We start from the raw sequence: 54,408 nt of genomic DNA on the forward strand, positions 1-54,408 counted from the left end.
GCGGTAGTTCAGTCGGTTAGAATACCGGCCTGTCACGCCGGGGGTCGCGGGTTCGAGTCCCGTCCGCTGCGCCATATTTTCCGAGTCAGGTTTACCTGCCTCGAGATTGAAAAGCCTCGAAGCTTTCCAGTCAGACGAGTTACTTGGACGAAAGTCCAAAGCGATACGCAGCGGTAGTTCAGTCGGTTAGAATACCGGCCTGTCACGCCGGGGGTCGCGGGTTCGAGTCCCGTCCGCTGCGCCATATCTGCCTCAAGGCCCACTGAACGCCTTGGAGCTACGAAGCAAGTCGCTGTTAAAGCCGGCGGATGTTTCGAGTCGATAGCAAAAACCCTGGTCGAAAGACCGGGGTTTTTTGTGTCTGCGATTTGGCTTTTCCTCTCTCATGTCCTTCCTGCCCAACCTTTCTGCGCCCCAATTGCATAAAGGACTTGGTTCACAGCTCCGACATTAATTAGAATCACTCTCATTTACGATGACTCCTTGGCACAGGGCTTCTTGAGATGAGTGATGCAGCGATGCCGAAGGAGCAAACCTTCCACGATCTGTACCGCGATCACCGTGGCTGGCTGGAAGGCTGGTTGAGAAGACGCATGGGCAATGGCTGTGATGCGGCGGACCTGAGCCAGGATACGTTCCTGCGTTTGCTCGCCAGCTCTCAACGAATTGCCGATCTGCAAGAGCCCCGTGCCTATCTGCTTACCGTGGGCAAACGCCTGCTGAGTAATTTCTATAAACGTCGAAGCCTCGAGCAGGCTTATCTGACGGCACTGGCGGCGTTGCCGGAAGACTGTGTGCCGTCGCCCGAGCAGCGCTGGTTGTTGCTCGAAACCCTGCAAGCCCTGGATGAATTGCTCGACGGATTGCCGGCGGCAGTACGTAGGACGTTTCTCTGGAGTCAGCTGGAAGGTTTGAACTATCAGCAAATCGCCGAGCGCCTGCAGGTATCGGAGCGCACGATCAAACGCTACATGGCGCAAGCCTATGAGCATTGCCTGTTGGTGGAACTGTGAACAGTCCGGTGCCAGATGCCCGTCAGGCGGTGCGAGCTGCCGCGCAGTGGCTCGCCTTGCTGGAATCTGGAAGTGCCAACGAGCAGGATCGTGCGAATCTGCAGCGTTGGCGCGACAGTTGCGTCAGTCACGAGCAGGCTTGGCAGAAGGCTCAAGCCTTGCGTCAGCGGTTTGCCAGTCTGCCTTCAGCGTTGGCGCTCAAAAGTCTGGATCGCCCCGAGCCGGGTCGGCGCGTAGTGCTCAAGCGTGCATTGGGTGCGGTGGCGTTGGTGCCGGCCGCTTGGCTGATCAGCCGGCAATTGCCCCTGGATGTCTGGCGAGCCGATCTGCATACGGCCACCGGAGAGCGCAAACAGGTGCAACTCGCTGATGGCAGTTCCTTGCAACTCAACACGGCCAGTGCCGTCGATGTGGATTTGCAGAGCCGTCGCTTGAAGCTGATTGAGGGCGAACTGTCGCTGAAGGTGCCAAGCGCGTCACCGCTGACGATCCAAACGAAGTTTGGACAGATCATCGTCAGCCAAAGCGAAGTCTGCGTACGTCAGCAAGCGCGTGGTTGCCGCGTATCGGTGTACAACGGCGCCGTGCAATTGCAGCCATTGCAGGGGGCGGCGTTGGCTTTGCGCACTGGTCAACAAGTCAGCCTTCAAGCAACCGGTGTCGGGCCGATCAGCCCATTCGATGTGCTTGCGCCGGGTTGGCGAGAAGGCATGCTGATAGCGAAAAACCAGCCGCTGGGGGATTTCCTGCGCGAACTCGGCACTTATCGACCGGGTGTGCTGCGTTGGGAGCCGGAGCTTGAAGCGTTGCGTGTCACCGGCAGTTTCCGTCTGGACGACACCGATCGCGTCCTCGCGTTGCTCGCGGCCAGTCTGCCGCTGGAGGTGCATTCACGTACCCGTTATTGGGTGACGTTGCTGCCGCGCAAAAATAGTGTGTGAAGCCTGTCCCCTTTTTTCGGCTCGCTTGTCATTCAAGGCATGTGAACGAATCAAGAGAACTCTATCAATGCCCGCAGTAATACCTTGCTGTCCGCGTCCGGCTTCTTCCCGCCTGCGTCCGTTGTTGCACCTGAGCCTGTTGCTGGGCCTGAGTGCCAGTCCATTATTCATCACAGCCAGTTGGGCCGAAGACAGTGCCCGGCGCAATTATCAGGTGCCTGCCGGCAGCCTGAGCGATGCGCTGACCCGCTTCGCCGGTCTGTCTGGCGTCAATCTTTCGGTAGACCCGGCACTGGTGGGTGGTCGCACCAGCCCTGGTCTTTCCGGCGAATTCGCGGTCGAGGAGGGCTTTGCCCGGCTATTGCAGGGTTCTGGTCTGCAGCTGCAGCCGGTGGGCGAACAGGCCTACATCCTGACCCCGGCGCCAGAAGGCAGCAGCCTGCAACTGGCCCCCACCTCGATTCTCGGTGCCACGGGCGGGGCGGACGGCGAGGTGTATGCCGGCGGCCAGGTCGCGCGTCGCGGGTCGCAAGGCTTGCTGGGCTCGAAAGATTTCATGGAAACGCCGTTCAGCATGACCACCTACACCGGCGAGGCAGTCAAAAACCTGCAGGCTCGGACCTTGGGCGACCTGATCGCCAGTGATCCTTCGGTTCGCGCCACCAACCCGGCGGGTGGGCGCTATGAGCAGTTCACCATTCGCGGGTTCAGCCTGTTCAACAGTGATGTCGCCTACAACGGTCTCTATGGCGTCCTGCCGACCTATACGATCGACATGGAGATGGCTGACCGCGTTGACATCATCAAAGGCCCGAGCCAGCTCATCAACGGCATCTCGCCGCGGGGCAGTGTGGGTGGCGGGATCAACGTGGTGCCCAAGCGCGCGACCGACAAGCCCATCACTTCGTTCACCGGTAGCTACGCTTCCGACAATCAGGTCGGCGGTGCCGTGGATGTTGGTCGGCGCTTTGGTGAGGACAACAAGTTCGGTATTCGTTTCAACGGCGTGAAGCAGTCCGGCGACACCGAATGGGATCACCAGAGTGTCGACCGCGAGATGGCCGTGCTGGGCCTGGATTTTCGCGGTGAGCGCCTGCGACTCTCGACGGACATCGGGCGCACCGAGCGTGATACCGACGCCCCGCAGGAGCGCGTGCAGGTCGGCGCCAATGCGAAGGTGCCGAATGCGAACGATGTGCGCGACAACTATGCACAACCCTGGAGCAAGGCGAGTACCAACGACACGTTCGGGGCGGTAAACGGCGAATTTGATGTCAGCGATTCCATCATGCTGTACGGGGGCGTGGGCGCGCGTAAAAGCAATCATGACTTCCTCCGGCATGCCGTTGCGGTCACCAATGATGCCGGCGATTTCAGCGTTCAGCCGCGTGATTTCACCCGTGACGAAAATGTCCGGACGGCCACGGCAGGGGTGCGCAACTGGTTTCATACCGGTCCGGTGAGCCATGAAGTCAATCTGGCCGCCAGCTATTTCTACATGGACTTCGAAAATGGCGGCGCCCGTTATGCCGCGGCCCGCAGCAACCTCTACGACCCCGTGGAAACACCAACACCTGTCAGACCCACTCGGCTCGATTCGAAGGTCTACACCGAGAACCGCTTCAGCGGCGTGGCGTTGTCCGACACTCTGGGCTTCTTCGATGACCGGCTGCTGCTGACTCTCGGCGCCCGCTGGCAGCGCGTAAAGGTTGACGACTGGACGGATGATGTCAAAGGCGCCACGGCCTACGATGAAGAAAAGGTATCGCCGTCGGGCGGCATCCTGTTCAAGGCAACCGATAAGCTGTCGCTGTATGCCAACTACATGGAGGGCCTGAGCCAGGGCAAGATCGCGCCGTCGACCTCTGTGAACGAGGATGAGATATTCCCGCCGTTCATCAGTCGCCAGGTCGAGGTCGGCGCCAAGTATGACGCGGGTGCGTTCGCCGTGACCGCCGCAGTGTTCCGGATCAAGCAGCCGGCCTATGAGACCAACGCCACGACGCGGGTTTTCGGCCCGAACGGCAAGCGCGAGAATACGGGCGTGGAGCTGAGTGTGTTCGGTGAACCGCTTAAAGGTTTCCGCCTGCTCGGCGGTGTCATGTACATCGACAGCGAGTTGAGCAACACCACCAACGGCACCTACGACGGCAACCGGGCACCGGCCACGCCGAAATACAACGTCAATCTGGGCGCCGAGTGGGACGTGCCGACCGTACAGGGCCTGACCCTGACCAGTCGCGGCCTTTATTCCAGCTCGCAGTATCTGGACCAGTCCAACAACAAGGAAATCGACGCCTGGGAGCGTTTCGACGTGGGTGCACGCTACGCGTTCAAGATCGATGAAAAGAACATCACCCTGCGTGCCAATGTCGAGAACGTGGCGGACAAACGCTACTGGAGTTCTGCCGGGGCCTCGGATGACAGCGAACCTGGCTTGACGTTGTCGACCCCACGCACCTACCTCCTTTCGGCGACGGTCGACTTCTGAATACGGTCTATTTCTGAAAATAGATCAGAAGGTGTACGCCTTAATCAGGGCGAGAGATGCTGATGTAAAAAAGGGGCAACTTTTCAGTTGCCCCTTTTTTCGTCTGTGTGTCCCGTCAGAAACCCAGTTTGTCTCGCAATCCGTAATACCAGGCGCCCAATGCAGCGAATGGTGTACGCAGCAATTGTCCGCCGGGAAACGGGTAGTGGGGCAGGTCGGCAAAGGCGTCGAAGCGCTCGGCCTGACCGCGCAATGCTTCGGCCAGTACCTTGCCCGCCAGGTGTGTATACGTTACGCCGTGGCCGCTGCAACCCTGGGAATAGTAGATGTTGTCGCCCAGCCGTCCGACCTGGGGAAGTCGCGACAGGGTCAGTAGGAAATTGCCGGTCCAGGCGTAATCGATTTTCACGTCCTTGAGCTGCGGGAAGGCCTTGAGCATCTTTGGTCGAATGATCGCCTCGATGTTCGCTGGATCGCGCGCGCCATAGACCACGCCGCCGCCGAAAATCAGGCGTTTGTCAGCGCTCAGACGGTAGTAATCAAGCAGGTAGTTACAGTCTTCGACGCAGTAGTCCTGAGGCAACAGGCGCTTGGCCAATTCATCGCCCAAGGGTTCGGTGGCGATCACTTGAGTCCCGCAGGGCATCGACTTCGCCGCCAGCTCCGGCACCAGATTGCCGATGTAAGCGTTGCCGGCGACGATGATGAATTTGGCCCTGACCTTGCCCTGAGGCGTATACACCACCGGATTGGTGCCGCGCTCGATGCGCACCGCTGGCGACTGCTCGTAAATGGTGCCGCCCAGCGACTCCACGGCTGCTGCCTCGCCCAAGACAAGATTGAGCGGATGAATATGCCCGCCGCTCATATCGAGCATGCCGCCGACGTATTGATCGCAAGCCACCACTTCACGGATGCGTCGCTGATCCAGCAGCTCAAGTTGCGTATGACCGAAACGCTCCCACAGGCGCTTCTGGGATTCCAGATGGCCCATCTGCTTGGCGGTAATGGCGGCGAACACGCCGCCGTCCTTCAGGTCGCACTGGATGTTGTATTTGGCCACCCGCTCACGAATGATCCGCCCACCCTCGAACGCCATTTGGCCCAATAGCTGAGCTTGCTTGGGGCCGACACTGCGCTCGATCACATCGATATCACGGCTGTAACTGTTAACGATCTGGCCGCCGTTGCGCCCCGATGCACCAAAACCCACTTTGGCGGCTTCCAGGACTGTTACCCGAAAACCGTTCTCCAGCAGGAACAGGGCAGAGGACAGGCCGGTATAACCGGCGCCGATGACACAGACATCAGTCTCTACATCATCCTGCAAGGCCGGGCGCGGCGGCGCTACATTGGCCGATGCGGCGTAATAGGACTCTGGGTAGGGAGTGTTCGCCATCCTGCAGCCTCTGTTTAATATATTTTACGAGTGCAACGATCCTACCCGAGTTAAAAAACGACCGCCAGCCAGCGGAAAATCTTCTTTGCCACAGCAAAATTAAATATTTTGCATATTCATAGGGTTAGGTGAAAAAAAGGTGTTGACACCCCTCCGGAATTCCGTAGAATGCCGCCTCACAGCAGGCACGTAGCTCAGTTGGTTAGAGCACCACCTTGACATGGTGGGGGTCGTTGGTTCGAGTCCAATCGCGCCTACCAAACAAAATCCGCTCTGCTGGGCGGTCTAGAAGGGCTCACCGAAAGGTGGGCCCTTTTTTGTTGTCTGTGATTTCTTGCAGAACGTTCACAAAATATCGGGTTCGTTCACACGGGGCAATGTGAACGTCGAGAGTGGCCTTTTTGAGGTGGGATTCTTCCCCATATCGGAGGTGAAGTAGGGGGGGCAGCCTCGGCAATTGAGTGACCGAGTATCCAGTTCTTTCCGTCACCTGTAGTCATTGCCTCGAGTGATGAAAAGAAGTGCTAGTGGTGGCTTTTCACAAACGCTTCAAACTGGGCGTAGCTCACTGGTTGCTTGTTATGAAGGAACATTTTTGACGTATCACGAAACGCGATTGCTGGCGTTCGAATATGATCCTTCACCTTTTTGCGAAGGTCTTTGAGTCGACCATTGCCTCTTATGGCAATGAGATCGTTCAGAATGGTTTCGGTCATGGCGGACTTCGCCTTCCCAGAAAAATTCTTGATCACGAAAATGGCAAACTCGCGGTAGAACCATTCAGTACAAAGGAAGCGCTTGTACTGCTCATCAAGTTCGCCCATTGCTGCATTCAGGTCGTTGGTTGCCATAATCATTCTGTAAAACGCCGTCATTTCAACTTTCAGCTCGCCAGCCGTGACGGCGGTGTCCGGCCCCAAGACGAAGTGAAAGGGGCACGGTTGATTGATGCGTACCAACTTCGAAATCTCAAACCCGTGGCAAGACGCAAGAACTAAGCCTGTGTTGTTCCGGCTAGCCGCATTTACCCCTGATACCAGGTGCAAAAGGGTTTGCCATCCTACGTACTCGCCACTGCGGGTGAGGAACAATCCCTTCTCCGCGTCTCCGTGACACTCGAAATGCAGAACCGGCTTAGTGACGCCTGTCTTACACGCTGTCTCAACCATCTTGAGGACGGCGTAAAGCTCTTTGGTATCGTAAACGCGGTGCCGAATGCAGTAGCCGGGTCTCTGGAGTCTGGCGGAGAGGTCGTTCACTGTTTCTTCAAGCCAGCGCCCGTTCTGCTGGTCATCATCGCCAAGGCCGTCAAGGATCACTAAGGCGTTGTTCGTGAACGAAGATATGAAGGTGAGATCCGACATGTAGTAGCACCATGCGTAGGTGGAAAGGTGATTCAAGCTGGCAAGTTTCATGAAGCCTGTCCAGTGGCTTTTCCTAATGTCCTGCATGGCCGGGTTAATTGTCATGCGCCGCGACAGCGCTACTGCCCTTGCAGCAATGAAGGTTGGACGCGAGCGGTTACATAGGGCGCTGAGCGACATGTACTGGAGAGAGAGTGAACGGGAAACGGCGAAGATGGGATATGCCTATGGCGACCACAGCAATCGCAGCGAACCGTGACGGATGTATGCGTCGTCATCGAGACGAAAAAAATTTTATTAGCTTTAGAGTGAACAAAATTGCGCTTTATGTGAATTCCTATGCATTAAGACGCAATTTTTGCTTCCACACATAATTTACGCACAGGTTTATCCACAGGTAGTACGTTGCAGCACCACCAAAAACGCATTATCTTGTATCCAAGCGACAAAGAACCCCCTACATGTAGGGGATTGTCGTTAGCTGCTGACCTCGAATGAGGTACTTAGAAAAGTCTGCGAGTGGTCGTGCTTCGGTCTCCACAACTTAGAACACAACCACCCGCACCGTCTAAAGCTAAACAGTAGTGATTACGTTAGCCCTAGGGGGGGCTGCATTGAGCCAAACATTGACGGGATCGTCAACGGTTCTCTGCTGGGTGGTACTCCCTAGGGCTGATAATTCAACCTTGTGCTGGAGATTACCTTATGTCAAAAAACCCAAAGCAGTCATCCGCGAAAGTCGCCAAGCTAGCTTCTGACACCCTCCGCAACCCCAAAGCCTCAATCACAGCAAAGGAGCTAGCAGGTTCTGTTCTGGCTCAAGCATCTACTCGCAAGCAGACCGGTGAAGATATGGAAGCCAAGGCAGGCATGGTGCTGGCTAGCGAGAAGTACAGCGCTGATACCAAAGCGCTTGCAGCCTCTCTAGTTTCCCAATCCAACCAAGCGCGGGGGGAGTGAATCATGGCCTTTCATGCCGCCGCGACAGTCGACTTGGATAACGGTGTAAGCTCAACAGCTCGCACTAAGTTCAATGAAGAGCTCAAGAAAAAGAAGTTTACGAAGCACAACCTAACAACGCTCTGGACGGTGACTTACGTAGCGGGTACTACGAGAGAGGCAGCGGTCAAATATGCTCGTGACAGCATTGATGCTGCCGCTGCGTCCGCTGGTATTTCCATCTATGAAGCCTTCGTGTCAATCAGCGAAGCTCCACCGGTAGAGTGGAAGACAAAGGGAAGAGAGTCGCTAGTAGAGGCACTCAGGCGATTCCAGAACTAAAAGCTTCAGACCCCACTCTGGTGGGGTTTTTATGCACCGTTCTGAAACTTCGTGGGACGTGATGGTATCAGGCTATGTAACCGGTAAGCGTACCTGACCAAACCGAGTCGAGATACAACTATGGCAGAAGAACAGCACCGGATAGACCAGTTGATCTACCGCTCGCATGACGAAGACACCAAGCTGGACTATTTCATCCTCGGGGCGACATTGGCGATATGTGCATATCTTGCCCAGACAAATCCGTATGGGGAACTGGGGATCAACAAGGAAACGTTCCTACTGGGTAGCTTGCTAGTGTTTGCCAGCAGTGCTATCTACGGGTTCAAGCGTCTAGAGGCGAAGTTGATACTCATGTATGACAACGCCAAGGCATTACAAATCAGAGACCCCGATACCCGAAGACGAAAGCTGAATGAGCTTAATGGCCGTAGTATCGAAAGAATAACCAGGCTCTATAGAATCCGAAATAGACTGCTGTTCGCTGGGTTAGCCTGTTACCTCGCCACAAAGGTGTGGGCTGCCTACCAGAACAACGGATGGATACCCGTGCACTAGACTAATCGTCAATATGAGGGAATATGCGGAAGGAATAAACATGAGGGTAGGGATAGCGGTAGCGGTTGCACTGCGGCGGTTGGAATGGCCTATGGAGTATTCATCCTTGATGGGTGTGAGGGAGTCTAGCGACACCCTCACGGTGATGCTATTTACCCTTTGGCTTGGTTGGCTTCGGGATAGTTTCTACCGTTGTCGTCTTTGGGTTTTTCTTTGCTTTCTCAATAGGAATGAACTGACCATTCCCTGAGTCTCGACCACGCTTGTTAGCCATGTGCTGCTCCTTGATGGCTTATCGCCACGGCGGCGACACCATCAACGCTAGCTCAGGTCTGTCTTTCCGCAAGGGCATCGGGGTGGGCTCGTTACTGACGAAAATCAGTTTTTTGCACCAAAAATCACCGCTTTTCTACGGAAACCTCAACTGTGAGTGTCTTCACCCGTTTCGAGCTTGACCATATGTCACGTAGAGCCCGGAAATTCTGGCTTAGGGGGCAGCAGTACGCGTTTATTGCCTCCTTTACCAGCAGGGTTTTTGTAGGTTTTTCGGGTAGCTTCCAGAGGTTATGGTCAGGCACTCTGCCATCAGCTAGTATCATTAAATTGACTACTGTAAGGAAACTCTATGCTTGATGATCAGAATCAGTTGAGCTTTTCACAGCGCATGGGGCTTGTTCCAGCGGTGAAAGTTGCACAAGTCGATAGTATTGACGTGGCTCTACAGAATGCTCTTTGGAATGTGTTAACTCTCCACTGCTTCACTGGGTTTTACTCGCGCGACAAAACCTATCCGGATAGGCTTAGAGGCTCGAACTTTCAGGACTTTGCGGAAGTGCTCTACAGCGATTTTTACAAAGTTCCTGTAGATACCATTCCAACCCGGTGGTCTACACTCAAAGAAAGGATTAGAGAAAACTACTTCAAGATGAAGTGGCACCGACTCTATAGTTTCTTAGAGTTTGTGGTGGGAATGAATCACAGAGCCTCTGGAGAAGCACTTGTTGAAGGCTTTAACAAGGTGTTGGCACGTGAGAACTCGGCCTATCGCTTTGTTTCTGGGAAGGTCACACCAATAACCTCAAGTGATGAAATTGAAGAAGTTGAAAAAGCGATTTCGGGATCTGATCGATATGCGGGGGTGAGAACTCACTTACAAACGTCACTGGGGTTGCTTACGGACAGACAGAGCCCTGATTATCGTAACTCGATCAAAGAAAGCATCAGTGCTGTTGAATCTCTTGCGAAGAAACTGGTGGGTGATGATAAGGCCACGCTGGGTCAAGCACTCAAGATCCTAGAGGTCAAACACAATCTTCATGCGAGCTTAAAGTCGGCGTTTCAGACGTTATACGGCTATACCAGTGATGCTGGTGGCATCAGGCATGCACTATTAGACAATGCCTCTGCTCCAACTAAAGCGGATGCTCGGTTCATGCTCATCTGTTGTTCAGCATTCATCAACTTCGCTATCGACAGCGTTGAGGATTGAGCGTCCAGTATTTGGACCTACGTCGTAGGACCAGGATGTGACATGGTGGGGGGGGCGTTGGTTCGAGTCCAATCGCGCCTACCAAACAAAATCCGCTCTGCTGGGCGGTCTAGAAGGGCTCACCGAAAGGTGGGCCCTTTTTTGTTGTCTGTGTCCCGTCCTGAATAAGGTTTACACCTGTTTCAGGACTAGACACTGCGATTTGCAAAACTTTTGCAAAAACCCACTTAAAACGCCAACTCGGCGCCCACCTCCAGGTGCTCGATTTTCTTTTCCCGGTTATCAACGGACTGGGTCAGCTTTGCTCTCCAATCGTTCGGTTTTTCCCGTCTGGCCTGTCGCCACCTCCAGCGAACAGAGTTTCTGAACTAACGCAGCCATAACCGTCTATACATTGCAGGGGCCATCCCCTTTCTGAGAGAACGGATATGTTTAGATCTCGCTCGTTGATTGCCGCTATGACGTGTCTTGCCTTGGCGTCCGGTTCAATGACTGCATTGGCCGACCCGGGAAACGGGAAGGGCCAGGGAAGCGGCAAGGGAAATCCACAAAACATCCAGGACCATGGCAACGCCAGCCATGGAAACAAAGGAAAAGGTTCAGGGGGTGACGATTGGAGTCACGGCCCGAGCATCAACCACGGTAGTGTCCTTGGCATTGTGGGTGGTTATCGCGACTACTGGAGCCCCGGGCCCGCCTTGCCACCCGGCATTCAAAAAAACCTCGCCCGTGGAAAACCGCTACCGCCGGGGATCGCCAAAAAACTCGATGGCCGATTGCTCGGCAGGCTTCCGCATTACGATGGCTACGAGTGGCGCCAGGCTGGCACTGACTTGATATTGGTGGCAATCGCTACCGGGATCATCTACGAGGTTCTCAATGGCGCATTCGATTGATATGAAACCGACCAATTCAATCGCGTCCTCGCAGCATAACGACCTGTAAATCACGGGAAGCAATGTGCATTTTTTCGATAATTGCACATTGCCTGCCCGCTGGTCGTCGGTTTTTGAACTGTGTGCCACCGAAACAGTCAATTACTCCGTGCAATATCAACCACACGGAACCTCCCCATGTTATTAAAAAACAAGAGTTTTGCAGCCGTCATGTCATGCGTGATGATGCTTGCGGCCGCCCCATTATTGCCCGCTGACCTGTCCATCATGAGTTCCGCCTACGCGAAAGACGGTGGTGGTGGTGGTGGTGGTGGTGGTGGTGGTGGTGGTGGTAACGGCGGTGGCAATGGCGGCGGTAACGGTGGTGGTAACGGCGGCGGCAATGGCGGCGGTCATGGTGGCAGCGGTAATTCCGGCCATTCTGGCGGCGTCAGCAGCAATGGCCACGGCGCAGGCTTGAGCAGTGATCACGCAGGCAGAGCCGTTCGGGACCATGGCGTCAGTGGCAACCACTACGGTAGCGATCGTAACGGTGATCGCGGCCGTGGTTCAGTCACTTCGGGCATTGCCCACTCCAAGGATACGCGAGGGGTGGCGAAGGCCTCTGCCATTTCGGCCTCCAGGCCTGGCGATCACAACACTAAAGGGTTGAGCAACGCTCGCACTTCGATTTCAAAAAGAACGCATTGAGTCAAAGGCTCTCAAGCCGGGTATCCATCAGGAGCCCGGCTTTTTTGTGTCTGCTATTTGCCAATTGAATCGGGCACTGGGACAGCAGTTGCATTGCTTGCCCTGGCAAAAAGCGCCACGCCCACCCCGATCAAGCCAGTGATCACCGCCAGCAGCAGAATGACTTTCTGTGCTCCCAGAGGGGCGGCCAACAAGGCGATCAGCAATCCGGCCAATGGTTGAGAAAGATTGTTCAGCAAGGTAATGACGCCCACGGTCTTGCCGAAGTCCTTGGGCGGAATCACCCGCTGGCGGATGCTGCGTATGTATACGTTGAACATCTTGTCGAAACCGACAATCAGCAGGAAGCCGATGGCATACCCCCAAGCGTTCGGACTGAAGGCAGTGGTCAGAGCGCCGGCGGCAATCATCGTATAAGAAACGACTCCCAGTACTCTCATCGGTAAGGTCACCTGCGCCAGGAAGAACAGAATGACGATGGTGGTCACCGCCCCGGCGGCTTGCAGCCCTGCATAAAAGTCTTTGCTGGCGCTGTATTGGCCGATCACCATGGCTGCTGATGTGGCCAGGGTGATACCGATGATCAGGTTCACGCCCACCGCCAGGCTGATCACCTTCTGCAGTTCCGCCAGGTCGCGAATATGCCCGAATGCAATGCGCAGCGGTTGCAGCCAGATGTCCTGATGTTGCTCGAACGACTCCAGAGTGATCGAGCTGGAGCGTTGCCAGATCAGCATCGCCAGATCAGCCAGCAGAAACAGCCCGGCAATCCCCAGCACCACCCAGTGCCACGCCCAGACTTCCAGCATCAGCGCCGCGACCAGTGGGCCAAGCACCAGCCCGGTCTGATCGGCGATCTGCGAATAGGAGAGGGTCTTGGTGTAGGTGTATTGCTTGAAAATGTAGGGCATGACCACTTCGCGGGCCATGATGCCCTGGGTGGTCAGCACGCCGCACAGCACGGACAGAATCACGATCCAGTAGATGCCATCAAACACGCCATACAGTGCCACGGCTGCGACGCAGGCCGCCGCACGGTAGACCTGGCTGATGTGCAGGATGCGAATGGGCGAAAACTTGTCGCACAGTGCACCGCATACGGGAAATGCCAGAAAGCGCGGCAACGACTCGGCAAAAAAAGCCAGGCCGGCCAAAGAGACACTGTTGGTGGTCTGAAAGACAATCAGCGGGACGATGAACAGCAGGATCTGGTCAGCCTGCCGGGACAGGAACAGCGAGATAAAGAAAGCCAGGTAATCCTTACGCATAGTGACCTCATGTCGATGGCGGTGTATCAGCGGAGCCACGTGCTTTGGGCAAATATCCTCCGATGAACTACTACTGTAGGGCTGTTTCAACTTCGTCTGTAGGGAGTATGTCGATGCTGATTCACTGGTTTCTGGCGGCGATTCACCTCTTGGCCTTTGCGCTGGGCTTCTGGGCGGTACTGACCCGCGGTAGGGCTTTACGTCGTCTGATTGCCGGGACAGGGGAGGCGCGCAGCGTTCTGGTTGCGGATAATCTGTGGGGGATCTCTGCAGTCATTCTCTTGGTCACGGGAGGGATGCGAGCTTTTGGTGGGTATGAAAAAGGCACTGATTACTACCTTCACCAGCCGCTGTTTCACCTCAAAATGACGCTCTTCGTCCTTATCCTGCTGCTTGAAATTGCACCGATGGTGGCGCTGATCAAATGGCGGATTGCGCTGGGGCGTGGGGCGGCGATCGATACCGGGCGCGCAACGCTATTTGCCCGTATCAGTCATATCGAGGCGCTGCTGCTGGTGCTGATGGTTGTGGCCGCCACGGGCATGGCGCGTGGGGTCGCGTTTGGCTAGCCGGGAAGGAGGAAGCCCTTTCTCGCAGCAAATCCGAAACGTCTGACAGTCAGGCATGAGGCGAGGGCGCTAGTATCGGCTCCACGTTGCGAAGGCATAGCAAAGAGAGGCTGGGCGGAGAGCGATGCGGTGCTTGAATCTTTAGCCAGCCGTTATTCGAGGCAGAATGGGCTGGCTACTGACCACAGCAGGATTCAGGGTGTTTGCGGTTTGTCTGGGGCGGTCAGGCCGGCCTGAATGCGTTGATAGATTTCTTCGCGATGCACCGCAACGTCTTTCGGGGCGTTGATGCCAATCCGGACTTGCTGGCCGCTAACGCCCAGAATGGTGATCGTAATGTTGTCACCGATGTTTATGCTTTCACCGACTTTGCGGGTGAGTATCAGCATGGTTTTCTCCTTGATTGCTTTGTAGGGCACCTGATTCGGACAGTGCAGAGGTCGGTATAGGTATAGATTAGTGCGAAGTCTCGCAGTTTGGGTGCCTCTTTCTGACGCGCAGATGCTGCATTAATTCCCAAGGCGTAACTATACAGAGGCCGCAACCATCATTCTCGTTGTTTTGCGCCCATTTTGCGGCGCTCGAGCAGGATCCATGAGTGTTAAAATCGCCGCTTTCAGCATTCAGAGGGAAGCGTTGTGCGTAAAGTGGCCTTGGTAATCGCAGTATTGACGTTGGCCGGGTGCGATGAGGGTAAGGGGGTTAACGCGCAAAAGCCGCAACCGACAGTCGCTTCCGCACCCGCGGCGACAACCGGTCCGCAATGGGACGTCGAGGTGCGCGGCGAAACCCCCCAGGCGGTCAGCGACCTGAGCGGCTGGCTGATTGAGCATAGCTTCGTTTCCAGCGTCATCAGGGAGAATGGAAAGGTTCGGATCCTGATAGGGCCGTTTAATTCGAAAACCGAGGCAGAAGCCAAGCAAGCTGAGGTGACGGCAGCGCTCACCCGGGCAAAGAAAAGGAATATCGAGTCGCTGGTGGTCGAACATCCGACGGCTCAATAAACAAAAAACGGCGTTTAGAAACGAACAAAGGCCTGAGGTGTGATGCCCCAGGCCTTTGTGTTTTCAGCGGCCGGTCAGCCGCAGGTTTTCATGTCCACCGGGCCGACAAACTCGTTGCCGCGCCCCATCACGCACGCAACGCTCTGATTGCGTTGACGTTCCCAGGTTTGTACCGGATAGGTTTTATTCCAGGCTTCATACAGTTGCCGATCCTGTTTTGACAGGCGCAAGCCGTATTGCTTACTCATGTAGAAATAAGTCCGGGCGATCATGCCGCGAATGGAAGGGCGGGGCATGACCTTCTTCGCCTTGAAGTCGACCTGTGTCAGGCACGAACCGTATTGACCCGATTGCACGGGCAACCAGCCGAAGCTGAAGTTGCTGCGATCGCCATTCACCTCGCCGATGCTCGGCACCAGATTGTGCAGATCGGCCTCGGCTTTTTGATAGGTCGGGTCGTACCGTGTGCAGTTCTTGCGACCGCCTTGTTGCCAGCATTCGCGCAGATGGCCGATCTGCCAGGCCGGGACAATGTGTTCCCACTCGATGCGCGAGGCGCGTTTGGCGTTTTTGCGCGGCACATAGCCGCAGGCGGCCAAGTCCACGCGGTTGCCGGTGTATTTGCAGCCGCAATAAAACTCGGTGGATTGCGGGGCGTACAACTTCCACGCGACTTTCTTGGCTTCGTTGAAGGTGCGTGGGGCGCCAGCCTGGGCGCCAAGGGTGATGAGCAGAAGCAGTAAAGCAAACCAGCGGACACTCATTGACTCAGTCTTCCTTTGGCACAACCCAGAAAATCTGCACACCGCCATCGTCGCGATGGGCGAGGGTGACGTTATCGTTCTCGTCGATTTCTTCGAGCAAGCGTTCCCACTCATCCACCGGTTCATCTGGAAGACGGAAGATCAGTGCCGCTTTGGCTTTTTGAGCGGTGGGGGAATTGATGATTTTCTGAATGCGCATACCCAGGCGTTCATAGGTATCAGGAGAGACAGAGGTGGTGGCCACGGAATTATCCTTATTAAGCTGTACGGACATACAGTATTTAACTGTAAGCATTTTCGCAACTGCTTAAAATTCAAGAAAATCCTCTGACAGTAGTTTTTTCCGTTTGGTGTAGGACGATGGGAAATTTTTTATCGGAATAGGTCGTGAACCACTCACCAAGGCTGGCGAGTGGTGGCAGCGATGCCCGACCAGAACAGGTCGGGCGAGGGCGGATCAGTATTCCCAGAACATCCGTTGCAGCTCTTTGCTGTCGTTGGTCTTGGTCAGCGCGACCATGGCCAGGATGCGGGCTTTTTGCGGGTTCAGGTCGTTAGCCACAACCCAGTCGTACTTGTCGTCAGGCTGTTCGGCGTTACGCAGTACGAAACCACCGGCGTTGACGTGGGAAGAACGAATGATTTGTACGCCGTCCTTGCGCAGGGCTTGCAGGGCGGGAACCACGCGGGACGAGACCGAGCCATTGCCGGTACCGGCGTGGATGATGGCTTTGGCGCCCGATTGAGCCAGGGCTTTGTAGGCGGTGTCGCTGACGTTGCCATAGGAATAGGCGATTTCGACGTCAGCCAGGCTCTTGATGGTTTTGATGTCGAATTCCGAATCCATGGTGTGGCGCTTGGCTGGCAAGCGGAACCAGTAGGATTTGCCTTCGACCACCATGCCCAGTGGGCCCCAGGCACTTTTGAACGCCTCGGTCTTGATGTTGATCATTTTGCTGACATCGCGACCCGACTGGATTTCATCGTTCATGGTCACCAGTACGCCTTTGCCGCGCGCGTCTTTGCTGCTGGCCACGGCGACGGCGTTGTACAGGTTCAGCATGCCGTCGGCCGACATGGCGGTGCCAGGGCGCATGGAGCCTACGACGATGATCGGCTTGTCGGTTTTTTCCACCAGATTGAGGAAGTAAGCGGTTTCTTCCAGCGTGTCGGTGCCGTGGGTGATGACAATGCCATCGACGTCTTTGCTGTCGGCCAGTTCAGCCACGCGACGGCCCAGTTGCAGCAGGTTGTCGTTGGTGATGCTTTCGGATGCGATCTGCATGACCTGTTCGCCGCGAACGTTGGCCAATTGGCTTAGTTCCGGAACCCCTGCGATCAGCTGCTCGATACCGACTTTCGCCGCTTGATAGGTGGCGCTGTTGGCGGCACTGGCACCCGCGCCGGCGATGGTGCCGCCGGTGGCCAGGATCACCACGTTCGCCAGTTTCTGTTTTGTTTCGACTTCTTTTGCCTGAAGGGCGGTGGGCAGAAGCAATAGCAGGGCCAAAGCGCCCGGAATAAAAGTGTTGAAGGCAGATTTCATTATTGTTTTCTCTCGTAGTGAAACGTTGCGGATGCAGGTTCATCTAGACACGCCCCCAAGCAGATCTGAACGCCGGGGGTGTAGGAGAAGAGCAGGATCTGTACCAGCCTGATATTCAACAATAAGATCTTTTAACCATATGATTTTTATATGAATTATTGAAACGTCTGGAAAAGTATTCGCACTTGGGTGTCCGGGTTTCCGAACAGATGTAGCTTTTACGTTCGGCTCTCCGACCCTCATTGAGACAGTCGACTTGCAAAATCGGAAATCAGTGCTAAAGAAATCCCCGCACAGGTCGATGCTCCTCTAAAGGGATCTTTTCCAGGAGTTCATATGTCGTTTACTGTCGGTTTTCCAAATGCAGGTGCCATCACTATCGCGGGCAAGTCTCCGGCGACTATCAACGCCTTGAGTGAAGCGACGTCCGACGCCTCAGCCCAAACGCTGGGTGAAGAGGCAGGTAGTGACAACCAAGTCAGAACCGGTGGCGGTGCGCAGACTCAGGGCGAACCCAAATCCGAAAAAAGCAGCAATCAAAGTATTGCGGTGCAGGTACTGCTCAAGCGCATGCAGGAACTGCAGCAGCAACTGCGCGAACAGCAGCAGCAACTGGCGGCCGCTCAGGCAGCGAATTACCCGACTCCGGAAGCCAAAGCCACCGCGGTCATGTCGATTCAGGGGCAAATCGCCGATACCAGCGGTGCGCTCGCGCAAGTGACAGGCAATCTGGTCAAAGAGCTGGCCAAGGGTTCCAGCAGTGGCAGTCTGGTCAGCACCACAGCGTGATGTAAAAGGGTTGGCTTTTGCCAACCGAGACACAGAACGGGTCGTTGACAAATCTCGATAGGGTTCGCATAGTTCGGTCTACGCAAACGTTTGCGCGGTCGCCCTTGATGGCTTGATCCCGTAAGGGCAGAGTCCAGCGCAAGCATTGCTCAGAATAATCATAAGATCGGAGTGAACCCATGAAGCTGCCATTCGCTGGACGTCTTCTCGCTGTCGCAATGCTGGCTGCCGCATCCGCTGCGTTGCCCGTCTCTTCGGCTTTCGCCGAAACCCCTGAAAAACCTAAAGTCGCATTGGTCATGAAATCCCTGGCCAACGAATTCTTCCTGACTATGGAAGACGGCGCCAAGGCCTACCAGAAAGACCACTCCGGCGACTTCGAACTGATCTCCAACGGCATCAAGGACGAGACGGACACGGCCGGCCAGACGCGCATCGTCGAGCAAATGATTTTGTCCAAAGTCAACGCATTGGTCATCGCTCCGGCAGACTCCAAGGCCATGGTTCCGGTCATCAAGAAAGCAGTCGATGCCGGCATCACCGTGATCAACATCGATAACCAGCTGGACCCGGCCGTGGTCAAAAGCAAAAACATCACCGTTCCGTTCGTAGGTCCGGACAACCGCAAAGGCGCGCGTCTGGTGGGTGAGTACCTGGCCAAACAGCTGAAGGCTGGTGACGAAGTCGGCATCATCGAAGGCGTTTCCACCACCACCAACGCCCAGCAGCGTACGGCTGGCTTCAAGGATGCGATGGAGGCGGCGCAGATCAAAGTCGTGTCCCTGCAGTCCGGCGATTGGGAAATCGACAAGGGCGGCAAGGTTGCCTCTTCGATGCTCAGCGAATACCCGAACATCAAGGCCCTGCTGGCCGGCAACGACAGTATGGCGGTCGGCGCAGTATCTGCCGTGCGCGCGGCGGGCAAGGCCGGCAAGGTGCAGGTGGTTGGTTACGACAACATCAACGCCATCAAGCCAATGCTCAAGGATGGCCGCGTCCTGGCCACCGCCGACCAGTTCGCTGCCCGCCAAGCGGTATTCGGCATCGAGACGGCGCTGAAAATCATCAAGGGTGAGACGGTCGATAGCGGCGCCAACGGCGTCATCGAAACTCCGGTAGAGCTGGTTACCAAGTAGTCTTTCTGGCGACACAACGGTGCTCGCCTCCTGGGGCGAGCACATGGAGAGTTTTTATGTCAGTTTGCGCCCCGAACGCTGTCCTCTCGGTCAGCGGTATCGGTAAAACCTATGCCCAACCTGTCCTCACCGGTATTGACCTGACACTGATGCGTGGTGAAGTGCTGGCGCTGACCGGCGAAAACGGTGCCGGTAAAAGTACGCTGTCGAAAATCATTGGTGGACTGGTCGCGCCGACCACCGGCCAGATGCGATTCCAGGGGCGGGATTACCGTCCAGGCAGCCGGAGCCAGGCCGAAGAGCTGGGCATCCGCATGGTCATGCAAGAACTCAATCTGTTGCCGACGTTGTCGGTGGCGGAAAACCTGTTTCTCGACAACCTGCCCAGCCACGGTGGCTGGATCAGCCGCAAGCAACTGCGCAAGGCGGCGATCGAGGCCATGGCCCAGGTCGGCTTGGACGCCATCGATCCAGATACGTTGGTCGGCGAACTGGGTATCGGCCATCAGCAAATGGTGGAGATCGCCCGCAATCTGATCGGCGATTGCCACGTGCTGATTCTCGACGAGCCGACAGCAATGCTCACGGCCCGTGAAGTTGAAATGCTCTTCGAGCAGATCACTCGCCTGCAAGCGCGTGGCGTGTCGATCATCTACATTTCCCACCGCCTCGAAGAACTGGCTCGGGTAGCCCAGCGCATCGCGGTATTGCGCGACGGCAACCTGGTCTGCGTCGAGCCGATGGCCAATTACAACAGCGAGCAACTGGTCACCTTGATGGTCGGCCGTGAATTGGGCGAGCACATCGACATGGGGCCGCGCAAGATCGGCGCGCCGGCCTTGACGGTCAAAGGGCTGACCCGTTCCGACAAAGTCCGCGACGTGTCTTTCGAAGTGCGCGCCGGCGAAATTTTCGGAATTTCCGGTTTGATCGGGGCAGGGCGCACCGAGTTACTGCGCCTGATCTTCGGCGCCGATACAGCTGACAGCGGCACCGTCGCGCTGGGGGCGTCGGCTCAGGTGGTGAGTATTCGTTCGCCGGCCGACGCGGTCGGTCACGGCATCGCCCTGATCACTGAAGACCGCAAAGGCGAAGGCCTGCTGCTGACGCAATCGATCAGCGCCAACATCGCCTTGGGCAATATGCCGGTGATTTCCAGCGGTGGCTTCGTCAACAACGGTGACGAGATGTCTCTGGCCCAGCGTCAGATCAACGCCATGCGCATTCGCAGTTCCAGCCCGACGCAACTGGTATCGGAACTGTCCGGCGGTAATCAGCAGAAAGTCGTGATCGGCCGTTGGCTGGAGCGCGACTGTACGGTGATGCTGTTCGACGAGCCGACCCGTGGCATCGACGTCGGCGCCAAGTTCGATATCTACGCATTACTCGGTGAGTTGACCCGTCAGGGCAAAGCGCTGGTAGTGGTGTCCAGCGACTTGCGCGAACTGATGCTGATCTGCGATCGCATCGGTGTGCTGTCGGCAGGGCGTCTGATTGACACCTTCGAGCGTGACAGCTGGACCCAGGATGATTTGCTTGCCGCCGCTTTCGCCGGCTACCAAAAACGTGATGCGCTGTTCAACGAAGCAGCGCCTAGGGATCTTCCATGAATACTGCATCTTTGGCCGGCAAACGTAGTGGCAATTTTTACGGCCTCGGCACTTATCTGGGCCTGGCCGGTGCCTTGCTGGCGATGGTCGCGCTGTTCTCGGTCTTGAGCAGCCATTTCCTGTCCTACGACACCTTCAGCACCCTGGCCAACCAGATTCCCGATTTGATGGTGCTGGCGGTCGGCATGACCTTCGTATTGATCATCGGCGGTATCGACTTGTCGGTGGGGTCGGTACTGGCGCTCGCGGCCTCGGCGGTCAGCGTGGCGATTCTCGGTTGGGGCTGGAGCGTCTTGCCTGCGGCCTTGCTCGGCATGGCGGTGGCGGCATTGGCCGGGACCATCACCGGCTCGATCACCGTGGCCTGGCGGATTCCGTCGTTCATCGTGTCCCTCGGCGTGCTGGAAATGGCGCGGGGCCTGGCGTATCAAATGACCGGTTCGCGCACCGCCTACATCGGTGATGCCTTCGCCTGGCTGTCCAACCCGATCGCCTTCGGCATCTCCCCGTCGTTCATCATTGCCTTGCTGATTATCTTCATCGCCCAGGCCGTGCTGACGCGTACGGTGTTCGGTCGTTACCTGATCGGCATCGGCACCAACGAAGAAGCAGTGCGTCTGGCGGGGATCAATCCGAAGCCCTACAAGATCCTGGTCTTCAGCCTGATGGGGCTGTTGGCCGGTATCGCTGCGTTGTTTCAGATTTCGCGCCTGGAAGCGGCGGACCCGAATGCCGGCTCCGGTCTGGAGCTGCAGGTGATCGCCGCGGTCGTGATCGGCGGCACCAGCCTGATGGGCGGGCGCGGCTCGGTCATCAGCACTTTCTTTGGCGTCCTTATCATCTCGGTACTGGCGGCCGGTCTGGCGCAGATCGGCGCGACCGAACCCACCAAACGCATCATCACCGGTGCGGTGATCGTGGTGGCGGTGGTGCTTGATACTTATCGCAGTCAGCGCGCAAGCCGGCGGACCTGAGTCATGGCAACAATCAAGGATGTAGCGGCACTCGCGGGCATTTCCTACACCACGGTTTCCCATGTGGTGAACAAGACGCGGCCGGTCAGTGAGGAAGTACGGGTCAAGGTCGAGGCGGCGATCAAAAGCCTCGACTACGTGCCCAGTGCCGTGGCCCGGTCGTTGAAAGCGAAAACCACCGCGACCATCGGCCTGCTGGTGCCCAACAGCCTCAACCCGTACTTCGCCGAGTTGGCCCGAGGCATCGAGGATTACTGCGAGCGCAACGGCTATTGCGTCATCCTCTGCAACTCCGACGACAACCCGGACAAGCAACGCAGCTACCTTCGCGTGTTGCTGGAAAAACGCATTGACGGCCTGATCGTTGCCTCAGCCGGGGGGGATAGCGGTCTGGCCGAAGGTCTGGCGGGTGTGCGTACGCCGATGGTAATCGTCGACCGTGGGCTCGAAGGTCTCGATGCCGATCTGGTGCGCATCGATCATGAATACGGTGCCTACCTGGCGACCCGGCACCTGCTGGATCTGGGGCATCGGGACATCGCCACGATTGGCGGGCCGGCGAGTACCAGCGTGGCGCAGATGCGTCTGGCCGGTTATTGCCGCGCCTTGAAAGAGGCAGGCGTCGAAGTGCCGCGCGAGCGCATGCTGGAAAGCGACTTCACCAGCACTGGTGGTTACAACGCCGCCGCGATACTGCTGGAAAACAACCCGCCCAGCGCGATCTTCGCCGGTAACGACATGATTGGCATCGGTGTGTTGCGCGCCGCTGCCGAGCGCAATATTCGTGTGCCCACCGAGTTGTCGGTGATCGGCTTCGACGACATCCAGATGAGCCGTTACGTCTATCCGGCGCTGACCACCGTTGGTCAATCGATCCTGCAGCTTGGCGAGATGGCGGCCGAAGTGCTGTTGCGCAGGATTGCCACGCCGGATCTGGCAACCGATCAGCGCATCGTGACGCCCAATATTGTCCTGCGCGAATCGACTGCGCCGCTGGCCAGTGTGTTCGCCCAATTCCGCTAAACAAAAAGTACCGCTGAAACCGAAAGTACCGCAGAAACAGAATTGACGAGTGATGTATGCCAGCAAAAGTAGTGGTAATAGGCAGCCTGAACATGGACCTGGTAACCCGGGCACCACGGCTGCCCCGTGGTGGTGAAACGCTGATCGGCAAATCGTTTGCCACGGTTTCCGGCGGCAAGGGCGCGAACCAGGCCGTGGCTGCGGCGCGGCTGGGGGCGCAAGTGTCGATGGTCGGTTGTGTCGGCAACGACGCCTATGGCGAAGCACTGCGCGGGGCGTTGTTGGCCGAGCAAATCGATTGCCAGGCGGTCAGCACGGTCGAAGATTCCAGTGGCGTAGCGTTGATCGTGGTCGATGACAACAGTCAGAACGCGATCGTGATTGTTGCCGGTGCCAACGGTGCGCTCACGCCCGAAGTGATCGACCGTTTCGACGCGGTGTTACAAGCAGCGGATGTCATCATCTGTCAGCTGGAAGTACCGGATGCCACGGTCGGCCATGCTCTGAAGCGCGGTCGTGAGCTGGGTAAAACCGTGATTCTCAATCCGGCGCCGGCCAGTCGCCCGCTGCCGGTGGATTGGTATGCGGCCATCGATTACCTGATCCCCAACGAAAGCGAAGCCTCGGTCCTGAGCGGTTTGCCGGTGGACTCCCTGAGCACCGCCGAAACCGCCGCCACCCGCTTGATCGCCATGGGCGCCGGCAAAGTGATCATCACCCTGGGTTCTCAAGGATCACTGTTCGCCGATGGCCAACGCTTCGAGCATTTTCCGGCAGCGAAAGTGAAGGCGGTCGATACCACCGCAGCCGGCGACACGTTCGTCGGTGGTTTCGCCGCGGCGTTGGCGGCTGGCAAGGGCGAGGCCGATGCGATCCGTTTCGGCCAGGTCGCCGCAGCGCTGTCGGTCACCCGGGCTGGCGCGCAACCTTCGATTCCCACCTTGTCCGACGTACAGGCCTTTAAAGCACCATGAAAAAGACTCCTTTGCTCAACGTCGCGCTGTCGCGGCTGATCGCCTCCCTGGGCCATGGCGACACGGTGGTGATCGGCGATGCCGGCCTACCGGTTCCGCCCGGCGTCGAATTGATCGACCTGGCCTTGACTCACGGGATTCCGGATTTCGTCAGTACCTTGAAGGTTGTACTGAGCGAAATGCAGGTCGAAAGCCATGTGCTGGCCCATGAGATTCTGGACAAGAAACCGTCGGCCTTGGGCACGCTGGATGAGCTGAATGCCGACGGTGCGCTGGGTCGGCGCGAGCTGCTCAGTCATGACCAATTCAAAGTGCTCAGCCGACAAGCACGGGCGATTATTCGTACAGGCGAATGTCAGCCGTACTGCAACATCGTTTTGGTGGCTGGAGTAACGTTCTAACTTTCAGTTCTTCCCACGCACAAGGAGTGCCCTATGCAACGCTATGCTCAGAAACTGCACCATCTGCTTCGGAGTCTGCTGCTTTTGTCCCTGATTACCGCAACAAGCGCCCAAGCGGCGGAAAAGATCGACCTGATCATCGACACCGATCCGGGGGCCGATGATGTGGTCGCCCTGTTGTTTGCCCTGGCATCGCCGGACGAGTTGAATATTCGTGCGCTGACCACCGTTGCGGGCAACGTGCGTCTGGACAAGACTTCGCGTAATGCGCGTCTCGCCCGCGAGTGGGCAGGGCGCGAGGAGGTGCCTGTTTACGCGGGCGCGCCGAAACCAATGATGCGCACGCCGATTTATGCCGAGAACATCCACGGCAAGGAAGGCCTGTCGGGTGTCACGGTGCACGAACCGAAGAAAGGCCTGGCCGAAGGCAATGCGGTCAATTATCTGATTGATACCCTGAAGACCGCCAAACCCCACAGCATCACCATCGCCATGCTCGGTCCACAGACCAACCTGGCGCTGGCGCTGATCCAGGAGCCTGAAATCGTTCAGGGCATCAAGGAAGTGGTGATCATGGGCGGTGCGCATTTCAATGGCGGCAACATTACCCCGGTGGCCGAATTCAACCTGTTCGCCGACCCTCAGGCTGCGGAAGTGGTGCTCAAAAGTGGCGTCAAGCTGACCTACCTGCCGCTGGACGTGACCCACAAGATCCTGACCAGTGAAGCGCGCCTGAAGCAAATCGCCGCTCTGAACAACAATGCCAGCAAACTGGTGGGCGATATTCTCAATGAATACGTCAAAGGCGACATGGAGCATTACGGCATTCCGGGTGGCCCGGTGCATGACGCTACAGTCATCGCTTACCTGCTCAAGCCGGAGCTGTTCACCGGGCGTTCGGTCAACGTAGTGGTTGATAGTCGCGAAGGGCCGACCTTCGGCCAGACCATTGTCGACTGGTATGACGGGCTGAAGGCGCCGAAAAATGCCTTCTGGGTTGAAAGCGGCGACGCTCAGGGCTTCTTCGACCTGTTGACCCAGCGTCTGTCTCGTTTGAAGTAAGTCATTGGCCCGCAGGTGTCAGCCTGCGGGTTTTTGCGTTACTCGGTCTCTGTTGCGCCCTTATAGTCGGCGGGGTACTTCTCGAGAACCTGTTTGATGAATGTCTGTGCGGCTTGTGTACCCAGTTCCTTGACCAGCAAATCGATACCAATGATTGCCAGCTCTTCCGGGCTACCCGGGCTGTAAGAGCTGTGGCCTTGTGGCCACTTGGCTTTGATGTCGGCGTCGATGCTTACGGTGGTCATGATGGCGCTCGTGAAGTCGGAAAGGCTGAGTATCGAGTTAACCATTTTGCGCGGCGTTTGGCACTCCGACTTAGGCATGAGGGGAGGGCTATGCGACACTTGGTCTTTGACGAATTTTCAAGGACCGTGCTGTGCAGATCGATTTGAACACTCCTGACGGCTTGACCCTCGAAGCGGTGCGTCAGCTGCTGGCCTCTGCTAGCGACGATGAACACACCCAGCTGCGGGTCACCAAGGGCGGCATCGCCTACATTTCGTCGGGTATTGTGGGCGGTACGGACATCGACGGGTTGCTGTTTCGCCTGGAGACCTGGGCCAAGGGCTCCGGTTATGTCGGATTGGTCGCGGCCAGCGACGAGGTCTGGGTGATGCAGATTTTCAATGCGCTCAAGGAGAACTGGCCGAAACCGCCTTTCGACTACATCGACGTTTATTGAGCGCCATTCATATTCAGTCACGATTGAGTGATGAACGGCATGCCGATGCTCAGGCACACTCGCCGCTGCCCGGATCGAGGGCAGGGCGATAGCGCCCGCTCTGAAACCAAACGCCAAAATGGCGGTCGCACGATCTCAGCTTAACTATTGAAAAAAGGAGGCTTCATGCCTTGGAAGCTCGCGTCATTGGGTACTTTGTTGGCCGCCACTCTGCTGGCCGGTTGCAGCAGTACGTCCACCGAGTCGGCAAAGGACCCCGTGGCGACCGATACCGGCCACAGCCGTTGTGAAGCCAAAGCTGCCGAATTCACCATTGGCAAAAAGGCTTCGCCCCAATTGCTGGAGCAGGCACGTACCCGCTCAGGCGCGCAGAATGCCCGGTTCCTCAAGCCTGATGACATGGTGACCCTGGAATACCGCTCCGATCGCCTGAACCTGAACACCGACAACAACCTGGTGGTCACCCGCGTCAATTGCGGCTGATTGCTTCAGGCTTTTGTTTCGGCCATAAAAAACCCCGTCACATGGACGGGGTTTTTTTAGTGCGCCAGAAAATTACTCTGGGCGGACTTGTGCAGCTTGCATACCCTTTTGGCCTTTCTCAGCCACGAAGGAAACGGTCTGGCCTTCTTTCAGGCTTTTGAAACCGTCGCTTTCGATAGCTTTGAAGTGTACGAACAGGTCGTCACCGCCACCTTGAGGAGTGATGAAGCCGAAGCCTTTTTCATCGTTGAACCATTTAACGGTGCCGGTTTGGCGATTAGACATGGTGTATCTCCAAGAAACATATATTTTCAGTAGTACTGTGCTGCTCAGGCCAACTGGGCACACCGGAGTATCATAGTCGAAATGTTCGCTTTGGGAGCCCCCCGGGTGTGCTGTTTGCCCTTCAGTAGCGTTTGCTTTGTTGCTTCGTGTGGCTGAAAGCCCCGGTTTAAAAGGCTTTCAGCCGAAAGTAAAGACAATAAAAAAAGCTGTAAAACCTGCATAAATCGTACGAAAAAGCTTAAATCCGGCCCTTTTTATCAGCGATGGGCCGAGTCACAAGGACTTTTTTCTCACTTTTTCGCCGGTGCATTGGCCTTGCATTTGGCGATCTGGCCCAGTGCCTTCTGTTGCAGTTCCGGGCTGGCCTTGTTGTCCATCAACGACTGAATGTCGCTGGCCGGGTACGATTTGATAGCGTCGGCACCACATGCGCAGTGTGACTTGGCTGCCGCAGCGCCGATCTGCGGAGTGGCCGCCTGAGTGCACTGAGCCATGTATTTCTCGCGCTCGCCCTTTGGCCAATCGGCATGGGCAGCCAGCGGCAGCAACAGGACGACGGGTGCGACGATGGCGAATAAACGATTCAGACGCATGCTGGGATGCTCCTTTTGGGTCAATGTCTTGTTATCTGAGGGGTAAAGCAGGGTTCAAGTTCAGCACTCTGGCATAAAAATGCGTGATTTGCCCCGGCAGAAAACCTTGCCACCGCGACGACCGTTCATCTGTGCTAGCATGCCTCGCTCGGGCGTTTGCAAGCTCCGGATGACCTTCAGTCCCGGCAGCGGCGGCGGCTCGAATAACCCTGATTTGAATCCCAGTCACTCTGGTTCGGTTTTCCGGTTGGCCGCAAGGCTCCTGCCGCTGTAAGGCAGGCGTTCGTCATTGAATGGCCTGGATCGGATCTTGTACTGGCTCATCCCAACCCACGTGACCTTTGGTAGGGGTCACCACTAGGAGAGGAGGCGCCATGCCAACTATTACTCTTCCCGACGGCAGTCAACGTTCATTCGATCACCCGGTTTCCGTAGCCGAGGTCGCCGCATCCATTGGTGCCGGTCTGGCCAAGGCCACCGTGGCCGGCAAAGTCAATGGCAAGCTGGTCGACGCCAGCGACATCATCGATAGCGATTCCTCGCTGCAAATCATTACGCCAAAGGATGAAGAGGGGCTGGAGATCATTCGCCACTCTTGCGCCCACCTGGTTGGCCACGCGGTCAAGCAGCTGTACCCGACGGCCAAGATGGTCATCGGTCCGGTCATCGACGAAGGCTTCTATTACGACATCGCCTTCGAGCGTCCTTTCACACCGGACGACCTGGCTGCCATCGAACAGCGTATGCAGCAGCTGATCGAAAAAGATTACGACGTGATCAAAAAAGTCACTCCGCGCGCCGAAGTGATCGAAGTGTTCAAGGCCCGCGGCGAAGACTACAAGCTGCGTCTGGTCGAAGACATGCCGAACGAGCAGGCCATGGGGCTGTACTATCACGAAGAATACGTCGACATGTGCCGCGGTCCGCACGTGCCGAATACCCGCTTCCTGAAATCCTTCAAGCTGACCAAGCTGTCCGGCGCCTACTGGCGTGGCGATGCCAAGAACGAGCAATTGCAGCGCGTTTACGGCACCGCATGGGCGGACAAGAAGCAGCTGGCGGCTTACATCCAGCGCATCGAAGAAGCTGAAAAGCGCGATCACCGCAAGATCGGCAAGCGTCTGGGCCTGTTCCACACCCAGGAAGAGTCGCCGGGCATGGTGTTCTGGCACCCGAACGGCTGGACTTTGTACCAGGTGCTCGAGCAATACATGCGCAAGGTTCAGCGCGACAACGGCTATCTGGAGATCAAAACTCCACAAGTCGTTGACCGCAGCCTGTGGGAGAAATCCGGGCACTGGGCCAACTACGCCGACAACATGTTTACCACTCAGTCGGAAAACCGCGACTACGCCATCAAGCCGATGAACTGCCCGTGCCACGTGCAGGTGTTCAATCAGGGCCTGAAAAGCTACCGCGAGCTGCCGATGCGTCTGGCCGAGTTCGGTGCCTGCCACCGTAACGAGCCGTCTGGTGCACTGCACGGCATCATGCGCGTTCGTGCCTTCACTCAGGACGATGCTCACATCTTCTGTACTGAAGAGCAGATGCAGGCCGAATCCGCTGCGTTCATCAAGCTGACCATGGACGTCTATGCCGACTTCGGCTTCAAAGATGTCGAGATGAAGCTGTCCACTCGTCCGGAAAAACGCGTCGGTTCCGACGAACTGTGGGACCGCGCAGAAGCTGCACTGGCTGCAGCCCTTGATAGCGCTGGCTTGCCGTACGATCTGCAGCCGGGCGAGGGTGCGTTCTACGGTCCGAAGATCGAGTTCTCGCTGAAAGATTGCCTCGGCCGCGTCTGGCAATGTGGTACCCTTCAGCTCGATTTTAACCTGCCTGTCCGTCTGGGAGCCGAATACGTCTCTGAAGACAACAGTCGCAAGCACCCGGTTATGTTGCACCGGGCGATCCTGGGCTCCTTCGAACGTTTCGTCGGAATCCTGATCGAGCACTACGAGGGTGCATTCCCCGCGTGGCTGGCTCCGACCCAGGCAGTGATCATGAATATCACTGATAAACAGGCTGATTTTGCCGCTGAGGTTGAAAAAACCCTCAATGAAAGCGGATTTCGTGCCAAGTCTGACTTGAGAAATGAAAAGATCGGCTTTAAAATCCGCGAGCATACTTTGCTCAAGGTTCCCTATCTCTTGGTTATCGGAGATCGGGAAGTCGAGATGCAGACTGTCGCTGTGCGTACTCGTGAAGGTGCTGACCTGGGCTCGATGCCCGTCGCCCAGTTCGCTGAGTTTCTCGCGCAAGCGGTTTCCCGGCGTGGTCGCCCAGATTCGGAGTAATTATTATTAAGCGTGAAATGAGACAAGATAAACGAGCTGCACCGAAAGCCCCGATCAACGAGAATATCTCGGCACGCGAGGTTCGGTTAATTGGAGCTGAAGGTGAACAGCTTGGGATTGTGTCAATTGAAGACGCGCTTCTTAAGGCTGAAGAGGCCAAACTGGATTTGGTGGAAATTTCCGCCGATGCAGTACCCCCTGTTTGCAAACTGATGGACTACGGCAAATCGATCTTCGAGAAGAAGAAGCAGATTGCCGCGGCCAAGAAAAACCAGAAGCAGATTCAGGTTAAAGAAATCAAGTTTCGTCCAGGGACGGAGGAAGGGGATTACCAGGTAAAACTGCGCAACCTGGTACGTTTCCTGAGTGATGGGGACAGGGCCAAGGTATCCTTGCGATTCCGCGGCCGTGAGATGGCCCACCAGGAGCTGGGGATGGAACTCCTCAAGCGAGTTGAAGGTGACTTGCTCGAGTACGGTTCGGTCGAACAGCATCCTAAGATGGAAGGACGCCAGCTGATCATGGTCATCGCCCCGAAAAAGAAGAAGTAATCAATAGGGCACGGCAGGCCTTCTGATTATGTTTATCAACTGAATGCGGAGTATCCGAACATGCCAAAAATGAAAACTAAAAGTGGTGCTGCTAAGCGGTTTTTGAAAACTGCTAACGGTATCAAGCACAAGCACGCTTTCAAGAGCCACATCCTGACTAAAATGTCGACCAAGCGTAAGCGTCAACTGCGCGGTAGCAGCTTGCTGCATCCGTCTGACGTGGCAAAAGTCGAGCGCATGCTGCGCCTTCGTTAATTTTAGTCAAGAATAGAGGAAGTAACTCATGGCTCGTGTAAAGCGTGGCGTCATTGCCCGTAAACGTCACAAAAAAATTCTGAAACTTGCTAAAGGCTACTACGGCGCTCGCTCGCGCGTATTCCGTGTTGCCAAGCAAGCGGTAATCAAGGCAGGCCAATACGCCTACCGTGACCGTCGTCAGAAAAAACGTCAGTTCCGCGCTCTGTGGATCGCTCGTATCAACGCTGGTGCACGTATCAACGGTCTGTCCTACAGCCGTTTCATCGCCGGCCTGAAAAAAGCGTCCATCGAGATCGACCGTAAGGTTCTGGCTGATCTGGCAGTGAACGAAAAAGCGGCGTTTGCTGCGATTGTCGAGAAAGCTAAAGCCACCTTGGCTTAAGTACCCCCGACAGTCACCCGGCCTCACCTCTGTGGGGCCAGGTGTTAAACGTCATAAATAGGGGAAGAGCCTTCAAGCTCTTCCCCTATTTTGTATCTGGAGTCTGTACATGGAAAACCTGGATGCGCTCGTCTCTCAAGCACTAGAGGCTGTGCAAAGCGCTGAAGATATCAATGCCCTGGAGCAAATCCGGGTTCACTACCTTGGCAAAAAGGGCGAATTGACTCAGGTGATGAAGACCCTGGGGAATTTGCCGGCAGAAGAGCGCCCGCAAGTCGGCGCGCTGATCAACGTTGCCAAGGAGCGTGTCACAGAGGTTCTCAATGCCCGCAAGGCACTGTTTGAAGAGGCCGACCTGGCTGCCAAACTGTCCGCCGAGTCCATTGACGTGACCCTGCCTGGCCGCGGTCAGACCTCCGGTGGTCTGCATCCGGTTACTCGCACTCTGGAACGTATCGAACAGTTCTTCACCCACATCGGCTACGGCATTGCCGAAGGCCCTGAGGTCGAAGACGACTATCACAACTTCGAAGCGCTCAACATCCCAGGCCATCACCCGGCCCGGTCGATGCATGACACCTTCTATTTCAATGCCAACATGTTGCTGCGCACCCATACCTCGCCGGTACAGGTCCGCACCATGGAATCGAAACAGCCGCCGATCCGCATCGTCTGCCCAGGCCGTGTGTACCGTAGCGACTCCGATATCACTCACTCCCCGATGTTTCACCAGGTCGAAGGCCTGCTGGTCGACCGCGATATCAATTTCGCCGACCTGAAAGGCACCATCGAAGAGTTCCTGCGCGTGTTCTTCGAAAAAGAACTGGCCGTGCGTTTCCGTCCTTCGTACTTCCCGTTCACCGAGCCATCCGCTGAAGTCGACATGGAATGCGTGATGTGCAGCGGTAAAGGTTGTCGTGTCTGCAAGCAGACTGGCTGGCTGGAAGTCATGGGCTGCGGCATGGTTCATCCGAACGTGCTGCGCATGTCCGGGATCGACCCGGAAGAGTTTTCGGGCTTTGCCTTCGGCATGGGCGTTGAGCGTCTGGCCATGCTGCGTTACGGCGTGAACGACTTGCGTCTGTTCTTCGACAACGACTTGCGGTTCCTCGCGCAATTTCGCTAGTCGTAACGAATTCTTAGGAGAGCAGGATGAAATTCAGTGAACAATGGCTGCGTGGCTGGGTAAGCCCGCAGGTAAGTCGCGACGAGCTGGTTGCTCGTCTGTCGATGGCCGGTCTTGAGGTCGATAGCGTTACGCCGGCCGCCGGTGAATTCAGTGGTGTGGTGGTGGGCGAGGTGCTGAGCACCGAGCAACACCCGGACGCCGACAAGTTGCGTGTTTGCCAGGTCTGCAATGGCTCGGAGACTTTCCAGGTCGTGTGCGGTGCGCCAAACGTGCGCCCGGGCCTGAAGATCCCGTTCGCCATGATCGGTGCCGAACTGCCGGGCGACTTCAAAATCAAGAAAGCCAAGCTGCGTGGCGTTGAATCCAACGGCATGCTGTGCTCCCAGGCCGAGCTGCAAATCGGCGAAGGCAACGATGGCCTGATGGAATTGCCGGCCGATGCGCCGGTAGGTCAGGACATTCGTGAGTACCTGAGCCTTGATGACGCCAGCATCGAGGTCGATCTGACCCCGAACCGCGGTGACTGCCTGTCGCTGGCCGGTCTGGCCCGCGAAGTCGGCGCGCTTTATGCTGCCCAAGTCGTGCGCCCGATGATTGCCAGCGTTCCGGCCGTGCACGATGAAGTGCGTTCGATTGAAGTACTGGCACCGGCCGCGTGCCCGCGTTACCTGGGTCGTGTGATCCGTAACGTCGACCTGTCCAAGCCTACGCCGCTGTGGATGGTCGAGCGTCTGCGTCGTGCCGACGTGCGCAGCATCGACGCTGCCGTCGACATCACCAACTACGTGATGCTGGAGCTGGGTCAGCCGCTGCACGCGTTTGATCTCGCCGAAATCAATGGCGGCATCCGCGTACGCATGGCCGAAGAAGGCGAGAAGCTGGTGCTGCTCGACGGTCAGGAAGTCAGCCTGCGTAGCGATACGCTGGTGATCGCCGACCACGCTCGCGCGCTGGCCATTGCTGGCGTGATGGGTGGCGAGCACAGCGGTGTGTCCGCAACCACTCGTGATGTATTCCTGGAAAGCGCGTTCTTCGACCAGATTGCTGTCGCTGGCAAGGCTCGTTCCTACGGCCTGCACACCGATGCCTCGCACCGCTACGAGCGTGGCGTGGACTGGAAGCTGGCCCGTGAAGCCATGGAGCGCGCCACTGGCCTGCTGCTGGAAATCACCGGTGGCGAAGCCGGTCCGATCATCGAAACCGTCAGCGAGCAGCACCTGCCGTCGATCGCGCCGATCACCCTGCGTGCCCAGCGCATCACCCAGATGCTGGGCATGGAAATGGATTCGGCCGAAGTCGAGCGTCTGCTCAGCGCTTTGGGCCTGACCATTACCGCCGATGGGGCAGGGCAGTGGCGCGTAGAAGTGCCAAGCTTCCGTTTCGATATCAGCCTGGAAGTCGACCTGATCGAAGAGCTGGCCCGTCTGTACGGTTACAACCGTCTGCCGGTTCGCTACCCGCAAGCCCGTCTGGCGCCGCAAGCCAAAGCCGAAGCGCGTAGCGATCTGCCTGAACTGCGTCGTTTGCTGGTGGCCCGTGGTTACCAGGAAGCGATCACTTACAGCTTCATCGATCCGAAACAATTCGAGTTGTTTAATCCGGGTGTCGAGCCGCTGCTGCTGGCTAACCCGATTTCCAACGACATGGCTGCCATGCGTTCGTCCCTGTGGCCTGGTCTGGTCAAGGCGCTTCAGCACAACCTGAACCGTCAGCAGGATCGCGTGCGTCTGTTCGAAAGCGGCCTGCGCTTCGTCGGTCAGCTGGAAGGCCTGAAGCAAGAGCCGATGTTGGCCGGTGTGGTGTGCGGTAGCCGTCTGCCGGAAGGTTGGGCACAAGGTCGCGATGTCGTGGATTTCTTCGACGTCAAAGCCGATGTGGAAGCGGTACTGGGCTTCGCCGGTGCGCTGGATTCATTCACTTTCGTGCCGGGCAAACACCCAGCATTGCACCCGGGTCAAACCGCGCGCATCGAACGTGAAGGCCGTTTGGTAGGTTTTGTTGGCGCGATCCACCCTGAATTGTCGAAAACCCTCGGTCTCGACCGTCCGGTCTTCGTATTCGAGCTGGTTCTGGCCGAAGTGGCGTTGGGCAAAATGCCTAAATTCCAGGAGTTATCGCGCTTTCCTGAAGTGCGTCGTGACCTTGCACTGCTGGCGGATAAAGACGTTGCGGCCACTGCCGTACTGGACGTAATCCGTGAAAATGCAGGTGAATGGCTGACAGACCTCAGGCTATTTGACGTGTATCAGGGTAAAGGCATTGATCCGCATAGAAAAAGCCTTGCAGTTGGCTTGACCTGGCAGCATCCATCGCGCACTCTTAATGACGATGAGGTGAATACCACGACGCAAAACATCCTCACCTCGCTCGAACAAAGGTTGAACGCCACGTTAAGGAAGTGACGTATGGGGGCTTTGACGAAAGCTGAGATGGCGGAACGTCTGTATGAAGAGCTGGGCCTGAACAAGCGGGAGGCCAAGGAATTGGTCGAACTGTTTTTTGAAGAAATCAGGCACGCTCTTGAAGACAACGAACAAGTCAAATTGTCCGGTTTCGGCAATTTCGACCTTCGGGACAAACGCCAGCGGCCTGGCCGCAATCCGAAAACGGGAGAAGAAATCCCGATCACGGCTCGCCGTGTGGTCACCTTTCGTCCAGGGCAGAAGTTGAAGGCCCGAGTTGAGGCTTATGCTGGAACCAAGTCATAACGACGAGCTACCCGTCATCCCGGGCAAACGCTACTTCACCATTGGTGAAGTCAGCGAGCTATGTGCCGTAAAACCGCACGTGCTGCGCTACTGGGAGCAGGAGTTTCCTCAACTCAACCCCGTCAAACGCCGCGGAAACCGCCGGTATTATCAGCGCCAGGACGTGCTGATGATCCGGCAGATCCGCGCGCTTCTTTACGATCAGGGGTTTACCATCGGCGGCGCACGCTTGCGTTTGTCCGGCGATGAAGCCAAAGACGACACCACCCAATACAAACAAATGATCCGCCAGATGATTGCCGAGCTTGAAGATGTTCTGGTGGTTCTCAAGAAATAAATTCCTGCTTTTAAATACTTCCAGTTTTCAAAAGCTTGCGATATATTCTTGAGCGTTCCTCGAGATGAGGGACAGATACAACGCCTAGTCGGGGCGTAGCGCAGTCCGGTAGCGCACTAGCATGGGGTGCTAGGGGTCGAGTGTTCGAATCACTCCGTCCCGACCATATTTTTCAATGACTTAGCCCAATCTGAAACGATTGGGCTTTTTCATGTCTGAAAAATACCCCCACATTTACCCCCACAAGATTTTTCGGCCATTTGTCGCGGGGCAGTCCCGCATGTGGCTTCTCCGGTTCGAGTTCCGCCCAGTGCGCCCACTGAGCGCCTGGAAGCGACGGAAATAGGGATCTTTGGCCGTTTTTTTGTTTTATAGATCCCATTCCATCCAGCCATAGCTTAAGTGGGCACTCGAGTACACCATTTGCTCCTCATTTCGCGATCTCTTGTCCATCAACCATCAACCATCAACCATCAACCATCAACTTCGTGTTGGTTTGCCTAGTCGTATGCACAAGGAAATGATCCTCGTGAAATCAAATGGAAGGGGTATGCGTTACCTACTTTTTCATAGGTTCGAACCGCGAGAAATGATCAGGTTGGATAATTGAACTCCTGCGCGTCCGCCAAAATTTTTCAGGTTTTTTTTTGTTTCTGCCTCCCTTCAGCCCATATTTTTGATGTTGGCTTTGGATGGTGCGCTGTGCACTCCTTGTAGTGGTCTATTATCACCGGGGTAGGTTACCAGTCGGTGTTTATCATGCCCTAGATGGTGGGGCAGATCCTGATCCAGCGCACACTCAACCAGATTATTGGTCAGCTAAATTGAGGAGGCCGTCGACACCGATCAGTCCTCAGGTTTCTGCTAGTTGGCCAGAAATTGATCCTGCAACTCTTGGGCGATGGGGTGTTTCGATTGGTTCATGGTCTGTCCGGTCTGGAGCGAGATTGGCGCTCATGAGTCGGCTATATGAAAATTCGTACACTCTCATGATCGACGGCTGTATCCTCTGCGAAAATTCAACGCGCAACGTTGGAGGTAGCCAGGGAAGTGCTGAAAACATTTCTCTTGCAGTGTCCTAACTTTACACAGGCAAGAGGGATCATGTTCTGTTTAGTAAAGAATGCCGAAAGAGATGGCCTGTGTAAGCTTGTTGACCGTGAAGGTTCGCGGGCTGTGGTTGAATATTTCGATTGCCCAGCCAACGCAGTGCGACATCGGGTGGACGTCCCGTTATCGTCAATCAAGCCGAAGCGGTTGGGACGAAATACCCGAATCTTTACCTACAACGAACTAAGTAATCAGTGGCGCATCGGACGAGTTCGCGAGGACGACGGGGAAGGCGTCGAAGTCCGCCTGGCTGACAAGGTCGATGTCTATCTAGGCTATGAGCAGGTTTTTGTCCGGTGGAAACGACCGATCCACGACCCGGTCGGTTTCCTCGGTAACTTCGTTACCGAAACGCCACGCTTTGCCGAGGCACGTTCCGGCTTCTTACAGAATTACCTTTATCAGCGAGGCAGCGCGTTTGGCATCTCTGCCTTGTTTTCCTCTGCCATTGAATTGGAATCGCACCAGGTTGATGTAGTTCGACGCGTTTTGACCGATCACTCCCAGCGTTATCTGCTTGCGGATGAGGTTGGCCTCGGTAAGACGATCGAGGCGGGAGTTATCATCCGCCAAGCTGTGCTCGATGATTTACGCAAGCATCGAGTCCTCGTGCTGGTCCCGCACGCCTTGGTGGCCCAATGGCGGGATGAGTTGGTCACTCGATTTGGACTGCGTGATTTCATCGATGAGTCTGTATTCGTGCTACCCCAGGAAGATACCGATCATTTGCGCGAAGTGATTCCTAACTTATCTTTGCTTGTCATCGACGAAGCGCATCATTTGACCGATTCCCGTGCTGAAGACACCACGCAAGACTTGTACCGTCTAATTAGCGACGTGGCGCAGCGTACCGATCGCCTGCTGCTGCTGTCGGCGACGCCCATTCTGCGTAACGAGGCGGGCTTCCTCCGTATGCTGCACCTGCTGGACCCGGTGGTTTACCCGCTAGACGACCTAGAGAGTTTTCATGCCAAGATCGTTAATCGGCAGGCGCTCGCTGAGACGGTCGCTGCCCTAGATCCAAGCAATGCTTTTTTCATGGATGCTGCACTTGATGATTTGATCGCGTGTGTTCCGAATGACTCGCGCTTGGCACAATTGACGCGGGCGCTGAAGGAGAAGTTACTCGAGTTGCCGGACGAGGATAATTCGGATTTTTGCGCTGCTGTGCGGCACTTGCGGGCCCATATCTCTGAGACTTACTGTCTCAATCGTCGCATCCTGCGTAACCGTCGTAGCCAAATTAAGGGTTTAACGCCCGATCGCAACGGAGTGCAAATATGGACGGTCGAGGATTCGGTCATGGCACGTCTCGAATCAGCTTTGGAAGACTGGCGTGTTAGTGCGTCGCTGTCGATTGGCTCAGCGGATGCTGCTGTCGCACAGGCGCTCGAGGCATTCTACTGGAACTCTGCTTGCGCTCTTTCGGAGGATCTAGGCGCTCTTCGCCATCTTTGCATGGAGCGCCAAAATGGTATCGAGAGCGATGCGTCTAGGTCTTTTATCGGAGAGGGGGCACTCCTTGAGGCGGTCATCCGTAAAATTGACGACGAAGAGTGGATAGAGACTCGTCTCGATCGACTATCTGAGGGGCTTCGAACGCTGCCGGCTTCGATTAAGGCTGTTGTTTTCTGCTCCAACGAAAGAGTTGCTGACAATGTATTCGCTCACCTAAAGAACGACAACCTGCGTCTGATACGGCACGATGCTGGCGAATCAAGTGATGGAGATAATGGGCATGGTTGGCGAGAATTTTTAACCGATCCCTCGATCCGAGTCATTGTATGCGACCGCCGTGCAGAAGAGGGCATCAACCTACAGGGCGGGGAAAAGGTCGTGGTGCATTTTGACCTCCCTTTACAGCCCAATCGAATTGAGCAGCGCATGGGGCGTGTGGACCGCTATGGCGCTGGCAGTTCTGTACAGTCCTACGTGCTGCTCGACGAGGGAGCTCCGCTGCAAGCTGCATGGTTCGGAATTCTCGACCAGGGGTGGGGTGTCTTCAATCGGTCCATCTCCAGCCTTCAATATTTGGTTGAGGCTGAACTAGGTGGTTTGATGGCTGCACTGATCCATGATGGTGTAGAGGCGCTTGACGCGTTGCGTGATCGTTTGGCTGGCTCCTCCGGTTTAGTGGTCCGCGAACTCAAACTGATTAATCAGCAAGACGCGCTGGATCAGCTATCGCCTATTCCTGAGGCGGAGTTGGACGACTTGTTCGAAGTCGATGCGGACTGGAGGGCCATACGCGACACGATGATGTATTGGATCGAGGAGACACTCCTGTTCCGCAAGGTATACGAACCGCGCCGGCCCGCTACCCAATCTGTCGACGATCCCTTCCGCTTACATTACTGCTCGCCCGATGGCGACACCCCACCAACGCTTATTCCTTCGTCCGAGTTCATATACGATTTTTTGGGTGCTATAGACTTTGAAGCGCCTGGCGGTCGTTCGATCCGGCCGCAATCCTATCCGTACGTCGTGCACCGTCCCACTGCCGTTAGACGCAAGGTTCGTCCCCTGCGTTACGGTACAGAGTTCATTGAGGCTATCAAGTCGTTTTCAGACGTTGACGACCGCGGTCGCAGTTATGCGATGTGGCGGCAAGTGTTTGACCATTTCCCCGCTTCAGAAATGAGACTCTGCTTCCGTTTCGATTTTGTGATTGAGGCTTGCTTGGACGAGGCTATCTCGGTTCTGACTACCAACCATGGTCAATCGGGGCAAGCGGCGCGAACCGTGCTGGCGAGACGCGGAGACTCCTTGTTTAGCCCTGCGGTGATGCAAGTATGGGTGGACGAGGAAGGAGATGAGTTGACGCAAGATTTTATTGAGTGTTTTTTGATGCCTGAATACGCCAAAAAGGGTGGGAAGGGCTACATCGATAAAAATCTTGAGACACCTTACTTGCGTGCTTTTCGGAAGATGGCGTCGGATACGTTTGTCAATTGGGAGGAGCGCTGCGAACGGATGCGCGACCGCGCGCTGGCTATTGTAATAGCGAGGTCAGAGTTGAAAGATCGGCAGCACCGGGCGCTGGAGCGGGCGCTGGCCGAAGACGAAATCCGCTACGCCCAGTTGCAGACCCGTATCCAGTCTTTACAGCGTAGGGAGGCGGAAGCCGAGATGCGTCAACTCACGCTCGAGCAGGCGCTTAACGGGGCTCTTCATCGCGGCATATCGTCACCTTCGGTAAAAGTCGACGTCGCCGGCGTGGTCTTTCTCACAAGCCAACCTGTATCGCTCATTCAACGCTTCATCCGGGAAGACGTATGAGTTTCGGCTTCGATGAGTTGCAAGCTGCCTTGACGGATTGGCCCGCAGTTAGTGGTTGGCCTGAAAAGGTTGATGACAGCGTGCTTGACCGGATTTTCCAAGTGTTGAGTGCTGCGCAAACTCAACCAGGCAACACGGCATGGCATGCCGATCTGCAGCCTTTGTTGCGACATTTTTTGCTCCGCCTCAGCGACGGCGCCAGCAAGGGAATGAAGTTGCGTTTGCCTGCCGGCCCGGGGTGGCCTGATCGAGCAAGCTGGGCCACCCATGGGGTGGATGTGATCGAAGCGGGGGCCTCTGCCTATCTGCTGACCGCCTGCGAGTGGCATCCAGAGTGGCTTGGTGGCGGGGAGCATGGTGTATTCGCCGATGCTTTTTCGGATATCAAAGTGCGCCGTGCTAGGCATTGCGAGATAGACCCCTTCATTCGTGATGCCACCGGCTTTACTAGCTATTCTTCTCCTGGCCAGCGCGAGGCAGTCCGTGCTGCCTTTCTGATCCCAGAAGGCGATACCCTGATGGTCAATTTGCCCACGGGATCCGGCAAAAGCCTAGTCGGGCAGGCCCCAGCATTAGTAAACAAAGAGGATGGTCATCTGACCATCTTCGTCGTGCCGACGGTCGCCCTTGCCCTCGACCAGGCACGTGCTATGCGGAAACTATTTCGGAGTAATGGTTTTTCTCGGCTGGATTGGCCGTTGGCCTGGTACGGTGGCCTATCGAAAGAACAGCGTGCCGAGGTACGACAGCGACTGCGCAATGGTACTCAGCGCATACTTTTCACTTCGCCGGAAGCGCTCACCACTTCGCTTCTCAGTGCCGTATCGGATGCCGCTAGGGACGGCATGTTGCGGTACTTCGTGATTGATGAAGCACACCTGGTCACTCAGTGGGGCGATGAGTTCCGTCCTTCATTTCAGGCCTTGGCAGGTCTGCGCCACAGCCTGTTGCGGTTGGCTCCGCGTGGATTCCGTACCTTGCTAATGAGTGCAACCTTCACGGAAGAAACGGTTGAGACATTGGCGAGCCTATTTGGTCCCCCCAAACAAGTGCAAATGGTATCTGCAGTGCACTTACGCCCGGAACCACAGTATTGGTTCTACAAGGCCGCGTCGCCGCAGGAAAAGGAAGAACGGGTACTGGAAGCGCTGCGCCATGCGCCACGGCCATTCATTCTCTACGTCACGAAGCGAGAGGAAATAGCGTATTGGAACATTGTGTTGCGCTCCCAAGGCGGTCTGCGCCGCCTCGCCACTTTCGACGGTGGGACGCCCGACCGCGAACGGCAGCGCATCATTGAAGAGTGGGCTGCCAATCGCCTCGATGGCATCGTTGCCACGTCAGCTTTCGGCGTTGGCCTCGATAAAAGTGATGTGCGCACGGTGATCCACGCAACGATTCCTGAGACTCTAGACCGCTACTATCAAGAGGTGGGGCGGGGCGGTCGAGATGGTAAATCTTCGGTCAGCCTTCTGGTATTTGACGATCGCGACTGGGCTTTGCCGGAGCGACTCGCGAAACCCAAGATTATTTCTGACGAACTCGGGGTTAATCGTTGGAAGGCTATGTATCAATCACGTCAGCCAACGGTTGAAGAGGACTTGTGGGGGATCAATATCGATGCTGTGCCAGAACACTTGCCCGGGGGAAGTGACCTCAACGTTAACTGGAACATGCGTACTCTCAACCTGATGGCTAGAGCTGATCTCATTGCCCTCGAACTGGAGGTCAATCTTGATGAGCAGGACGCTGATCCGGGTGAGGATGCATCATCAATGCTGGCAGCAATGGCAAACGTGCGTGTGCGCATCCTCAATGACGGTCATATGATTCCCGAGGTTTGGGAGCGCGCCGTCTCTGCTTCGCGCAACAAGACGTTGGAGGCGGCCGAGCGGAACTTACAAATGATGACGCAACTGCTGCCGCAGTCCCGCGGACTGGGCCAACAGATAGGCAAAGAGGTCGGTGGCACCCTCACACAGTTGTTCCGTATTCGGTCGACGAGATGGCCGGTTCAGGTAACGGAGGTTTGTGGTGGTTGTCCCTGTTGTCGCAAGGAGCGCTCCGACTTTGGTGATCAATGGCACTATCCTGATCCGGTCGTGGTGCCGGTGAACCGTATTTTTTCATCATCGGCCTGCGCCTGGCGGGAAAAATTTCCTTGGGTGGATCCCACCTTCGTCTATGTCTTTTATGATGAGAGTCGACCCTGGGACGCCATCAGTCAGGCCACCCTGCAGTTCGCTGGATGGTTGGTTCAGTCGTGCGGCGTACGCGAGTTGGCGGTCCACCCCTTATCCCCACTGGTGCGCCTTACCGAGTGGAACCGACTATACCAGCGGGCGCGCGATCGGGTATTGCTACACCGATTACTTTTAGACTCCGATTTGGAGCCCTATTCCCCTTTGGCACGCATGACGGTGCTGGGGCCGGATACGTCCGCTGAACTCTTCTTAGATATCCAGATGCTTCTGCGACCTTTCCACGTAGTACTGTTGCCGCTCGGCCTACCGGATCCCGGCAACAGTTCGCGCCGCTTGGCCGACGTCAGTTCGAATGCCCTGTATCTGGAAAACCTTATTCAAGTGATAAACCAATGAGTATTCTAAACCTTGCCTCTGATGGCCTCCCTTCGATAATTCAGAGCCTCGCTCAGGTTGTTGCGCAAAACCAGAGCATTTCTCGCGATGACCTTATAAGAATTTGTGTTCCGGGGGCTGATATGGATGCTTCCAGAGCACGTCAGACATTGACTCGCTGGATCAGTCTCGGTTTGTTCTCGGAGGACGGAGATGAAATTCGACTGGCTGTGGAACTAAAGCGCGGAGAGCCTGTTGATACGTTCGCGTTAGATATTTGCCGCCACCTTGCCTTGCGTTATGAAAACGGACTACCGCTGTGGCCTGTCGATGGCAATGATTCAGAAGTGGGAGCCGGGCGTACCGCTGATTTGTGCCGCAGTTTGGCCTGGTGTCTGGCCCAGGATATCTACAGTCTTCCAAATAGCCCTGAAGAAGTCGAGAGCTTGGCGACTGCCCAAATTAAGGCCGGCTCCTTCATTTTCAAGAATAAATCCAACCGTTGGCCGGGTTTCTGTGCTTGGGCGAGATTTCTTGGCTTTGCTTCTGGCTATGACTCTGCCTTTCTCTGTGATCCGACTGTAGCGGTGCGTTCAGCGTTGCAAAAAGTTATTCACCAGGACGAAGTGGTGCCTGCGGCCGAATTTGTGTCGCGCCTGGCCACTCATTTGCCAGTGTTGGACTCTGGTGCTTACCGTCTTGAGGTAGAACAAGTGCTGAAGCCTGAGATGTGGACGGCGCCTGCTGCCGGACACTTGTCAACTGCGCTGTCATTTGCTTTGCGACGTTTGCAAATGCAGGGAACGATTAGCTTGGTGACTCTGGCTGACGCCGGTTCACGACTAACGCTTGTTGGGCAGGGGGGGCGGACATGGGATAGCTTTACCCATGTCCGCTTGATGAAGGATGCATCATGAGTTTGTTGAATTATTGGCCTTCCGCTGAAGAGATTAATCTCTGCATCAATCACGAAGCCGAAGGTGCGCACGACGCTGTCTTGCTGGCTGTACACCAACCCTCGCCGCTAAGTTTCCGGCTAGTTTCGTCGGAAAAGAAACTTGAGGCTAGTGAGGAGGAGTTGTTCAAGTACCTGATCACTAAAGATGTGCCGTCCGGCGTCCATGTAGTGCCCATTACCGGCGCGTCCGGTGTCGGTAAGTCGCACATGGTGCGCATCCTGGCAGCTCGACTGCAAATTCTAAATGAGGATGGTCGCTACGTCATCATCCGCATTCCGAAGAGCGCCAGCCTGCGGCGAGTTGTTGAGCTTATCCTGGAAAAATTGCCGGGCGACGAGTATGCCCAAGTCAAGACTGAATTTTCCAAGGCGCTCTCCGAAGTCAATATCGACAATGCAGGCATTAGCTTTCAAAGCCAACTCGATATTGCTCTAGGTGATTTCTCGAGAGAGTTGAGATCCCAGGTTCAAGCCAGTCCGAGCAATTCGGCACTTAAAGTGCAATACGGTCACGCCTCCTCTCTGTCGAAATTTATGGGGGATCCTGAGTTAGTTGACTACTTTCGCAGTAAGGTATTCCAAAGGATCGTAAAGCGTGCCATTGCTGGACAAAGTCAGGCTGAAGAGGATGCGCACGTTGAGGACTTCCATGCTGACGACTTCCTCCTGCCGGATTCCATCGATATCACCAAGGCTGCGTCAACTACTCAATCTTATTACATCCGAACTCTTCAAGTGCGAGAAGGCGAGGGCAGGTTCGCCGCTGCGCGACTGCTCAACGAGAGCAAAGTAGTCGACCAAGCGATTCGCCAACTCTTCAAGTTGCACGAATCCTTAGGCGGCATGACCTTGCAGGAAGTTATCCTTGAAATACGCCGGCTATTGCTGAAACAAGAGCGCGAGTTGGTAATTCTGGTAGAGGATTTCAAAGCGTTGACCGGTATTCAGGACACGCTACTCAATGTGCTGATCCAGGAGGGTGTGCGCGACGGCGTTAAGGAACTAGCGACGATGCGCTCAGTCATTGCCGTGACTGACGGCTACCTTGCCGGTAAGGACACGATCGCTACCCGCGCTAAGCGCGAGTGGATTGTTGAAAGCCAGTTGTCCAGCCCGGAGGAAGTCTTGCGTTGCACTAAGGCGCTGGTCGCCTCTTACTTAAACGCAGCGCGCTGGGGGTACCGTGAGTTGGTGCACCACTTTGAGATGAATGGTGGTGCGAGTGTCGGACAAGGAGCCTGGATCGGGCCTTATGCCAACTATGACGATGCCAGTTATACCCCTGTGTTGGCTGCTTTTGGAAAGGTCGGCGAGATTCCTCTGTTTCCATACACTGACCAAGCCATTGAACAATTGGCGCGGGCTGCACTTACCAGAAACAATGCCTTAGTCTTCACGCCTCGCTTCATCATCGACAATGTTCTGCGTAGCTTGCTTTTGGCGGGCCGGCCAGCATTCGAACGAGGGCATTTCCCATCGCCGGACATCAATGCTCCGGGGACGAATGCGGAGGTCACTCAATGGCTAACTTCGCTTCCTGTGTCGGAAGAGGTGCGGGAACGGTACCGGCGTGTGGTGGCAATTTGGGGAAATGCGCCGGGTACGCCGGCGGAAATTGGCTTTATACCGGGCGAGGTATTTGACGCCTTCAATTTGGATCGGCCGAGCATCGAATTCCGAATTGCTCCTTCAATAACCGAGGCGAAACCCTCTCTGTTGCCTCCGGAGACCCGGCCAAAGTCAGATGACGCAACTTTGATTGAGGCACTCGAAAAGTGGGTACAAAAGAATGAGCGCTTGCCCCAGGCCGTGGCTAACCAAATTCGAAAATCGATAGCGGCAGCCCTTAACGAACGTATCGACTGGTCTGCGGAGCGCAGTATCAAGTCACTGATCGATCAAAGACAAATAGCGATTCCCAACTCTGGCGGCGGAGCTAACATTGCAACCGACGCCATAGTGGTTGCTGACGACCACAGTGACCCTACCGGCCAGTTGCGCATTGACTTGGCGGCCGTGACCCGCTTCTATCAATTGAATGCTGGTCAGATGAATTATGACAGCGCTGATGATGACCTAGTCTGGATCGGCAATCTGGCCGACAGATTGATGCCGCAAGCGCTGATGGTCGTACGTGCTACCAGGCGCCAGAAACTCGGTATGGCAGTACGATTGCTAGCCACCAATAGTCGAATACTTGGCCTGATGGAACGCGGCAATACGCCATCTAGTCTTGCTGCGTTCTTGTTCGGTACTCCAGATGTTCCACCGCGGTCGCCTGAAGGAGCTCCGATTGAGTTTGGTGAGTGGTATGGCTTGCAGGAGCAGGCATCACGTTTACGCCCTGAGTTATTCCAACTTGTTGCATCTTACTGCGGAAGCTTCCAAGGCACAGGTAAGACGCCTTATGCAATGGACATGGTAAGAGTTGCCGACTGTTTGCTGCCTGAGGGCGAGCCCCCCGATCTAAACAAACTCGACTTGACCTCAACTGAGTTAAAGCAAGCACTGATGAAGATGAGTGAGGTGCGTGTAAAAGCACAGGCGCGCAAAGTGTTACAAGTAGCTGGCACCATTCGAGCCAAAATGATTGCTGAACTTGGAGATAACTTCGACAAGCAAGAGATTGCTGAAGAGTTTAGGGCGCTCTCAGATCAGTTGAAAGAGTTCGGTGCCTGGCCTGCGGACGACATCGGCATTAGTCATCCGGCGTTTAAGTGTTTGTGTGAGGAGTTCCGCAGTGGGGCGCTGCTCGAGTCACTGTCCATGCTGTCGAATTTCGGAGAAGGTGATGTGGGGGTGAACGACGCAAAGTTAATCACTTACATGGGGCGATTTGACGTACGGCCTCTTATCGTATCTAGCCGCTTTGTCGAGGTGGCGCGAAAGGTGGTGCGCGCCTCGGAGAGGCGCGCCAAGAGCCTAGAGGACCAGTTTCAGGGGGTGGATCCTCAGGCGCAGGCTAGTCAGATCCAGAGTTTGTTCGACAGCCTTTTGGACGAGATGGATGTCTTAAGTGAGACAGGAGAAACCGCATGCTCTTAGGTGATGCCCGGAGTGTCCACGAGCGTTTGGTGCGTGCACAATCTGCCCGGAGTGATATCGATGAGGCTGAAACTTTGGGGGTAAAGCGAAATGAACTGCAGCGTCTGGCAGACCGGATCGTTATCCTGGCGCGCCGCAAAGCCTTTCTACAGTTGGAGAACGTTCCAATCTCACCAGTTCATGACATCGACAAGGCGAAGCAACTGATCAGCCAGAACAGGGCCCGTTTTGCCGAGTTACCTAAATCCACTACCTTGGTAGGCAACCAGCGCTGGAGCAAGTTGCTGTCGACGCTCACCGAGTTTAGCGCTTCGACAGAGACTCTGCAGAAACAGGACTGGAAAGATTACTTTAGTAGTAAGTTATTTGGCGGATTGCCCCCCGAACAACGTAAGCAGACCATTCTTCAGGCTTTGCCGTCAAACCAAAAAGCTTTAGAGCTTTACACGCGCCTATACCAACGCTTCAATCAATATCGCAATACAATTCCTAGTACCTTAGAAGAGTTGCGTGAGATTCTGGAATGTTCGAAGGGTTTACCAAGTATTCAGTTTAAAGAGAATGACGATGTCCCAGTTCCGGTGAGGGCGTTCTTTGACGCCACCTCCTTGGGGGGCGGAGCTAGCTTGGATTTCCTTACTTCAGAGGTCATTGAGTGGCTGCGGAAGAATAATATGCTCGTTAACTTTGTAGTTAGGGCGCGCTAATCAAACGGAGTTCTTTTGGAAGCACGTGAACGTTTTCTTGCCTCGGCTCTGGATCGCATCGAAGAGCGTGAAGCAAGGTTGCTGACTTGGGGCATCGTCGATGGTGCCTTCAGCCATGACGAAATCAGCGATTTGCTCAATCTCCTGATCGACGAAGCCATCAATGACGGCCTTGAGGATTTTTACTCCGTCGAGGATGTACTGAGGGAGCTACGACAGCGCAAGTGGATTGCCGAAGTGCCAAGGAGTGATGGCGCAACCGGTTACCGATCACGCATGGCGGAAACCGTTCGTTTACTGCAGCGCTTGCGACAACTGTTCCCGAAACACTCAGGTCCAAGCGGATGGCAGCAGGCCCCGAGCTTAGTTGCCGACTTCCGCTTTTTGCGTCGTCGTCGCAGCTATCCAGCGCGCGACATTTCCGTCGAGCAGGCGCTGATCATGATAGGTCAGGCTGCCTCAAGTCCAGCGCTGCTGGCGGCTGTGCAAGCGCTGCTAGCGCCCCCCGAACGGACCGTCCGTCTGTCCGGTTTCCAAGTCCGGGCGACCCAGCGCATTTTGCGCGCCATCGAAACCGGGAAGGATTTGGCGACTATCGTTTGTGCTGGTACAGGCAGTGGTAAGACTCTCGCGTTCTACATACCCGCGTTAGCGTCGATTTACCGTCATGTGCTCGTGGAAGACAAATCCGAGCGCTGGGTCAAGGCGGTTGCCTTGTATCCACGCACTGAACTGCTTAAGGATCAATTGCGCGAAGTCTTGCAGCGCATCCGTAGCCTTCAAGCCGTTTTGCCGCAAAAGGATCAGGTGTCAATTCGCGTTGGTGCCCTCTATGGGGATACCCCGCATTCTGCACAGTTCTGTGAGTGGCCAAAAATAGGCAATGATCAGGTCTGTCCGACTCTTGCCTGTCTCGACTGTGGCGGCGAGTTGCGCTGGTTGCGAAAGGATCGTAGCGAGGGGCGCGAACGTTTGGTGTGCGCTTGTTGCGAAGCGGTGTTGGACGGCGCCGTGTTCCCGCTCACCCGGGAATCGCTCAAGAACTCCGTACCGGACATCCTGTTCACCACCACCGAGATGCTGAACCAGCGACTCTCGGACAACTCGATGATGCATCTTTTCGGCGTTGGGCCCAAGGCGCTGCATGCGCCGGAACTGGTGTTGATGGATGAAGTACATACTTACGAAGGCAAGCATGGTGCGCAAGTCGCCTATCTGATGCGGCGCTGGCAGCGACTAACCGATCAATCGTTGCGCTTCGTCGGCTTGTCGGCGACTTTGCGCGAAGCTCCGCAGTTCTTCGCTGCGCTGACAGGTTGTCGCACAAACCTTGTAGATGAAGTGTCACCGCGTGCTGACGAGATCGAATCTGAGGGTGCCGAGTACATGATTGCGCTGCGCGGCGATCCGGTTTCGCGCACGGCACTGCTGTCCACCACCATCCAGACTACCATGGTGCTGCAGCGCTGCCTCGATCCAAAATCCGCGGAGCCGCGACAGTCGGTCAGCCGCGGCGTCTTTGGCCAGCGCACTTTCGTGTTCACCGATAACCTGGATGTGATCAATCGATTGTATTTCGACTTGCTCAGTGCGGAGGGACGCAATAGCTATGGCGATCCCGACATGCGCCATGCGTCTGACGGCGGCCTGGCGGTGCTGCGCGAGGCCGGATCCTCGCTCTTGCGCTATGCCAACGGGCAAGACTGGCGGTTCTGCCAAGACTTGCATCAGAGCCTCAAGCACCGTCTAGTGGTCAAGCGGGTCAGCTCCCAGGATCGTGGAGTTGATGCTGACGCGGACGTTATTGTCGCCACTGCTGTCCTGGAAGTAGGTTTTGACGATCCGGTCGTCGGCGCGGTGATCCAGCACAAGGCTCCACGCGGTATCGCGGGCTTCCTGCAGCGTAAGGGACGCGGCGGCCGCACCCGCGGCATGCGGCCCTGGACGGCGGTCGTGCTGTCTGATTATGGCCGCGATCGCGCTGCTTACCAGAGTTACGATTTGCTGTTCGATCCGGAATTGCCGGTCCGTACGCTGCCCTTGGCGAACCGATACATCACTCGGATGCAAGCGGTGTATGCCACCATAGACTACTTGGCATCGCGACTGCAGGATGGCCCTGTAGGTAGCGTTTGGAGCGACCTCAGCGGTGGCAACAAGCTCAATGCGCAGCGGCGCCAGCGCCTAATACGCGAACTGCGTAATATTCTTGAAACCGAAGCGGGTAGCCGACGCCTCTCCGACTATCTGCGCCGCGCGCTGCGCCTCTCTGACGAGGAACTGTTGGCAATATTGTGGGAGTACCCGCGACCGCTAATGACAACTGTGCTTCCGACTGCGCTCCGGCGCCTAGTGAGCCTCTGGAGCGCAGACGGTAACCCACAAGAAGACTACCAAGCCTTCAACACTCCGTTGCCGGACTTTATTCCGGGTTCTCTTTTTGCTGACCTCAACTTAGCTGAGGTCGCCATCGATCTGCCAGAGTCGCACTCGGCAAGTCCCTTCAATGTCTCTGTGATGTCGGTATTCGCTGCACTGCGCGAGTTCGCGCCCGGTCGCGTCAGCCGGCGCTATGGCGTTCGCTATCGTACCGAGCGCCACTGGATCGCACCGTCGCCGGATTTCCAAAGCGGATCGGGCATCTGCAGCGATGTCTTCGGTCTCGATGTCGATGCGATAGGAAGCCACGTGCTGTTAGGGGAGTATATTGTACGCCGGGGCGTCAAAACGGTAGCTCTGCCAGTTTACCGCCCGGTACGCCTGGCACCGCAATCACCACCGACGGCAGTGAAAGACTCGTCGAATGCCTCCTTGGAATGGCATAGCCAAATCGTCGCTACCATCGAACCGGGCTGGCTGACGCCGCCCGGAGGTAGCCAGTGGGCAGAGATCGTCACCCGAATCGGCTTTTTTACCCACTCACGCCATGCTCCAGTAGAGATTCGGCGTTTCGCAGCGGGCGCTTCAGCAGAGATTGGCGTCGGTACGGAGAGGGTGCGGGTCGACACGGTGTTTCAACGGGAGAACCAAACGGTGGGGCTGGGGGCGCAATTTGCAGCCGACGGTATGGTGTTTCAGATTCACATTCCTCCCAACTTGCACTTGCGCACTCATCCCGGCGACGAAGCGAAGTGGCGCGCCGTGCGTAGCGCCCGCTTTATCGACCTCGTCTGGCGAGGTGAGCGCTTGGCTATGATTGGCAACCCGTTCATGCGCGAGTGGTTAGCACAGATTTACCTGTCTGCCCTTACATTTGAAGCGATGCACCGACAGATCGGCTTGGCCGAGGCCGACGCCTCCATTCGACAGGGTCATGCGTCGATTTCGCTTCCGGATGTGCTGAGTCTGCTATTCCAGTCGCAAGTGGTCGAAGTACAGGGCACCGACGCAGCGGCGGGCAGTCCGGACAAGCTACGCCAGGAACTGGACGCCTGTCTGCGCGATCCTATCGTGATTGCGGAATTGCACGAGTTTGGCGCCATGCTTTGGGAGCCGATCGATTCCAACTGGGAGTCGTGGCTACGCGGGGTCTACCATTCCACCCTTGCTGCGGCCCTTTTACGTTCCATTACCGACCTATGCCCGAGCATCGATCCGGAAGATCTGACGGTCGACTTAGACCGCGGCCCGGCGCTCCCCGGCCAAGCCGCCGGTTTCGACTCAGAGGCTGTGGAGGCGTGGTTTACCGAACGCAGTCCAGGGGGCAACGGACTGATCGAGGAATTTATGCGGCGCTACGCGGAAGATCCGCGCCGATTCTTTGCTACGGTACGTGCCAATCTGAGCATGGGCGAATTTGAGTTGATCGACCATCAACTTAAGCAAATGGTCACAGTGCTGGCTGAGGACGATGGTCGCGGAAATTCGGAAAGCGCCGCACTGGCGCGCCAATTCCGTGCCGCCACCAGCCAGGAGGAAATGACACAGTCCTTCCGACGCTTACGCCGGAAGCTGTTGCAGGAAGGTTTTTCACCTTTCCACGGCTTTTTAGTGGCGCTTGGTAACCGTGTTCTGCGACCGGGATCGGGCGCGGCGACTGATCTCTACCTTTCCCGAGTGCTTAATCATTGGCAGGGTGAGGAGGCGCGTATCGGCATCGAGGTCGATCTGCGCGTTATGAGCTATTACCTGAGTCAATCGGACGATATCGACCGAATTGTGTCCGACATCGGATCCCCTCCAGGCAACGACCGCGCGGCCTGGCGCATTGGCGCTATCTATGGACTCTTATGGCCCCGCGGTCGGGCGATTCGCCAGTCCGCACTGCAGATAAGGAATCCCTTCATTGAATTGCCTTTGATCGAGCGCCTCTTAGTGGTGGAAACCATTGGCGATGATCGTGTCTGCATTTCGCTGCTGGACGATAACTGGTTGCCGCAGGCGGCCGAACAACTTAATGCCGGTCGCCAAGTGACGCTGACCTGCCCGGAAGTCGAACGTGCTCGCCTGGCTTCCGCGCTCAATGCACTGGTAACCAATCCGGTCGAGTCCGATTACTTGCGCGTTTATGCCCGCCTACAAGGCATCCGCCAAACCCAATCCATGATCGAAGCCGATATCGAACTCGTCGAGGCAGTGCAATGAATATTCTTTACCGGCGCATTTTCAAGACGCAAACAACTGGCGTCACCACTATCCAGGAATTGTTACAGACCATGTTCGTGGCTGAGGTGTTGCAACCCGGCGACGAGATTTGGATCGTTTCTCCTTGGATCAGCAATGTTGTCTTGATCGACAATCGGTCCGGTAGCTTCGATGCCCTCAATCCCGAATGGGGGCGGCGAGAGATCCGCCTCGCCGACGTGCTCGTGACGCTGATGAATTACGGCACAAAGGTGCATATCGTCACCCGAAGCGAAGCCAGCAACGATGCCTTTCGTACCCGGATAGTCGATTTCGCTCGCGAGCATAGTCTAGAAGATCAACTCGAGGTGCATATCCACGACCAATTGCATACCAAGGGCATCCTGCTCACGCGTTGCCTGTTGATGGGTTCGATGAACTTGACCTACAACGGCATGATGATCAATGACGAGTGGGTTGAATTCTCGCTCGATCAGCACGATCTTGGTCGCACCCGCCTTGAGTTCGCCCGCTACAGGGAGGCCGCATGATTGACGTCTTGCCTTATCAGGAACAATCCTGGCTAGGGTGTTTCTTCTCCGGGCGCAATGCCCTGCACTGGGAGGCCATTGTCGGCGGCAAGGCGCCGGCGGCATGGCTGGAGCAGGTAAGCCCGTGGATCGCCACTTTTGCCACCCAAGGCTGTCAATCGCCTATTGTGCTGCCGGTCTTCGATGCTGATGGGCCGTCTCAATGGTATGCAATGGCTGGCAATGAGGCTTCGGCGGTTGCATTGGCGCAGGAATTGATAGCTGTCGTCGGCCCAAGTTATAGCGATTTTCGTGGCCAACCGCTGCAGGCCGATTGTAGCGACGAGATCGAGTGTGCCCTGCAGAAGCGCTTTGGCCGTTTTGTCTTCCGCTTGCGGCCAGTGAGTGCGGCGGCGCGCGGCGATGTTACACAAGCCTTGCAGTTGTATCTCGGTTTGCTGCGACGGCGCCCAGACATCCCTGATCGCACACAACGTCCGTTCGGCAGGGTACGTGCTGAGTTCGATCGGGCGTTGCTGGCCGGCAACGAGGTAGATGCTCAGCGCTTACGCCACGAAATGATTGCTAGCGGCCGTATTGACGCCGAACAACACAAATATTTGGAAATCCGAATGCTGGCCGGCCTCGGCCACCAGCATCAACTGGCGCACGATTACTCGCTGATCAAGTCCGTACTTGGCCTGTCTTTACCGGTCCAGACCATCACCGACTTGGTCGAGGCGCTTTATGCAACTTATATCGCCGCCATTGAGGATGACCTGAATGTTGATGGCATCCTGACGGTTTTTCGGAATGACATCGCGCGTCACTTCGGCCGGCTGTTTAGGGAGCGAAAAGGAGTTCGTCAACCTAATGTACTGAAAGCCTTCCTGCTCTACGAACTGGTGCAGGATGAACCGAATGTGGTGCGTTGCAGGGCCATTGCTGCCGCTTATCCGGCCCAAGCAGGGCCAGAACTGATCGAGTATTGGTCCAACCGTTTGGTGTCTGCCCCGTCGTCGCGTGCCGATGTCTTTGAATTGGCTCGTCAGGCCTTAGCCGATGACGACTATGAGTTGGCGCTGCAGTTGTCGTTTGAATCCTCCCCCTACGTATGGACGTACAGCGTCATGCTGCGTTGCGCAGTAGAGTTGGAGGAAATTGAAATTACCCGGCGGGTGCTCGAAGCGGTGGGTAATGCACCCGAAGCCGCGCGGGCAACTTGGACAAAACGTGATCTGAGCAGACTGCAGCAGTTGCAGTCAGAGCCGTCAGAAGCGTCGCAAGAGCGTCCTGACACCGATTGGATGTCCTGGGTTCGCTATGTCGAAGCCGGCCACTATGAGCGCCCTCCGCTGCAGATCCTGGAAGAGGCACTCACGCGTTGGAGTGCCGAGGCTTATGCTTCGGATCCAGAGGCCTGCCGTCAGTTGGCCGAGAAGATCGGCAACGCCAGCGGTGAGGCAGAATGTGTGTTTCGCGATGCCTTCGGCGCCTTGGTGGAGTTCTTTGTCGATCGTTTGGCACATCCAGTGCGAGGCTTCATACCGCTTTACACCATGCTAATCCGCATCGTTGCATGGAATGGGGTGGTGTCGGCCAATGAACTCGAATTGGCCTCTGCTCTCATACAGGCGTTGGTCAGCCTTGGTCCTTCGAAGGACGACTACGTCGAAGCGCTCGATGCCTACTCTGAGATAATTACCGCGAACAATACGCCCGGCAATATCGACTGGGCGCTCAATGCAGCTGAAATGCTGGCCCTGCATGGATCTCCAGACAGCGAATCGCGACTGCGTTTTTTTATGGCAGTCGTGGAGTTGGCACGCACCCAGAACCATCGTCTCAAGCCGACTCAACATGCAATCCTGTCTCTACTGGCAAAGGATTATGGTTGTGCCAACTTGCTGGAGTCTTTCTCCTTTCAGGAAGAGGGGCATGCGGAAACAACAGCGCATGCTGATTTCGACGGTTTAATCGGCATCTATACCCTGACTGAATCCGCCGGGCAGCGCGCGCGGCAATTCCTGCGAATGCTCTTGCCGCTGGCACGGGTAGAGTTGAATGCCGACGTGGTGGCTACCGACAGGCTCAAGCATCTGGCGGTAACCGCCGACATCTTCGTTTTTGCCTGGAGGAGCAGTAAGCACCAAGCCTATTACGCGGCGAAGGAAGCACGCGGCGACCTGCAAACTCTGCTCCCCATGGGAAAGGGAAGTGCCAGCATTTTGAGTTGTGTGTTGACGGAACTCGAAAGGCTGGGATGAAGCGTTTATGCATCGAAAAGCTGCAGGTTGGGGTGGCGGCGAGAAACTAATGACCCTATGCCTGTGGAGTTTTGGTAGGAGGAGTGGATGATGAAAAAAATGGATGCTTCTGCAGTCAGGGACATTGTTAGTGGTGGTGTACTTGAACTAAAAAAGAAGGTTATAAGTAGTCGTGGTGTCAATTTTTATTGGTGTAAGGGTAATCCTATTTATCTAAGTGTTGATGAATAGAGATAAGATTTTCTTTGGCTTCTAGTGGTTTGAAATGCGTGGGGGGCTAAGAAGCGCCAACGAATATCGCTGGTATTTTTTTTTTTTTTTTTTTTTTTTTTTTTTGGGGGGGGGGGGGGGCTGCCCAACATTGCTTTTCGTTGTGGAATTTGTTTTTGGTGTTATTTTGGGTTGGTTCAAAAACCAACTTCC

49 protein-coding genes and 3 tRNA genes are annotated in these 54,408 nt (G+C 56.0%); 41 read left to right on the forward strand and 11 right to left on the reverse strand.

Annotated features, from left to right (window positions below; genetic code table 11):
* The first annotated feature begins 167 nt into the window (after positions 1-167).
* The 4 genes from AC1RQB_RS20895 (at position 168) to AC1RQB_RS20910 (ending at position 4,445) form a co-directional block, all read left to right on the forward strand.
* Positions 168-244, forward strand: a tRNA-Asp gene (locus tag AC1RQB_RS20895).
* A 259-nt stretch (positions 245-503) separates the two neighbouring features.
* Entirely contained in the window at positions 504-1,013 is a 510-nt protein-coding gene (locus AC1RQB_RS20900) for a sigma-70 family RNA polymerase sigma factor (protein WP_008075897.1), read from the forward strand.
* Entirely contained in the window at positions 1,010-1,954 is a 945-nt protein-coding gene (locus AC1RQB_RS20905; RefSeq protein WP_063340434.1) for a FecR domain-containing protein, read from the forward strand. The genes AC1RQB_RS20900 and AC1RQB_RS20905 overlap by 4 nt, the downstream gene beginning before the upstream one ends.
* Positions 1,955-2,021: 67 nt before the next feature.
* The gene (locus AC1RQB_RS20910; RefSeq protein WP_063340433.1) at positions 2,022-4,445 is read left to right on the forward strand and encodes a TonB-dependent receptor; all 2,424 of its coding nucleotides are present in this window, start codon (positions 2,022-2,024) and stop codon (positions 4,443-4,445) included.
* 115 nt (positions 4,446-4,560) lie between these two features.
* Here AC1RQB_RS20910 and AC1RQB_RS20915 read toward each other — a convergent pair whose 3' ends face one another.
* Positions 4,561-5,844, reverse strand: a complete 1,284-nt coding sequence (locus tag AC1RQB_RS20915) for an NAD(P)/FAD-dependent oxidoreductase (RefSeq protein WP_063340432.1) — start codon at positions 5,842-5,844, stop codon at positions 4,561-4,563.
* 183 nt (positions 5,845-6,027) lie between these two features.
* On the opposite strand from AC1RQB_RS20915, the gene AC1RQB_RS20920 reads away from it, so the two are divergent.
* Positions 6,028-6,104, forward strand: a tRNA-Val gene (locus AC1RQB_RS20920).
* A gap of 264 nt (positions 6,105-6,368) precedes the next feature.
* Here AC1RQB_RS20920 and AC1RQB_RS20925 read toward each other — a convergent pair.
* On the reverse strand, positions 6,369-7,259 hold the full coding sequence (locus tag AC1RQB_RS20925) for a hypothetical protein (protein ID WP_063340431.1): 891 nt from the start codon (positions 7,257-7,259) through the stop codon (positions 6,369-6,371).
* Positions 7,260-7,913: 654 nt separating this feature from the next.
* Here AC1RQB_RS20925 and AC1RQB_RS20930 point away from each other — a divergent pair.
* The 3 genes from AC1RQB_RS20930 to AC1RQB_RS20940 all read left to right on the forward strand — a co-directional run bounded on the left by AC1RQB_RS20930 (position 7,914) and on the right by AC1RQB_RS20940 (position 9,047).
* Positions 7,914-8,168, forward strand: coding sequence for a hypothetical protein (locus tag AC1RQB_RS20930; RefSeq protein ID WP_063340429.1), 255 nt, complete (start codon positions 7,914-7,916; stop codon positions 8,166-8,168).
* 3 nt (positions 8,169-8,171) lie between these two features.
* The gene (locus tag AC1RQB_RS20935) at positions 8,172-8,489 is read left to right on the forward strand and encodes a hypothetical protein (RefSeq protein WP_063340428.1); all 318 of its coding nucleotides are present in this window, start codon (positions 8,172-8,174) and stop codon (positions 8,487-8,489) included.
* Positions 8,490-8,609: 120 nt separating this feature from the next.
* Complete coding sequence (locus AC1RQB_RS20940) at positions 8,610-9,047, forward strand: hypothetical protein (RefSeq protein WP_063340427.1); 438 nt, start codon at positions 8,610-8,612, stop codon at positions 9,045-9,047.
* Positions 9,048-9,195: 148 nt separating this feature from the next.
* Here the strand turns inward: AC1RQB_RS20940 and AC1RQB_RS20945 are convergent, their stop codons facing one another.
* A complete protein-coding gene (locus AC1RQB_RS20945; RefSeq protein ID WP_259333009.1) occupies positions 9,196-9,321 on the reverse strand; it encodes a hypothetical protein in 126 nt (41 codons plus the stop codon).
* Positions 9,322-9,672: 351 nt separating this feature from the next.
* Between AC1RQB_RS20945 and AC1RQB_RS20950 the strand changes: the two genes are divergently transcribed.
* From AC1RQB_RS20950 to AC1RQB_RS20960, 3 genes are all read left to right on the forward strand, one after another.
* Positions 9,673-10,536: an AbiJ-NTD4 domain-containing protein gene (locus AC1RQB_RS20950; protein WP_081235188.1), complete on the forward strand. Its 864-nt coding sequence runs from the start codon at positions 9,673-9,675 to the stop codon at positions 10,534-10,536.
* A gap of 428 nt (positions 10,537-10,964) precedes the next feature.
* Entirely contained in the window at positions 10,965-11,432 is a 468-nt protein-coding gene (locus tag AC1RQB_RS20955; RefSeq protein WP_008007237.1) for an anti-virulence regulator CigR family protein, read from the forward strand.
* Between the two features lie 177 nt (positions 11,433-11,609).
* Positions 11,610-12,122, forward strand: a complete 513-nt coding sequence (locus AC1RQB_RS20960; protein ID WP_241824443.1) for a hypothetical protein — start codon at positions 11,610-11,612, stop codon at positions 12,120-12,122.
* A gap of 53 nt (positions 12,123-12,175) precedes the next feature.
* Here the strand turns inward: AC1RQB_RS20960 and AC1RQB_RS20965 are convergent, their stop codons facing one another.
* Positions 12,176-13,390 (reverse strand): MFS transporter, encoded by a 1,215-nt coding sequence (locus AC1RQB_RS20965; protein ID WP_063340425.1) that lies wholly within the window; start codon positions 13,388-13,390, stop codon positions 12,176-12,178.
* 113 nt (positions 13,391-13,503) lie between these two features.
* Here AC1RQB_RS20965 and AC1RQB_RS20970 point away from each other — a divergent pair, with 113 nt between their 5' ends.
* Positions 13,504-13,959 carry a DUF2214 family protein gene (locus AC1RQB_RS20970; protein WP_008075884.1) on the forward strand — a complete coding sequence of 152 codons (456 nt, stop codon included), beginning with the start codon at positions 13,504-13,506 and terminating at the stop codon, positions 13,957-13,959.
* Between the two features lie 194 nt (positions 13,960-14,153).
* Here the strand turns inward: AC1RQB_RS20970 and csrA are convergent, their stop codons facing one another.
* A complete protein-coding gene (gene csrA / locus AC1RQB_RS20975; RefSeq protein ID WP_007905913.1) occupies positions 14,154-14,348 on the reverse strand; it encodes a carbon storage regulator CsrA in 195 nt (64 codons plus the stop codon).
* A 249-nt stretch (positions 14,349-14,597) separates the two neighbouring features.
* On the opposite strand from csrA, the gene AC1RQB_RS20980 reads away from it, so the two are divergent.
* Positions 14,598-14,963, forward strand: a complete 366-nt coding sequence (locus AC1RQB_RS20980) for a hypothetical protein (protein WP_063340424.1) — start codon at positions 14,598-14,600, stop codon at positions 14,961-14,963.
* A 74-nt stretch (positions 14,964-15,037) separates the two neighbouring features.
* Here AC1RQB_RS20980 and AC1RQB_RS20985 read toward each other — a convergent pair whose 3' ends face one another.
* The 3 genes from AC1RQB_RS20985 to AC1RQB_RS20995 all read right to left on the reverse strand — a co-directional run bounded on the left by AC1RQB_RS20985 (position 15,038) and on the right by AC1RQB_RS20995 (position 17,273).
* Positions 15,038-15,727, reverse strand: a complete 690-nt coding sequence (locus AC1RQB_RS20985; protein WP_063340423.1) for an endonuclease — start codon at positions 15,725-15,727, stop codon at positions 15,038-15,040.
* 4 nt (positions 15,728-15,731) lie between these two features.
* On the reverse strand, positions 15,732-16,022 hold the full coding sequence (locus tag AC1RQB_RS20990; RefSeq protein WP_063340422.1) for a DUF1654 domain-containing protein: 291 nt from the start codon (positions 16,020-16,022) through the stop codon (positions 15,732-15,734).
* Positions 16,023-16,184: 162 nt separating this feature from the next.
* Positions 16,185-17,273: an asparaginase gene (locus tag AC1RQB_RS20995; protein WP_063340421.1), complete on the reverse strand. Its 1,089-nt coding sequence runs from the start codon at positions 17,271-17,273 to the stop codon at positions 16,185-16,187.
* Positions 17,274-17,609: 336 nt separating this feature from the next.
* On the opposite strand from AC1RQB_RS20995, the gene AC1RQB_RS21000 reads away from it, so the two are divergent.
* The 8 genes from AC1RQB_RS21000 (at position 17,610) to AC1RQB_RS21035 (ending at position 25,242) form a co-directional block, all read left to right on the forward strand.
* The gene (locus tag AC1RQB_RS21000; protein ID WP_063340420.1) at positions 17,610-18,062 is read left to right on the forward strand and encodes a hypothetical protein; all 453 of its coding nucleotides are present in this window, start codon (positions 17,610-17,612) and stop codon (positions 18,060-18,062) included.
* A gap of 179 nt (positions 18,063-18,241) precedes the next feature.
* Positions 18,242-19,198 carry a sugar ABC transporter substrate-binding protein gene (locus AC1RQB_RS21005; RefSeq protein WP_008075878.1) on the forward strand — a complete coding sequence of 319 codons (957 nt, stop codon included), beginning with the start codon at positions 18,242-18,244 and terminating at the stop codon, positions 19,196-19,198.
* 56 nt (positions 19,199-19,254) lie between these two features.
* Positions 19,255-20,808, forward strand: a complete 1,554-nt coding sequence (locus AC1RQB_RS21010; protein WP_063340419.1) for a sugar ABC transporter ATP-binding protein — start codon at positions 19,255-19,257, stop codon at positions 20,806-20,808.
* Positions 20,805-21,782 (forward strand): ABC transporter permease, encoded by a 978-nt coding sequence (locus tag AC1RQB_RS21015; RefSeq protein ID WP_007905898.1) that lies wholly within the window; start codon positions 20,805-20,807, stop codon positions 21,780-21,782. The genes AC1RQB_RS21010 and AC1RQB_RS21015 overlap by 4 nt, the downstream gene beginning before the upstream one ends.
* 3 nt (positions 21,783-21,785) lie before the next feature.
* Positions 21,786-22,805 carry a LacI family DNA-binding transcriptional regulator gene (locus AC1RQB_RS21020; protein ID WP_008075873.1) on the forward strand — a complete coding sequence of 340 codons (1,020 nt, stop codon included), beginning with the start codon at positions 21,786-21,788 and terminating at the stop codon, positions 22,803-22,805.
* Positions 22,806-22,861: 56 nt separating this feature from the next.
* Positions 22,862-23,779, forward strand: coding sequence for a ribokinase (gene rbsK / locus AC1RQB_RS21025; protein ID WP_063340418.1), 918 nt, complete (start codon positions 22,862-22,864; stop codon positions 23,777-23,779).
* Positions 23,776-24,180, forward strand: coding sequence for a D-ribose pyranase (rbsD, locus tag AC1RQB_RS21030; protein WP_008075869.1), 405 nt, complete (start codon positions 23,776-23,778; stop codon positions 24,178-24,180). The genes rbsK and rbsD overlap by 4 nt, the downstream gene beginning before the upstream one ends.
* Positions 24,181-24,213: 33 nt before the next feature.
* Positions 24,214-25,242 carry a nucleoside hydrolase gene (locus AC1RQB_RS21035; RefSeq protein ID WP_063340417.1) on the forward strand — a complete coding sequence of 343 codons (1,029 nt, stop codon included), beginning with the start codon at positions 24,214-24,216 and terminating at the stop codon, positions 25,240-25,242.
* A 38-nt stretch (positions 25,243-25,280) separates the two neighbouring features.
* Here the strand turns inward: AC1RQB_RS21035 and AC1RQB_RS21040 are convergent, their stop codons facing one another.
* Entirely contained in the window at positions 25,281-25,487 is a 207-nt protein-coding gene (locus AC1RQB_RS21040; protein ID WP_063340416.1) for a hypothetical protein, read from the reverse strand.
* Positions 25,488-25,618: 131 nt separating this feature from the next.
* Between AC1RQB_RS21040 and AC1RQB_RS21045 the strand changes: the two genes are divergently transcribed.
* Positions 25,619-25,924: a hypothetical protein gene (locus tag AC1RQB_RS21045; protein ID WP_008075867.1), complete on the forward strand. Its 306-nt coding sequence runs from the start codon at positions 25,619-25,621 to the stop codon at positions 25,922-25,924.
* 165 nt (positions 25,925-26,089) lie between these two features.
* A complete protein-coding gene (locus AC1RQB_RS21050) occupies positions 26,090-26,407 on the forward strand; it encodes an I78 family peptidase inhibitor (RefSeq protein ID WP_008075866.1) in 318 nt (105 codons plus the stop codon).
* 72 nt (positions 26,408-26,479) lie between these two features.
* Here the strand turns inward: AC1RQB_RS21050 and AC1RQB_RS21055 are convergent, their stop codons facing one another.
* Both AC1RQB_RS21055 and AC1RQB_RS21060 read right to left on the reverse strand, forming a co-directional pair.
* The gene (locus AC1RQB_RS21055) at positions 26,480-26,692 is read right to left on the reverse strand and encodes a cold-shock protein (protein ID WP_003179963.1); all 213 of its coding nucleotides are present in this window, start codon (positions 26,690-26,692) and stop codon (positions 26,480-26,482) included.
* Between the two features lie 290 nt (positions 26,693-26,982).
* Complete coding sequence (locus AC1RQB_RS21060; protein ID WP_007905881.1) at positions 26,983-27,285, reverse strand: hypothetical protein; 303 nt, start codon at positions 27,283-27,285, stop codon at positions 26,983-26,985.
* A gap of 374 nt (positions 27,286-27,659) precedes the next feature.
* On the opposite strand from AC1RQB_RS21060, the gene thrS reads away from it, so the two are divergent.
* From thrS to AC1RQB_RS21150, 18 genes are all read left to right on the forward strand, one after another.
* Positions 27,660-29,582 (forward strand): threonine--tRNA ligase, encoded by a 1,923-nt coding sequence (gene thrS / locus AC1RQB_RS21065; RefSeq protein WP_008007259.1) that lies wholly within the window; start codon positions 27,660-27,662, stop codon positions 29,580-29,582.
* Positions 29,582-30,133: a translation initiation factor IF-3 gene (infC, locus tag AC1RQB_RS21070; RefSeq protein WP_172435341.1), complete on the forward strand. Its 552-nt coding sequence runs from the start codon at positions 29,582-29,584 to the stop codon at positions 30,131-30,133. Before thrS ends, infC begins: the two co-directional genes overlap by 1 nt.
* Positions 30,134-30,193: 60 nt before the next feature.
* Positions 30,194-30,388 (forward strand): 50S ribosomal protein L35, encoded by a 195-nt coding sequence (gene rpmI, locus AC1RQB_RS21075; RefSeq protein ID WP_002553160.1) that lies wholly within the window; start codon positions 30,194-30,196, stop codon positions 30,386-30,388.
* Positions 30,389-30,416: 28 nt separating this feature from the next.
* On the forward strand, positions 30,417-30,773 hold the full coding sequence (rplT, locus tag AC1RQB_RS21080) for a 50S ribosomal protein L20 (protein WP_007905879.1): 357 nt from the start codon (positions 30,417-30,419) through the stop codon (positions 30,771-30,773).
* Positions 30,774-30,882: 109 nt separating this feature from the next.
* Positions 30,883-31,899, forward strand: a complete 1,017-nt coding sequence (gene pheS / locus AC1RQB_RS21085; protein WP_007905876.1) for a phenylalanine--tRNA ligase subunit alpha — start codon at positions 30,883-30,885, stop codon at positions 31,897-31,899.
* Positions 31,900-31,925: 26 nt separating this feature from the next.
* Complete coding sequence (gene pheT / locus AC1RQB_RS21090; RefSeq protein ID WP_063340415.1) at positions 31,926-34,304, forward strand: phenylalanine--tRNA ligase subunit beta; 2,379 nt, start codon at positions 31,926-31,928, stop codon at positions 34,302-34,304.
* Between the two features lie 3 nt (positions 34,305-34,307).
* On the forward strand, positions 34,308-34,610 hold the full coding sequence (gene ihfA / locus AC1RQB_RS21095) for an integration host factor subunit alpha (RefSeq protein ID WP_002553164.1): 303 nt from the start codon (positions 34,308-34,310) through the stop codon (positions 34,608-34,610).
* Entirely contained in the window at positions 34,591-34,947 is a 357-nt protein-coding gene (locus AC1RQB_RS21100; protein WP_003179985.1) for a MerR family transcriptional regulator, read from the forward strand. The genes ihfA and AC1RQB_RS21100 overlap by 20 nt, the downstream gene beginning before the upstream one ends.
* 89 nt (positions 34,948-35,036) lie before the next feature.
* A tRNA-Pro gene (locus AC1RQB_RS21105) sits at positions 35,037-35,113 on the forward strand.
* Between the two features lie 938 nt (positions 35,114-36,051).
* Positions 36,052-39,336 (forward strand): protein DpdE, encoded by a 3,285-nt coding sequence (dpdE, locus tag AC1RQB_RS21110; RefSeq protein ID WP_063340414.1) that lies wholly within the window; start codon positions 36,052-36,054, stop codon positions 39,334-39,336.
* Positions 39,333-41,936 (forward strand): protein DpdF, encoded by a 2,604-nt coding sequence (gene dpdF / locus AC1RQB_RS21115; protein ID WP_063340413.1) that lies wholly within the window; start codon positions 39,333-39,335, stop codon positions 41,934-41,936. The genes dpdE and dpdF overlap by 4 nt, the downstream gene beginning before the upstream one ends.
* Positions 41,933-42,832 (forward strand): protein DpdG, encoded by a 900-nt coding sequence (gene dpdG, locus AC1RQB_RS21120; protein WP_063340412.1) that lies wholly within the window; start codon positions 41,933-41,935, stop codon positions 42,830-42,832. The genes dpdF and dpdG overlap by 4 nt, the downstream gene beginning before the upstream one ends.
* The gene (gene dpdH, locus AC1RQB_RS21125) at positions 42,829-45,918 is read left to right on the forward strand and encodes a protein DpdH (protein ID WP_063340411.1); all 3,090 of its coding nucleotides are present in this window, start codon (positions 42,829-42,831) and stop codon (positions 45,916-45,918) included. The genes dpdG and dpdH overlap by 4 nt, the downstream gene beginning before the upstream one ends.
* Positions 45,909-46,625, forward strand: a complete 717-nt coding sequence (dpdI, locus tag AC1RQB_RS21130) for a protein DpdI (RefSeq protein ID WP_063340410.1) — start codon at positions 45,909-45,911, stop codon at positions 46,623-46,625. The genes dpdH and dpdI overlap by 10 nt, the downstream gene beginning before the upstream one ends.
* Before the next feature lie 15 nt (positions 46,626-46,640).
* Positions 46,641-51,209, forward strand: coding sequence for a protein DpdJ (gene dpdJ, locus AC1RQB_RS21135; RefSeq protein ID WP_063340409.1), 4,569 nt, complete (start codon positions 46,641-46,643; stop codon positions 51,207-51,209).
* Entirely contained in the window at positions 51,206-51,739 is a 534-nt protein-coding gene (gene dpdK, locus AC1RQB_RS21140; RefSeq protein WP_063340408.1) for a phospholipase D-like domain-containing protein DpdK, read from the forward strand. The genes dpdJ and dpdK overlap by 4 nt, the downstream gene beginning before the upstream one ends.
* The gene (dpdD, locus tag AC1RQB_RS21145; protein WP_063340407.1) at positions 51,736-53,985 is read left to right on the forward strand and encodes a protein DpdD; all 2,250 of its coding nucleotides are present in this window, start codon (positions 51,736-51,738) and stop codon (positions 53,983-53,985) included. The genes dpdK and dpdD overlap by 4 nt, the downstream gene beginning before the upstream one ends.
* Positions 53,986-54,075: 90 nt before the next feature.
* Positions 54,076-54,216 (forward strand): hypothetical protein, encoded by a 141-nt coding sequence (locus AC1RQB_RS21150; RefSeq protein WP_157893803.1) that lies wholly within the window; start codon positions 54,076-54,078, stop codon positions 54,214-54,216.
* Positions 54,217-54,408 lie beyond the last annotated feature (192 nt).

Source organism: Pseudomonas sp. GW822-FHT02E03, from assembly GCF_058802325.1.

What these genes read in the sequence shown, in the direction of transcription:
- rpmI (WP_002553160.1), top strand. Translation starts at nt 30,194, where the DNA reads ATGCCAAAAATGAAAACTAAAAGTGGTGCTGCTAAGCGGTTTTTGAAA.
- AC1RQB_RS20935 (WP_063340428.1), top strand. Translation starts at nt 8,172, where the DNA reads ATGGCCTTTCATGCCGCCGCGACAGTCGACTTGGATAACGGTGTAAGC.
- AC1RQB_RS20990 (WP_063340422.1), bottom strand. Translation starts at nt 16,022, where the DNA reads ATGCTTACAGTTAAATACTGTATGTCCGTACAGCTTAATAAGGATAAT.
- AC1RQB_RS20995 (WP_063340421.1), bottom strand. Translation starts at nt 17,273, where the DNA reads ATGAAATCTGCCTTCAACACTTTTATTCCGGGCGCTTTGGCCCTGCTA.
- AC1RQB_RS20960 (WP_241824443.1), top strand. Translation starts at nt 11,610, where the DNA reads ATGTTATTAAAAAACAAGAGTTTTGCAGCCGTCATGTCATGCGTGATG.
- AC1RQB_RS20945 (WP_259333009.1), bottom strand. Translation starts at nt 9,321, where the DNA reads ATGGCTAACAAGCGTGGTCGAGACTCAGGGAATGGTCAGTTCATTCCT.
- AC1RQB_RS21050 (WP_008075866.1), top strand. Translation starts at nt 26,090, where the DNA reads ATGCCTTGGAAGCTCGCGTCATTGGGTACTTTGTTGGCCGCCACTCTG.
- ihfA (WP_002553164.1), top strand. Translation starts at nt 34,308, where the DNA reads ATGGGGGCTTTGACGAAAGCTGAGATGGCGGAACGTCTGTATGAAGAG.
- rbsK (WP_063340418.1), top strand. Translation starts at nt 22,862, where the DNA reads ATGCCAGCAAAAGTAGTGGTAATAGGCAGCCTGAACATGGACCTGGTA.
- dpdH (WP_063340411.1), top strand. Translation starts at nt 42,829, where the DNA reads ATGAGTTTGTTGAATTATTGGCCTTCCGCTGAAGAGATTAATCTCTGC.
- AC1RQB_RS21150 (WP_157893803.1), top strand. Translation starts at nt 54,076, where the DNA reads ATGAAAAAAATGGATGCTTCTGCAGTCAGGGACATTGTTAGTGGTGGT.
- AC1RQB_RS20985 (WP_063340423.1), bottom strand. Translation starts at nt 15,727, where the DNA reads ATGAGTGTCCGCTGGTTTGCTTTACTGCTTCTGCTCATCACCCTTGGC.
- dpdF (WP_063340413.1), top strand. Translation starts at nt 39,333, where the DNA reads ATGAGTTTCGGCTTCGATGAGTTGCAAGCTGCCTTGACGGATTGGCCC.
- dpdD (WP_063340407.1), top strand. Translation starts at nt 51,736, where the DNA reads ATGATTGACGTCTTGCCTTATCAGGAACAATCCTGGCTAGGGTGTTTC.
- thrS (WP_008007259.1), top strand. Translation starts at nt 27,660, where the DNA reads ATGCCAACTATTACTCTTCCCGACGGCAGTCAACGTTCATTCGATCAC.
- dpdI (WP_063340410.1), top strand. Translation starts at nt 45,909, where the DNA reads ATGCTCTTAGGTGATGCCCGGAGTGTCCACGAGCGTTTGGTGCGTGCA.
- AC1RQB_RS20915 (WP_063340432.1), bottom strand. Translation starts at nt 5,844, where the DNA reads ATGGCGAACACTCCCTACCCAGAGTCCTATTACGCCGCATCGGCCAAT.
- AC1RQB_RS20910 (WP_063340433.1), top strand. Translation starts at nt 2,022, where the DNA reads ATGCCCGCAGTAATACCTTGCTGTCCGCGTCCGGCTTCTTCCCGCCTG.
- pheT (WP_063340415.1), top strand. Translation starts at nt 31,926, where the DNA reads ATGAAATTCAGTGAACAATGGCTGCGTGGCTGGGTAAGCCCGCAGGTA.
- rbsD (WP_008075869.1), top strand. Translation starts at nt 23,776, where the DNA reads ATGAAAAAGACTCCTTTGCTCAACGTCGCGCTGTCGCGGCTGATCGCC.
- AC1RQB_RS20900 (WP_008075897.1), top strand. Translation starts at nt 504, where the DNA reads ATGAGTGATGCAGCGATGCCGAAGGAGCAAACCTTCCACGATCTGTAC.
- AC1RQB_RS21010 (WP_063340419.1), top strand. Translation starts at nt 19,255, where the DNA reads ATGTCAGTTTGCGCCCCGAACGCTGTCCTCTCGGTCAGCGGTATCGGT.
- AC1RQB_RS21100 (WP_003179985.1), top strand. Translation starts at nt 34,591, where the DNA reads ATGCTGGAACCAAGTCATAACGACGAGCTACCCGTCATCCCGGGCAAA.
- AC1RQB_RS20970 (WP_008075884.1), top strand. Translation starts at nt 13,504, where the DNA reads ATGCTGATTCACTGGTTTCTGGCGGCGATTCACCTCTTGGCCTTTGCG.
- AC1RQB_RS20930 (WP_063340429.1), top strand. Translation starts at nt 7,914, where the DNA reads ATGTCAAAAAACCCAAAGCAGTCATCCGCGAAAGTCGCCAAGCTAGCT.
- dpdK (WP_063340408.1), top strand. Translation starts at nt 51,206, where the DNA reads ATGAATATTCTTTACCGGCGCATTTTCAAGACGCAAACAACTGGCGTC.
- AC1RQB_RS21020 (WP_008075873.1), top strand. Translation starts at nt 21,786, where the DNA reads ATGGCAACAATCAAGGATGTAGCGGCACTCGCGGGCATTTCCTACACC.
- rplT (WP_007905879.1), top strand. Translation starts at nt 30,417, where the DNA reads ATGGCTCGTGTAAAGCGTGGCGTCATTGCCCGTAAACGTCACAAAAAA.
- AC1RQB_RS20965 (WP_063340425.1), bottom strand. Translation starts at nt 13,390, where the DNA reads ATGCGTAAGGATTACCTGGCTTTCTTTATCTCGCTGTTCCTGTCCCGG.
- AC1RQB_RS21015 (WP_007905898.1), top strand. Translation starts at nt 20,805, where the DNA reads ATGAATACTGCATCTTTGGCCGGCAAACGTAGTGGCAATTTTTACGGC.
- AC1RQB_RS21060 (WP_007905881.1), bottom strand. Translation starts at nt 27,285, where the DNA reads ATGCGTCTGAATCGTTTATTCGCCATCGTCGCACCCGTCGTCCTGTTG.
- AC1RQB_RS21055 (WP_003179963.1), bottom strand. Translation starts at nt 26,692, where the DNA reads ATGTCTAATCGCCAAACCGGCACCGTTAAATGGTTCAACGATGAAAAA.
- AC1RQB_RS20925 (WP_063340431.1), bottom strand. Translation starts at nt 7,259, where the DNA reads ATGAAACTTGCCAGCTTGAATCACCTTTCCACCTACGCATGGTGCTAC.
- csrA (WP_007905913.1), bottom strand. Translation starts at nt 14,348, where the DNA reads ATGCTGATACTCACCCGCAAAGTCGGTGAAAGCATAAACATCGGTGAC.
- dpdE (WP_063340414.1), top strand. Translation starts at nt 36,052, where the DNA reads ATGTTCTGTTTAGTAAAGAATGCCGAAAGAGATGGCCTGTGTAAGCTT.
- AC1RQB_RS20955 (WP_008007237.1), top strand. Translation starts at nt 10,965, where the DNA reads ATGTTTAGATCTCGCTCGTTGATTGCCGCTATGACGTGTCTTGCCTTG.
- pheS (WP_007905876.1), top strand. Translation starts at nt 30,883, where the DNA reads ATGGAAAACCTGGATGCGCTCGTCTCTCAAGCACTAGAGGCTGTGCAA.
- dpdG (WP_063340412.1), top strand. Translation starts at nt 41,933, where the DNA reads ATGAGTATTCTAAACCTTGCCTCTGATGGCCTCCCTTCGATAATTCAG.
- AC1RQB_RS21040 (WP_063340416.1), bottom strand. Translation starts at nt 25,487, where the DNA reads ATGACCACCGTAAGCATCGACGCCGACATCAAAGCCAAGTGGCCACAA.
- AC1RQB_RS20940 (WP_063340427.1), top strand. Translation starts at nt 8,610, where the DNA reads ATGGCAGAAGAACAGCACCGGATAGACCAGTTGATCTACCGCTCGCAT.
- AC1RQB_RS21035 (WP_063340417.1), top strand. Translation starts at nt 24,214, where the DNA reads ATGCAACGCTATGCTCAGAAACTGCACCATCTGCTTCGGAGTCTGCTG.
- AC1RQB_RS20950 (WP_081235188.1), top strand. Translation starts at nt 9,673, where the DNA reads ATGCTTGATGATCAGAATCAGTTGAGCTTTTCACAGCGCATGGGGCTT.
- AC1RQB_RS21005 (WP_008075878.1), top strand. Translation starts at nt 18,242, where the DNA reads ATGAAGCTGCCATTCGCTGGACGTCTTCTCGCTGTCGCAATGCTGGCT.
- AC1RQB_RS21000 (WP_063340420.1), top strand. Translation starts at nt 17,610, where the DNA reads ATGTCGTTTACTGTCGGTTTTCCAAATGCAGGTGCCATCACTATCGCG.